The sequence below is a fragment of the Pseudoalteromonas sp. MMG013 genome (assembly GCF_018100885.1).
GTDB lineage: Bacteria > Pseudomonadota > Gammaproteobacteria > Enterobacterales > Alteromonadaceae > Pseudoalteromonas > Pseudoalteromonas aurantia.
Window position 1 is genome coordinate 1 of sequence record NZ_JAGJEE010000020.1, and the last position, 57,671, is coordinate 57,671.

Consider the following 57,671-nt stretch of genomic DNA (forward strand, 5'->3'; position numbering starts at 1 on the left):
GTTACGCCTTCCTATTTTTTTGTCAACACTTAAATCCAATTTTTTCATAAAGAAATTTTAAATTTAAGTTTTACTCAACGCTGACTGCGTTTTGTTTTGCTTTGCTAAGTTAGCGTAGCGCTCCGTGTCAGTGGGGTCGCATTATAGGGAGGTGAAGAAAAAGCGCAAGCGTTTTATGACATAAAAATGACGAAAACGAGCCGTTCGAATAGAAATCATACTAACCCGGCTTTTTTGCTTATTTAGCATACAAAAAGAGCGCTAATGCTAGCGCTCTATAAATAATCTCCAAGACATTCTCTGCTGGTAAATGGTTTCTTGCTCCAGTTCACTTACCATAAGTGGATGTGCCGACAGCCAATCTCCCGCAAATTTAAGCTTAACCGCATCAAATTTATCTGCGCATACAAAGAAATCTGCTAACACATCATCTTCACGCCTCATTGATAAGATCACAGCAAGCCTTACCAAACGTATCAATCTCGTTACGAGTAATGTTTGGTTACCTACTTCACTAAATTGCCTTTGATTTAAATCAGCTCGATGAGCACTCGTAATGGCGACTATCAGTTGCTTTTCAGCTTTAGTAAAGCCAGGCATTCCCGTATTATTGAGTATATATGCACTGTGCTGATGATATAGCTTATAATCAATCACCAAACCAATTTCATGAAGATGCGCCACAGCGGTCAAGATAGGTATGATTTGTTCCATTGGCAACTGCCATGTAGCAGAAAGTTGCCCTGCCAGTTCGATACTTACCTCAGCAACACGTTGTGCTTGGCGTTTATCAACATGATAACGCTCAGTAAATCCATCCAACGTCCGCTTACGAATATCGGTATTATGAAAATCAGATATCATGCTATACAGCACACCTTCGCGCAGTGCACCACCGGCCAAACCCATATACTTTATATCTAGGCTTTGAAATAAAGCAATTAATATTGCCAAGCCCGATACAAAGACTAAACGTCGCTCTTCACCTAAGCCCGCTAATTGCAACTTGTCTATACTAGCAAAGCATATTGCTTGCTTTTTAATGGAGTATAAACGCTCAAGTGTCAGTAATTCACTTTCCCCAGATGCCGCAAGTATCTCTTGAATTGCTTGTATTGTACCTGATGCGCCAATCGCCAATTCCCAGCCAGCATCAATGTACGTTTGCTTAATCGGCGAAATAACTTGATTCGCGGCACTAATTGCATGGTCAAAATTACTTTGACTTAATGTACCGTCAGAAAAATAGCGCTCAAGAAATGTGACACACCCCATATCTAGGCTTTTATAGATCTCAGCAGTAAACCCCTTACCGATAATCACTTCAGTGCTAGCACCACCAATATCGATGACAAGCTGTCGACCTTGACAAGCGGACGTATGTGCAACACCTTTATATATACTTTTAGCTTCAAGTTCACCACTGATAACATTAATCCGATGGCCTAATATACGCTCAGCTTCAGATTTAAATTCATCCGCATTTGAAGCCAAGCGTAGTGTCGCAGTGGCCACAATACTAATATTACTTGCAGGAATATCTTGTAAACGCTCAGCAAACAAAGCTAAGCACTCCCACCCTCTTTGCATTGCCTCAAGGGATAAAAGATTATCTTTATTCAATCCTGCCGCTAAGCGCACTTTTCGTTTTACTCTGCCAATGGTATGAATCCCACCGGCCATATGCTTAGCAATTAACATATGAAAGCTGTTAGAACCGAGATCAATAACAGCAAACACATTATTTTGTGGAAAATCTTGCCCCACTTTCAGTACCTCTTGCTACAACCATATATCCATAATCGCGGTTACGAATTAGAACGCGGTTTATGGTAACTATTTTGACGGCGACCATTGTTGCTGCGGTTACGCTGTGGGCCCGACGAATAGTTTCGCTTTCTTTGAACTTGTGGCTTTGTTAAATCGTCAAGTAACGCTGACTTGTCATAATGAGAAAGAGGAATAGCATGTTCAATATACTGCTCTATTTCATGTAAGTTATATGCATACTGCTCACAAGCAAAACTAATTGCATTACCTGAAGCTCCAGCTCGGCCCGTTCGTCCTATACGATGCACATAATCTTCGCAATCATCAGGCAAATCAAAGTTGAAAACGTGACTTACTTCAGGAATATGCAACCCTCTCGCAGCTACATCAGTTGCAACCAAAAAGTCAATTTCACCTTTAGTAAATTGTGCCAATATTGCTTGTCGTTTTTTCTGATTGACGTCACCTGTTAATAACCCTACCCGATGCTTATCTGCTTTTAGCCAAGCATAAACGTTCTCACAGCTTTGCTTAGTATTCGCAAATACAATCGCTTTGTCAGGCCATTCTTCTTCAATCAAAGTTAAGAGAAGCGGTATTTTATCATCGTGTGATGGGTGGAACAGCTCTTCTTCAATCAATTTACCTGTTTTAACATCAGGTTCAATTTGCACATGTTCAGGATTTGTCATGTGTTCAAATGCGAGTTCTTGTACACGGTATGATAGCGTTGCAGAAAAAAGTAAATTTAGTCTCTCTGCCGTATCTGGCATTCGGTTAAATAGATAACGAATATCTTTAATAAAGCCTAAATCAAACATTCTATCAGCTTCATCAAGTACAACGACTTCGATTTCATTGAGGCTATACGCGCCTTGTTTGTAGAAATCAATTAAACGACCAGTAGTGCCAATTAAAATATCTACACCATTTTCAAGTTGGACCCGTTGTTTTTCGTAATCCTCGCCACCATATATTAAACCAAGTTTAAGATTACAGTGTGGCGCAATGATTTTTGCATCTTTGTGGATCTGAATCGCCAACTCCCGTGTGGGAGCCATGATCAGCGCTCTTGGGTGCTTTCTGGTTACACCTTTATTTTGCAACAAACGATGACAGGTGGCTGTTAAAAAAGCCAAAGTTTTACCTGTTCCCGTTTGAGCTTGGCCTGCAATATCACGACCATCGCAGATAAAAGGCAAACACTTTGCTTGGATTGGCGTACAGTATTCGAAGCCATTCTCAGCTAATCCGGCGACCACTTCCGGAGCTAAAGCAAAGTCAGAAAATTTATTATTGGTCAAATGTGTCTTAGTCATAGCAATTAAGCATAACGTTTAAACTTGCAATAAGAAACAAGAGTGTTTAAATACGCAGTAAATAATTCGCCTAATTCTAACGGAGAGCGTAATGAGCGACAAAATTATTCAACTAACTGATGAAAGTTTTGAGTCGGATGTACTTAAATCGAAACAACCTGTACTAGTAGACTTCTGGGCAGAATGGTGTGGCCCTTGCAAAATGATTGCGCCAATTCTAGATGAAGTTGCAACGCAGTACGAAGGTAAAGTAACTATCGGGAAACTAAACATTGACCAAAATGCAGGAACGCCACCTAAGTTTGGTATTCGTGGTATTCCAACGTTATTACTTTTCAAAGATGGCGCAGTTGCCGCTACGAAAGTAGGCGCACTATCAAAAACTCAACTTATCGAGTTTTTAGATACGAACACCTAAGTGTCAGTCAGCATCAATATACGTTGTATCTTGATGCTGTTTTAAAACAAAATTGTATTTTTTTATGTTATTTTACATAAAATTTGTTTAAAGACTGGACGACTAGCCCCCTACCTGCTAGTTTATAAAACCACAAACCTTAGTAGTATCAAATCAACCTCCTCGTTACGACGAGAATGACAATTGTAATAAAGAACCCACCAATATGCATTTACGCGAACTGAAAGACAAGTCAATCAATGAACTTGTAAAACTAGCCGAGTCCATGGGACTAGAAAACGTAGCACGTCTTAGAAAACAAGATATTATTTTTGCAATTTTAAAAGCACATGCCAAAAGCGGCGAAAATATATACGGCGGCGGTGTTTTAGAGATTTTGCAAGACGGCTTCGGCTTTTTACGCTCATCGGAAGCATCATACTTAGCTGGCCCTGACGATATTTACGTATCACCAAGTCAAATAAGACGCTTTAGTATGCGCACAGGTGATACCATTAGCGGTTTAATCCGCCCACCTAAAGATGGTGAACGTTATTTTGCATTGTTAAAAGTTAATGAAGTTAACTTTGATAAGCCAGAAAACTCTCGTACCAAGATTTTATTCGAAAACCTAACGCCCATCCATGCTAACGAACGTTTCGTTATGGAACGCGGTAATGGCAGTAAAGAAGATATTACCGCTCGTGTACTAGACCTAGCATCGCCAATAGGTAGAGGCCAACGCGCCTTGATCGTTGCACCGCCAAAAGCGGGTAAAACGATGTTGCTACAAAATATCGCTCAATCTATTACATACAACAACCCTGATGCCACACTGATGGTACTGCTGATCGATGAGCGTCCAGAAGAAGTTACTGAGATGCAGCGTCTAGTGAAAGGGGAAGTCATTGCATCTACATTCGATGAACCTGCGAACCGTCACGTACAGGTCGCTGAAATGGTAATCGAAAAAGCAAAACGACTTGTTGAACATAAAAAAGATGTCATAATTCTTCTCGATTCAATTACACGATTAGCGCGTGCATATAACACCGTCATTCCTTCTTCTGGTAAAGTACTTACCGGTGGTGTTGATGCTAATGCGCTGCACAAACCAAAACGTTTCTTTGGTGCAGCACGTAATGTAGAAGAAGGCGGCAGTTTAACAATTGTTGCGACAGCACTTATCGATACCGGCTCTAAAATGGATGAAGTCATCTACGAAGAGTTCAAAGGTACTGGTAACATGGAGCTTCACCTTAACCGTAAAATTGCGGAAAAACGTGTATTCCCGGCGATTGACTTTAATCGCTCAGGCACCCGTCGTGAGGAGCTACTTACTAAAGCAGATGAGCTTCAGAAGATGTGGATCCTACGTAAAATAGTGCATGATATGAGCGAAATTGATGCGATGGAATTCTTAATTGATAAACTATCAATGAGTAAAACCAACGATGAGTTTTTCGATCTAATGCGTCGTAAATAGTGATTTAAATCAATGATAAAACCTGCTTATGCAGGTTTTTTTATGTCTTAAAAATATGGAAGTATGCGCCATTATGTTCTATACCTAGATAGTCATTTTGCAGTTTTAACAAGGACTCGTCCGTTCATGAAGCCTAAACATGTTGTTATTTGGTATTTTGCAACCAATGTGTTGTCTGTTTTTACCATTATGCTAATTTTCTCTCTTCATTGGCCTGCAGTCATATGCCTATTAAGTGTTTCTGCCATAACAACATTGGTGCTGCTCAAATATGCCACTCAAGGTAATGCAAGTACCCCTTACTTAAGTGAACTTGTTGCTGCATTATTAAAAGACGATAATATTGACTTAACCTACCGGTTTAATGAAGCAGACGCCAATACACCACCAGCTTGCTTAGCAATTAATGCCAGTCTAGCAACCATTGAGCATTTAATTGGCGAAGTTTACTGCTCCTCATCACGACTATCCCCTATGGCTGACAGCCTCAGAGATACCTATTCTTCGATGACTCAAAAAGCGACCATACAGCATGCACATGGCACTGACCTTGCGACTTCATTCAATCGTATGATTTCTGTCGCACGAGAGCTTGATGAACATTTAGATCAAATATATGGGTCAGTGACAGAAGCTACCAATGCGGTAAAGAAAACGCGTGTAGACACGGGAAAGAGCCAAGAAAGTCTGATGAGCTTAGCCAATAATATCCAAGCAACGAGTACGCAAATCGAATCACTTAAAGTCGATAGTGATGCTATTAGCTCTGTCATTGATGTAATTAACTCAATTGCTGATCAAACTAATTTACTTGCACTGAATGCAGCCATTGAGGCGGCGAGAGCGGGCGAACAAGGCCGAGGTTTTGCCGTAGTCGCAGATGAGGTGCGTAGCCTTGCAGCTCGCACTAGTCAATCAACCCAGCAAGTGAGAGATATGGTCTCTAAGATCCAAGCTGGTACTGATAGTGCCCATAACTTGATGCTTGATGCATTAAGCGAAACTCAACAAACTGTATCCTTATCACAAGCCTCTACACGTGAAGTTGACCAGATAGAACAAGCCATGATCGATATCAACACACTTTCTAAAAGTATTCACGAACAGGTTAGCCGTCAAAAAGCCGTATCAGATGAAGCTCAAATGAGCATCGATTCAATGGTTGAGCTTAACTCAGATGCCCTCAATAACTCGCAAATTCAAGCGGTCTCTAGTAATGACCTAATTAACTTAGCGCGTAGTATCCACGCCAAGTTATCTATTTTTAAAGTAGATTCCACATTACTTGACCACGAACAAAGAGCGGATGAAAGTAGGCTCCATAAAGTAGCATTTGATGAAAGCATGATGCAACAAAATAACTCAAATGACATTGAGCTGTTCTGACGAAGCAGCTACTTTTAGCTCATCACATAAAATTAAATAGAAGTGCTGCGCTTGCATACGGTCAGTGGTTATCACGACTTGTTCTAATTGCTTAGCCGTTTGCGCAATATCATTAAAGCCAAACGTTACAGCGGCACCAGCTAAACGATGACATGCATTTTGCAACGATTTTGTCTGCCTGCTTTCCCATAAGTCCACTATGTTATATCTTTCTTCTTCAAGAGTTGCCAAAAAGCTCGCTTTGAGATCTGACATATCTATTTGCATTGCACTTATTTCATCTATGTACATTAAATGTTTTGCTAATATTTGATGAAGATGATCTGTGCTGATAGGTTTTCCAATATGACCTGTAAATCCATGTTCCAAATAGGCTTTCACTTCTTTTGGCATCACATTAGCCGTCAACGCATAGATTGGGCCATCATAGCCCGCTTGCCGTAAGATCTTAAATGCTTCAAGCCCATCGACCTGAGGCATTTGTATATCCATAAGGACTAAATCTGGAAAGTCAGTTAGACATACCTCCACAGCCGCGGCACCATTATTTGCAACAATAACATCAACCCCGAGGCTTGAGACTAAACGACAAAACAATGAGCGATTATCATCATGGTCTTCTGCAATCAATACTTTACCTGACAATGCTTTGAATTCTTTTAAGCCTTCTATTTTATCAATTTTACTTGGCGTACTGCTGGGAACGCAAGGTACTAACACTGTAAACGTACTGCCTTTATTTAGCGTACTTTCCACACTGATTTTCCCGCCCATCATATCAACTAGCTGTTGAGATAGGGATAAACCTAAACCGGACCCTCCAAATCGACGTGAAATGCTGTTGTCTCCTTGTTGGAAAGAATCAAATATACCTTGTAAATAAATTTCATCCATACCAATACCGGAATCTTCAATGACAAACTCGACTCCACCTTCAACAATTGTGATTGTCAGCTGTATGGACCCAGCCTCAGTAAATTTGACCGCATTGCCAAGCAAATTAATAAGTACTTGCTTCAATCGAATATAATCCAACTCCACCACTAATGATTCACGTAAATGGTTATGAATAACAAACTTTAATCCTTTCAATACACATGCATGCTGAAACATGTCGCTGACATCATTGATCAAGCTCTCTAGCTCAAATTCTGTAAATTCAAGTTCAAATTGCAATGCTTCAATTTTACTTAAATCTAATACATCACAGATTAAATCTCGTAAATGTTCCCCTTGACGGTGAACCACTCGTAACGAGCTTTGTAGATTTTGATCTCTTTGATTATCAATTAATAATGCTTCGGTATGACCTAATATCGATGTCAAAGGTGTACGTATTTCATGACTGATATTTGCTAAAAACTGACTTTTAACTTGATTTGCTTCTCGTAATTCATCTGCAACTTGTTGTAACTGTGCTGTACGTTGAGCCACTTGCCGACTGAGTTCCGTCTTTGTAAGCTGTAAAACTCTTTTTCGGTAAACGCTGACACCTGCTATCCCCAACGACAATATAAATAAAGCTCCCAGCCAAACTAATTGTTCTCGTTGTTCTATCTGCAATTTCTGTAACGCCTGATATTGTTTGAGTGTTTTTATTTCTTGACTCAATTGATTCTCAGCTATCGTATCTTGGTACTGCTCTAACCGTTTGCTCAAACTCGTATTTAGTAGCTTACTTTGTAATCGTTGATACTTCTGATAATTCGCTAATGCCTGTCGTGGCTGACCTAGGCTGGATTCAATAAAAGACAGCAAAAGTAAACTATCTCGCTCTCTCAATGCGGCACCCGCTTCTTTCGCTAATATAATGGCTTCTTGAATGCTCTCTTTCGCTTGCTGATATTGACCCTGAGCTAACAAAGCTTGCGCATAAGGGTACAATGCTTCACGACGTCCCCCTTGACTATTTGCCTGCTCCGCATAATAAAGTGCAAAATTAGCCTCTGTTAATCCTTGTTCTATATTACCTTCTAGTAGACTCAGCGTTGCTAAATTGGCGTATTCAAAGCTTAAATGCTGCCAACTCTCTACTGATTCATAGTAATCAATCGCAGCCATCAAGCTAACTCGAGAAAGTGCCCATCGTTCAGTATGTTTATAAATAACGCCTAAATTAGCCTGCGATAAAGCCGTACCGTAATCATCTTGTAGCTCATTGAAGAGTTTAATTGCGCGTAACAACATCTCTTCTGCAATGTTATATCGCAGTTGCCGTATGTAAACACCTGACAAATTAAGCATAATATCTGCTTTATCTTGTGTATCACCATGCTGTTGGTATAACTGATGGGCTGACACATAATGTAGAATTGCCAAGTCCAGTTCATGTGTTTGAGTGTAAGCCAACCCCAAATTACTGTGCATATTGGCTATCTCTAATGGCTTATCTCGTAATGTCGCAATCTTCAAAGCACGATGATACGCCAAAGTTGACTGCGTATAGCTGGCCTGGAAATAGGCCGCTATCCCTTGTGATTTGACGGCTTTATAAAACGCATCGCTTACAGGGTTCACTGCTGTTAGTTCCTCTAGCTCAATGAAGTAATCATTTGCGATTTGATATTTTTGATGCTTCAATGCTTCACGACCTAGATTTTCAATAAGGTGCTGTAACGTCATTAAAGAAATATCAGGATGAAGCCGCAATCGCTCCCCGGTTTCAGCCACTTCCTGCCACGAAGTCAAGTCATTTAATTGCGACACTCTTTCATGCAAAGAAGCAGAAGATGCAAAAGCATTCATATTGCAAAACATGCTCAAACTGAACCACAAAATTAGCTTATAAAGATGCGTAACCGACTTGCCAGTCATCCTTGATCCTCATTGATATAGGAAATTTATTCGTGCTAAGGTGAAGATACACGAACTAAAATGATCGAACAATGTTCAACCCTTTGCTTGACGCCATTTTTATTGAGCTCTCATCTGGGAGAGTATTTAAAATTCATACTTTAGCAGCTCAGTTAAATCAGCTAGATTGGTTTGAGCTATTGGATGAAGATCCTAATAAAGCACTATTTAAGAAGAACTTTCTAATCATGAATGCATTGTTTCAGCTCCAAGATGAATTGCTTGCAACTGATCAGTCTCTGCATATTGACAGTATGGACATCTACCTAAGTGCTAAAGTAGATACTGGTGTAACTAAAGATAACCCTTTAAAAAGCTACTATTTAGATTGGGATAATTATAATACAAGCCGAGAAGATATTGAGTCTTTACTCACCCAGTTTTGGCAACGATTCAGTCAAAGCAATCACACTCAACCCATTGCGGCAGAAGAATTACAGGCACTCTGCGCGGTTTGGCAATTGCCCATCCCATTTTCATCGCAGTTATTAACAAAAAAATGGCGCAAATTAGCGTTACTATATCATCCTGACAAAAACCCCGCGGGAAGCGAGGCTTTTAAAAAATGGCATAGTGAGTATATAAAATTGAAATCGGCTGCTAGTAATTGACTCGACGGACTCGAAACTTACGACCTTTGAGCTTGCCTTCGGTTAATTTTCTAAACGCTGGCTTCGATGCATCTCTCGCCACAGCAACATACGCCGTATTGTCTAACACGTTGATTTTGCCAATTTGTGCAAATGAGATCCCTTGCTCACCCGTTAAACTGCCCACGATATCTCCTGGACGTACTTTTTGTTTTTTACCACCATCAATTTGCAGTGTTACCATGTCTGGTTTGTATGGTGCTTTGTCTAATAAGCTATGTGCAGGAACAGGTGATGGTTCAAAATCGCGATCATACACATCGCCAATCTGTGCCACTTTAAACTCCTCACTCTCTCCGAAAATAGAGCAAGCAAGTCCTTTCTTACCTCCTCGTCCAGTACGACCTACTCGATGCACGTGCGTCTGCGCATCATGGGCTAAGTGGTAGTTAATCACCATATCCATATCATCAATATCTAAGCCTCGTGCTGCAACATCTGTCGCGACCAAAATCGAGGCACTTTTATTCGCAAAACGGATCAGCGTTTGTTCACGCTCTCGCTGTTCTAAATCGCCATGCAATGCGACGGCATTAAAGCCTGCATCTTGTAAGTCATCACACACTTTTTGTGTTTCAACCTTGGTGTTACAGAACACCACACAGCTTTGTGGTTTGTTTTGCAATAGCAATAATCGCAATGTATTAAAACGTAATTTGTTATTATCTAATTTATAAAACAACTGTTTAATGCTGGTATTAACAACCTGATCTTCCACTTTGACCATTTCTGGCTGATGCATCACACGCTCAGATATAGTTTCAATGCGTTTTGGAAACGTGGCACTGAACATTAAGTTTTGACGCTTTTCAGGCAAATAGCTCACAATATTATCGAGCGCATCAGCAAACCCCATATCAAGCATTTGATCTGCTTCATCAAGCACCAACGTTGATACCTCTTTAAAATTCAATGTACCTTTAAATAAATGATCTTCAATACGCCCAGGCGTGCCGACAATAATGTGCGCGCCATGCTCTAACGAACCAATTTGTGGTCCAATTGGTACACCACCACATAGCGTTAATATTTTAATATTATGAATACCGCGTGCCAGTTTACGCATTTCAGTGGCAACTTGTTCAGCCAATTCACGAGTTGGGCATAATACCAACCCCTGAATGCGAAAGCGTGCAACATTTAAGCGAGATAGTACGCCTAAGCTAAACGCGACTGTTTTACCCGACCCTGTTTTTGCTTGGGCAATGACATCTTTTCCAGATAATATAACCGGCAAACTTTGTGCTTGCACGGGAGTCATATTTTTATAACCCAAATCACTCACGGTATCTAAAAGTGCCTGCTCTAAAGGCAAAGTGTTAAAAGCGATTGCGCTCACGGTACTATCTCATCAATAAAAAATATGCCCAATTTTAGCAGATTAAATTGGCTACGAATATCGCAGTGCACAGTATTTGATCTCATTTACGTTTGCATCACCTTTTGTTAATGCCACAATAGTGCTTTGTACTCAGCTGTAATACCAAGGACATCATGAAAAAACTATTTAGTACGTTATGTTTATTGAGTTGTATCTCTAATGCAGTGCACGCTCAAGAGTTTTCACCAGAACAGATTCAACAAGTTACACAAGTGCGTGAAGCCGCACTAAATAGTGATTTAAGCTGGCAGATCCTTGAATCTTTAACCACAGAGGTTGGCCCGCGTTTACCAGGTACCAAAAATGATAAAAAAGCTGTTGAATGGGCGCAATCACAATTTAAAGCACTCGGTTTTGATAAAGTATGGATTGAACCCGCAACGTTTCCACATTGGCGTCGATACCACGAATCAGCTTCTATTACTACCCCAAGTGAACAACCACTACACCTAACAGCACTTGGTAACAGTGTGAGCACACCAAAGTCAGGCATTCAGGCTGAAGTGGTGTTTTTTGAAACTTTAGATGAACTCATTGCTTCGCCTGAGGGGAGCCTAAAAGGCAAAATCGCATTTATTAACTACCGTATGAATCGACATATTGATGGGAATGGTTATGGGCCAGCAGTAAAGGCCCGTAATAGTGGCGCAGTAGAAGCTGCCAAAAAAGGCGCTGTGGCTTATATGATGCGCTCAGTCAGTACCAGTCATCATCGCTTCGCACATACCGGTGGCAGCCATTACAAAGCTGGCGTAACCAAAATCCCAGCAACCGCCGTTGCGAACCCTGATGCAGACCAACTTGCTCGTCTTATCACTGCGGGTCATAAAGTAAAGGTAAAGCTCAATATTCAAACTGAAGATTTAGGCGAAGGCACCAGCTATAACGTAATTGGTCAATTCAACGGTACGCAATACCCTGAACAATATGTGCTTATTGGTGGGCACCTCGATTCTTGGGATCTGGGTACCGGCGCACTAGATGATGGCGCTGGCGTCGCATTAACCATGGCTGCTGCAAAACATATCAGTGATGTAAAACGTCCTAAACGCAGTGTTCGAGTAGTTTTATTTGCCGCAGAAGAACTTGGCTTATGGGGTGCAAAAGCCTATTTCAAACGTCATAAAGATACACTCGATAATATTGTTGCTGCTGCTGAATCTGATTTTGGTGCGGATGTAGTGTATGGCTTTGAATCAAATGTTGCTGCAGCGGCATTACCTTTAGTGCGAGAAATAGCTAAACAGCTAGCCCCTTTAAATGTACAGTATATCCGCAAAAATACAGCGCGTGGTGGTCCTGACTTGATCCCCCTTAAAAATACAATGTCAGCCCCTATTTTTGCTTTACACCAAGATGGTACCGACTATTTTGATTATCATCACACCGCTGATGATACTTTAGATAAAGTAGACCCTAAGAAGTTACAACAAAATACAGCTGCCTATGCGGTATTCGCAATGATGGCTGCAGATGCCAAAACTCGTATTACGGGTAAGTAACCACCGTATAAACCAAGCGGCTGCTTATGCAGCCGTTGTTACTTCAACCTTCTCTACCACCTGTTTGCAAAAAAAAGAGCTACGCATTGTGTAATGCAATGATATTTAATACCCTAAAAATATCTAACGGCCATTTTTAGCATGCACATATGTCCTCACGGTTAACCCAACCTTTATTACAAAGTCTATTTACCTTTCACGGTTTTATTGAGCGCGTCATCAGCAAGCACTACCGTGTCCTGTTAGTCATCATATTAATTGCGACTTCTGCCTATAGCTATATTTCACATACTCAAAATATTGCCTTGCAGCACTCTTTACTAACACACCCAAGAATTGACGATGTGTATGTGATTAATCTGGGCCGAATTCAAACTGACCGTAAATATCAAGCTCAGTATCGAGTCGCACAGGTATTACAAGTCGCAGAAAACAAAATTATATTAACGCAAAGTACAACGACCTATCGCCGCAAGCGTGACGCTGAACGAGCCATAAAGCTCGATGCACTAATGCTCAATAGCTTTTTCCGCTCAGAACATCTTATCTTGGAGCGTGAGGCCCTGTTATCTATGTTTGCTCAAAATGCCATAGATGATGTTTATAGGCCTAGGGAAATATATGTCATGGGCGGTATCGTTAAACAGCGACAAAGCCCATTACCAATTAATCATAAAACCCATATAAACAAAAATTTAACGACGCACAATAATGAAGGTATACGGTTGTATCGACAAAACAACTTCGCTCTGGCGTTCAATTCATTCAAAATTGCGGCCATATCTGGTGATGCGTGGGCACAATATAATTTAGCAGGTATGTTTGAGGTAGGGGAAGGCACTTCCCTTGACTTGAAACAGGCGCATTATTGGTACCAAAAGTCTGCAATGCAAGGCCATCAACGTGCACTACATGCCTTAGAAAAGCTCTGTAAAAGCACGCAATCACTATGCCTTTGAATCTAAAATGATTACCGTATACTCTCTATAAATGAATCCACAGTAATCATTTTACTCTTGTGACAAACCACTCTTGGAATGCAGATGCACTGAGAGGTTTACTATGTAAATACCCCTGACTATAGTCACATTGTAAGGTCTGCAAAAACTCTAATTGCGATTGAGTTTCCACACCTTCCGCTACCACTTTCAAATTTAAATTACCTGCCATGGAGATAATTGCTTTTACTAATGCGCGGTCTTCTTGATCATCTGGTAAATCACGAATAAATGCTCTATCAATTTTTAACTTCGACAGCGGGAAGCGCTTCAGGTAACTCAATGATGAATATCCTGTTCCAAAATCATCAATCGCCAATTCAACACCCATTTCACGTAACGTAAGGAGCTGCTGTAGAATATTTTGCGCGTTATCTGCTAATACTGTTTCTGTAATTTCAACCGTTAAACATCGGCTATCTAAGCCTGTCTCGCGTAGAACACGTGCTATCACTTTTGCCATATCGGCGCGTTGGAACTGAATGCTTGACACATTGACTGTGATAAATAGAGGATGCTGAAAACGATTGCACCATGCCTTAGCCTGAGAGCATGCTTGATAGAGTACCCATTCGCCGATTGTTATGATTAAGCCTAACTCCTCACAAATAGGAATAAACCGCCCAGGGGGCACCTCTCCAAGCGCCTCATTGTGCCACCTTAATAACGCTTCGCAACCAATTTGCTTCCCATCAAGGCTAATAATTGGCTGATACACAACCGTTAGCTCTTGATTTGATAGTGCCTTATGTAACGCCCCTTCTAACTGGCGTCTTGCTTGAGCATGATCATGCATTGCCGACGTATAAAATTGATAACAGTTTCTTCCATGCTCTTTTGCCTTATACATAGCACTATCAGCATTACGAAGTAATGCCTTGCGATCACAGCCGTCATCAGGGAAAAAGGTCACCCCGATACTACCGGAAACAAATGTTTCATGCCCTTCCAGCTCAAATGGACTGCTCAATTGCTGTAATACTTTATTGGCTATTTTCTCAATATCACTGATGGTGTCGATATCAGGCAGTAATAAAGCAAATTCATCACCACCTAGCCTCGCTACAATATCAGAACTACGAGTACAGTCTTTGAGTCGCTGTGCAGCCTCAATTAAGAGCAAATCTCCAATATGGTGGCCTAACGTATCATTAACAGCTTTAAAGCGATCTAAATCAATAAAGCAAATTGCCAAGCGACTCGATTGTTTTTTCGCTCTTTCTAATGTGTGATCAAATTGCTCATGAAAATGTAACCGGTTGGCCAGCCCAGTTAATGTATCGAAATTGGCCTGCTGCCACATCATTTGTTCGTGATTCTTGCGGGAGGTAATATCGTTAAATAGTGCTACATACATTTCAATATTCTGCTTCTCATCAAACACAGCAGAGACTTGCAGCCAACATGGATACACGTCACCGGCTTTGCGCCGATTCCAGATTTCACCTTCCCAGTGACCATGTTCATGTAAATCACTATATAACTGACTAAAAAATGCAGTGCCATGCCGGCCTGAATTAAATAAAGCTGGAGACTCTCCTAACACCTCATTTTGACTATAACCCGTAATCTGAGTAAAAGCCCGATTAACCATTTGTATTTTATTCTGTTTATCTGAAACTAGCACCCCTTCACTCGTCGTTGAGAATACCGTGCTAGCCAAGCGTTGTTCTCGTTCATTTGTTAAGCGTACGGTTATATCATGCAACACATAAATAAAACCGAGACGTTGTTCTTTACCATCAAGCACCTCATTTTTAGTCACATTGAATGAACGAAGCTGTCCTTGAACATGCAATTGACACTCTTTATTGACATAAGCGGGATCAGACAGACAACTGGGATTTGTTAATACTGTACCTATTGATTCATTGACCATATTCTCTGTCAGAACGAAGTCATCATTTACCCGTGTATTTGCAGACAGTATCTCTCCCTGCTCGTTAGTAAAAATAAGGTAATCTTCAATCGCATTAAAAATAGATCGTAGCCTCGCGCCTTGCGATTCTGAGCGTTTTTTAGCCCGCCTAAGTCGAATTAAGAATAACCCCAAGATCACAGTTGCCCCACATAAAATACCGATCACCACACTCAACAACATAGTCTGAGTTTGATTAGCAACCTTAATTTCCTGTGTTTGCAACACCACCTGTTGCTCTAAATTCGCTTGATAATGCCACAGTGATTGCTGCAGCGCACGCTGCTCACTAATATCATGAATAATAGAAAATAGTTGCGTTTCACCACTCAGGTCACGAAATGGCACTGAATACACACTGACTGTTCGAATAGATTGATCAGCCAGCTGGTGGCGAAAAATAAAGTAATTTCTGCCTTCAGCTACTGCGGTTTCGCGCTCCGTAGCCACCTGCTTGGCAGTCAGTTGATTAATCTCCTGAATACGCATTAACAATAAATCGCTTTCGGTATAACCATAAAAATGGACTGCTGCGTCATTTGCCGCAACTATGCCACCCGTATCCGGATTAATGATCAACATAACTGCACTATTATTCCGAAATACCTGTTCAGGTAAATCGAGAGCTAAACCACAACGACAAAAAAATAATAACGCGATACCGAGTATTATATTTACTTTCAACCTAGCCACCACCGTATACAAATTAGGCTCAGATAAAGACTATAATGCAAACTGACCTCCATGAAAATATGCCAAACATCAAGTATTGCACAATACTAAATAACCTCAGCTCTGGATAAGCGAATTTGCCCAATAAAGCTATTTTTCTCACTCTCGGCGTTGCTTTCATTTGTAATAGCCCGCTATTACTGCATAAAAGCGCCTTGATATTGACCAAAATATCATCATTGGATTGTACGTAAGTTTGTTTTCAAAACATTTTCTATTCCAAAACCCTTATCCAAACCTGAGGTTAAATAAAGCGATTATTTATCGTCATTAATAAACGTCATATTATTATCTGCGTATAAAGCCTTTAGCTGCCATTTCATAAACGGCTTGATATACTGCACATAACTATAGGTGTCCTAATAGCAAAATGAAATATAAAGACTTACGAGATTTTATCTATCGCCTTGAAGAACAAGGTGAATTAGTTCGCATCACACAACCCATTTCAACAAAATTAGAAATGACTGAAATTGCCGATCGTACTTTACGAGCAGGTGGTCCGGCATTGTTGTTTGAAAACCCGACAGGCTTTGATATTCCGGTATTAGCTAACCTATTTGGCACCCCTAAACGCGTAGCGTTAGGTATGGGCCAAACAGATGTCAGCGAACTACGTGAAGTGGGTAAACTTTTGGCTTTCCTTAAAGAGCCAGAACCACCAAAAGGCATAAAGGAAGCGCTAGGACAAATCCCTGTGTTTAAGCAGGTGCTGAATATGCCAGCCAAAGAAGTCCGCAAAGCTCCTTGTCAACAAATCGTGATCAGTGGCGATGACGTGGATCTGACCAAGTTACCCATTCAACATTGTTGGCCTGGAGATGCCGCTCCTTTGATCACTTGGGGCCTAACTGTCACGCGTGGACCTTACAAAAAGCGCCAAAATCTAGGTATTTACCGACAACAGTTACTGGGTAAAAATAAAATAATAATGCGCTGGTTATCGCACAGAGGTGGCGCGCTCGATTTTCAGGAGTGGTGCAAAGAAAATCCAGGCGAGCCTTATCCCGTGTCGGTTGCGCTAGGAGCTGATCCGGCAACAATTTTAGGCGCGGTGACCCCTGTGCCTGACACGTTAAGTGAATATGCATTTGCTGGGCTGCTGCGAGGCTCAAAAACCGAAGTGGTAAAATCCATTTCAAATGACTTACAAGTGCCTGCCAGCGCAGAAATTATTCTTGAAGGTCATATCATGCCCGGTGAAATGGCTCCTGAAGGGCCCTATGGTGATCACACAGGTTATTATAATGAAATTGATGATTTCCCTGTGATGACAGTAACCCATATGACCCACAGAGAAAACCCAATTTACCATAGTACATACACAGGTCGCCCACCTGATGAACCTGCCATTTTAGGTGTCGCACTCAATGAAGTGTTCGTGCCCATTTTACAAAAGCAATTTCCAGAAATTGTTGATTTTTACCTCCCTCCTGAAGGCTGTTCCTATCGAATGGCGATAGTAACGATGAAGAAGCAATATCCTGGTCATGCAAAAAGGGTGATGATGGGGGTATGGTCTTTCTTACGTCAGTTTATGTACACTAAATTTGTCATAGTTTGCGACGATGATGTCAATGCAAGAGATTGGAATGACGTCATTTGGGCTATCACGACGCGTATGGATCCGGCAAGAGATACAACCATGATAGAAAATACGCCGATTGACTACCTTGATTTTGCTTCCCCTGTTTCGGGACTTGGTTCTAAAATGGGTATGGACGCAACAAACAAATGGGCAGGAGAAACGGATCGAGAGTGGGGCGAGCCTATCGTGATGGATGAACAAGTGAAACAAAGAATAGATGATATCTGGGACAGCTTAGATATCCCACTCAAGCCATAGGATAACCTAGGTACCTATGCTAAAGTGCCTAGAGTTTATACAAAAATTTAGTGATTGGTAATATTCAAAAGTACATTGCCAAACAAGACCGTGCGAAAAGGTAACACATGCAAACAATCAATGCTGACGTGATAGCTATCACGCCACTTACAGAAATTATTTACAAAGTCACGCTTAAACCTGCTACTGCAGCAAAGTTTGAAGCAGGGCACTATTTACAACTTGTGTTAGGTGAAAAAGACAAGCGTGCATTTTCAATCGCAAGCAAACCATCACAACAAAACGAGTTAGAATTGCATATTGGTGCATCGGCTGCTGATGCATACGCATCACAAGCGCTTGAACATTTGCGCCAAGCTCATTTAAACAACCGCCCTGTTGCACTTGAAGTTGGCTTAGGTGTCTCGCAATTACGCATTGATTGCCAAAGACCCATTGTCTTGCTCGCAGGTGGTACTGGGTTCTCGTATGTTAAATCAATGGCCGATCACTTAAGCGAAGTTGGCTGTACTCAACCAGTGTATTTTTACTGGGGTGTAAAAGAAGAGTCTGCGCTATATGCTAAAACAGAAATGGAAGCATGGGCAGCAACCAAAGAAAACTTCCACTTTATTCCGGTAGTAGAAAACCCTAACGAAGGTTGGGGAGGCCATACAGGCTATGTGCACCAAGCCGTGATGACAGATATTTCTTCTTTAGAAACGTACTCAATTTATATGGCCGGTCGTTTTGATATGATTGGTATTGTGCGTGATGACTTTATCAAGCATGGTGCCGTACGTGAGCACATGTACGCAGACGCCTTTGCTTTTATCAAATAATTCATAGCTCTAAGCAGTGTCATATCATACGGCACTGCTTACAATTCCACGGTTCATATATCGTCCCCTTTCAGTTTAAGTATTACTCAAGATTACATCGCATAGTAATCGGCCCATATTCTATCCCCTTGCGCCAAAACACATATTGAGTGTGATGAGCTTTTCTATCAATCCCTTTTTTAAATTGAAACAATCAATTTAATCAATTTTATTAATTAAAAATAACAGAGCATACTGAATTCATCAACACAGGAGCACTAGAATGAAAACTGTAAAAGAAATCATGACGACACATATTCCTGCAATTTATGCAGATTCCGAGCTCACAGAAGCGATTGATGAACTGCACCAACACACATTATTCTGCGCACCCGTTTTAGATGGGCAGCAGCACTTAGTGGGCTTTATTTCAGAGCAGCAAATGTTGGCCCCGTTATTACAAAGTAGCTATTTTTGCGAAGGCAAAATAATGGTTAAAGAATTGATGACCGATAATGTGGTGTCAGTCACTGAACACATGAATATTGTCGATTTAGCTCAGCAAATGCAAGGCAATAAACCAAAGGTTTATCCAGTGACATCAAATGGCAAGGTTATTGGCTTGGTAACAAGAAGCCAAGTCATAGAGGCGTTAAAACAAGACTACTTGAGCTGCTCAGTGCATTAAGCAGCTCAAAGTGAACTGACTGGCTATTAACTCGCTTTTTTAGCTAATAACGCTTTTTTATCACTGTCACTTAAAAAGGCAATTTCTAGTGCATTGCACTGCGCTTGTTCCATATCTTGCGTCGATAACCCAGCCTCAGGTGCGGCAACGGCATACTCATTATCAAGTTCAATACCTTGAACTGCAGGATCATCGGTATTAATACAGGCTAAAATACCATGATCCAAAAAGCGCTTAAGTGGGTGTGTGATTAGTTCAGCCACCGTACTGGTTTGAATATTACTGGTTAAACATGACTCAATACCAATGCGGTTGTCTCTTAAATAATCCATTAACTTTGGATCTTCAATGGCTTTAACACCATGACCAATACGTGTTGCGCCTAACTCATTAATGGCTTGCCAGATACTTTTTGCACCTTCCGCTTCACCCGCGTGTATTGTGGCACCTAAATAAGCATCCCTAACTTGCTTAAAATGATCGACAAATAGCGCGCCTGGATAACCCAGTTCATCACCGGCAAGATCGATAGCAACTAGATCGTTTTTGCATGCTAATAATGAATCAAGCTCATACTGACATTTATCAACACCGAAGGTACGCGACATAATACCAATTAGATTCACTTTAATATCGGTATTGTGCGTTGCCGATTTAATACCATCAACCACCGCCTCTACGACGCCTTGAGCGTGTAAATCATGTGTTTGTGCCATATAGTAAGGGCTAAAGCGCAGTTCGGTATAATCCATATTCTGTGCAATCGCATCTTCTACGTTTTCGATGGCAATACGGCGACATGCATCGTAATCACCAAGCACTTTGACACCCCAATCTAATTTAGCTAAAAATGCCATAAGGTTAGGAGCGTTATCGAGTACTCGCACATGTGGGATCAAGCCCTCAATATCCGTCGCCGGTAATGGCATATTAAACTGCTGACCAAGCTCTAAAATCGTAGTCGCTCTCACGTTACCATCTAAATGGCGGTGTAAATCAAGTAAAGGTAAGTTGTTATTGATCATAATTCACTCGGCTGCAGATAAAATTTTGCGGATCATACTTGCCTTAATATAAAGATCAAGGACACATGTCCATTTTTAGCACGGCTACCTAGTTATGCAAGTATAAAAAAACCAGCGTATTCGCTGGCTTTTTCTGAGTATTTATTTGAGAATCGCCAATTCATAGGCTTTCTGATACTGTTGGGTCTGCTCGTAACTGCGTAATGCTATACTCGTCCAACCAGTATGCCAATCGCTTTTATTTATGTTGTCAAAAATTTTGGCTGCGAGTTCAAAATCCTTATCAACATGGGCCATGCATGCTAAACACGCTAATAATTCAGCGTTATCGGGTTGTTTTTTCAGCTGAGCCTGTATGGCATGGGTTAATTGTAAATCACCTTCATTCGCAGCACTTATCACTGCCGACACATCGTGATACAACCCTTTCTTTAACCATTTTAGCAATGCAGGCTGTATCTGTTTAATTTGCCCACTCGCCGCCATTGATTGTAAATAAGACTGCTGTGCATACACTTTCAGTGCTTTAGGTAGCTGCTCATAGTACGCTTGCCCATCAGGTTGATTTTGCATAAAAAAACGCGCAAAGAAACGCTGCCAATGCTCCGCTGACCAAGTCACTTGCTTGTGTTTGTCGTTCAATGTCTTTATCAATTCAACATACTTTTGCTCTACCAATAGGCCCTCAAGGTAGGTGGCTATCTCGGTTGATTGTGGTTTTTTCTGCTGCATCGGCGTTTCAAGTAACACCAAAGCTTGCTCACCTTTGTCAGCCTGTAGCCAGAGCTTAGGCACTTTACTTTGTGCTTCTTCTGACATGGCGCTTAGGTGCTGTACCGCAGTTGCCTGCTCGCCTTGCTGTAAGGCAGACTTCGCCAGTAACGCATATTGATAATCTTGCCACTGACTGGGTGCATCATGCTTCTTAAACGCCACTTGTACTTGCTCATTATCATCATTAAGAGTCGCCCATAGCGCCTGTTGCCAAGCCTGAGAGGCTTTCATTGCACGCTTATGACCAAAGTGCCCCGTTGATTTACGATAAAGTCGCCAGAAAAATTTAATCGCCTTTACGACGAGCCATATGCCAATCGTTAGCATGAAAAACATAATGGCCATTGCAACTATCGTGGCTTCAATGGTCACATCGTTATACGCTATGAGCACATAACCCTTTTCGTCAATTAATAAATGCCCTGCTGCCATGGCAATCGCAATGGCGATAATTATTAATATCACTCGGATCATTTTAACCACCCCTGTACCGCTTTAGCTGAGCGTAACTGAACAGTTTGATTAAACGCCAATGATTGACCCTGCATCAGGACTAATTCGTCATGCATTGCCTGTACTGCTGCAGAGTCCATTTTAAAATAGCTTATTAACGTTTGTTGAGCACTCGACAAAGCACTAAAAAAGACACTGGCTTGCTTGTCCATCAAAGCACTCTGAGCTTGTGACAAGTGACTTCGTAGCTGCGCTTTCAATAATTGCTGTTCTTGTTTATCAAGTAGCGGGTCAATAACAGCAACTTCACGATGGCGAATCGTTATAAAGTCGTCTACCAAATTTTCCCATGTGCGTAATAAATTGGCTTGCCAGTCACTGACATCACTAGACAATTGTGCCGTAGACGCTGCTGTTTGCTCTGGTAAACGCAACGTTTGCAGCTCAAGTTCAGGTACCTGTGCGAGTAAACCATGTAACTGTAAATATCTAGATTCCAATTGCGGCTTAGCTTGTGCATTCAACAATGCTATATCTTGGGCAATTGCGCTCAACACGCCCGTGGTATTTGGTTCATGCTGCAACACATCACTCAATCTTTGTAGTACCGCAATGCTGCCCTGAAAATCTTGTTCCGCTGAGGCCTTAAATTGTGCCATCCTTTGTAAGTACAACACCTCACTGCTGAGTGCACCACTGACTTGTTGTTGGGCTGAGCTCAACGCCGCCTGCAGCTGCGTATCAAATTGCTGAGTCTGTGCTGCTAAGCGAGACTCAATTTGCATATCAACTTGTTTTTGCTGACTTTGCAATTGAACTAGTTGCTCACGAGTGGTGTTTAATTGTTCACTAAGTTGGCTATTTTGCTGTTGTAGTTGCGCAAGCGCAAGGTAGGTTTTATCGCTGATCTGCTGACCATGAATAATTAAGCCGGTTGTTGCTGTACCACCAGCTAAAGCAACCAATAAAGCCAATACGCCCACTTTACTGATTTTCTGTTTTACAGGTTTATCTTCTACCGCGCGTGTTTCGTTTTGCTGATTCTGTTGTTCACTCATTTGGCTACCTTGCTGTGTTTGTTCAGGCATAATACACTTAAAAATGGCCTCATCATTCGGCCCTGAAGCAACTGTAATATGGGAAGATGCGACCTGATGTTGTCGCATCAAATGATCGGCACTACGCTGACTCACCAAGTAAAAATGACATTGATTCAGCCAAGCCAACAAACCTTTATTGGTAGTATTAAATATAGCATCGATTGCCGCGTTACTGGTTATGACTATACCGTCAATCTTAGCTTCTCGCCAGTGGTCTAACCAGGTATCTGATGGTGCCAGCACTGGGGTTCGCCTATAAACAAGGCATTGATTTAATACTGCTCCACGCGCTTTTAGGGTTTTTGCCAATAATGTGCGACCCCCTTCGCCTTTCACTATTACAACCAGTTTATCAGCGATGGATTGTAATTGAGGAAGCGCTAACACCCCTTCAGAATCTTGCTGCACGGGCGTTTGGGCCTGGCGCGCATAGACTGTATCGATGGCCTTTGCGGTTTGCTCGCCAACAGCAACCAAGGTTGCGGTTGACGGTAATTGGGGTAAGTGTGCAGCCAATCCTTTCACAGCATCTTGCGAGATAAAGATGATCACATCCGCATCATCTATCGGCGACAACTGAGTGTTATTGACCGGCAACATTTCCAGCTTAAGGGCAGGTGTTTTTACAATATCAATTTGTTGAGCTATCAGCAGCTCGGCTAGCTGCTCGCCTTTTCCTTCAGGTCGAGTAATTGCAATAGCCATATTAAGCGTCTCTATATACCTCAGCTAAAATCTTATCAGCGCCTTGCGCTAATAATTGTTCAGCTAACGCAATACCGATTTGTTCTGCCTGCTCTACTGGTCCACTCGATTGGGCATGCAAAATTTCACTGCCATCCACCGCACCCACCAACCCGCGTAAATATACCATATCGCCCTCAACCTCTGCATATGCGCCAATAGGAACCTGACACCCCCCTTCTAGGCGGCGGTTCATGGCACGCTCTGCATTGACGCGAATACGAGTTGTTGTGTGCTCTAACGGTGCGAGTAACGCTTGTACACGCACATCATCGATACGGCACTCAATGCCAACAGCACCTTGCCCATTCGCGGGTAAAGACATTTCTGGTTCAATATAGGCCGCAATACGCTCTGGCATGGCCAATCGTAACAATCCCGCCGCGGCCAAAATAATGGCATCGTACTCACCGTTATCAAGCTTAGCTAAACGCGTATTCACATTACCTCGAAGATCTTTTATCTGTAAGTCTGGGCGTAATGCGCGAATTTGACACTGGCGGCGTAAGCTAGAGGTGCCAACAACAGCACCCTGAGGGAGCTCATCTAATGTTTTGTATTGATTAGACACAAATGCATCTCGTGGGTCTTCACGTTCACAGATTGTATGAAGTGCTAAGCCCTCAGGAAAATCTACAGGGACATCTTTCATAGAATGCACGGCTATATCTGCGCGACCATCCATCATGGCTTGCTCTAGTTCTTTCACAAACAAGCCTTTGCCACCGATTTTTGCCAAGGGTGTATCTAAAATAATATCGCCTTGTGTAGACATAGGTACTAATTCAACCGTTAAGCTCGGATGAAAATGCTCTAACCTTGCTTTTACAAACTCAGCTTGCCACATAGCCAATGCACTTTTTCTGGTTGCAATACGCAGGATATTTGTTTGTTCAGTCATGATTTGCCTTAACTCTGCCCTTATTGAGCATCTGGAATAATACGAAAAGATTTTTGTGCTAACAGTTGCCCTTGCTGGGTAACAACCTCAACACGCCATTGCCCAGTTTGGCTTGGCATAATATTTTTACTTGAGTAAGTACGATACCTCACTGCATTCACGGGCAAGGGAATTTCTGCCATCAACTGGTCTTGATGAAACCATAAGTGATGCACTATTTTGCCTTGCAAGTTTTTAATCTCAGTAAAGAAGTAAAGTTTTTCTGAAAACTGAGTACGCTTTAAGTTGTCATTTAAAACGTCAATCGGCTCGCGCTGTTCAATGCCCGTAGTCAATACAGCACGACTCACGATGTTTGTATCTATTTTTGCTCCAAGCGCCACATTAGCAATATGCGCTGATTCTGAAAATACAGTTTCAGTCACCATTGAGGCTATCTCCTGCTCAGCATCCTCTTCATCTGCTCCCTCTATGGTTTCACTCGCCACAGTGCGTGCTTTCTCTAGCGGTAATTCAGGCTGCACTTCAGAAACTACTAAGATTGCAGGAGCTCGTGCCACTGACACAGCTGTGATCTCACTGTCTTTGCCTACAACGGCTACTGTCGTACTTGCAAGCGCTTCATCACCTGACACACTCTCATCTGCCAAATGTGCTACAACTGTTCCCGCACTAGGGATGTTATCAGGCGCCTGTACATGCATTTCATCAGCGTTTACGACATTGGTTAAACCGTAAGTAACGCCCGCCGCAGACAACAACACAACACTCGATACCGCAAAAATACGGCGCCAGTGCCATTGATAACTTACCACTTGAACGGTAGGTGTCGTTTTAGTAACGGCCGTTTTGATGACTATCCGTTGTGTCATTGCTGCTCTTCCTCAATTAAGATAATGTGGCGATTAACCAATTACGGATCGCGGTTAACTCTTCATGGCATACTTGGTGGGCCATCGAGTAATCTTGCCAGCTTATGTCGTATCCTTGCCCACGCAGTGTATCGTAAGCCAATCGCCCTAACGACATAGGTACAACTTGATCTTGATTACCATGTGCCATGAAAATATTTAGTTCGGTTTGTACAGCTTCATTGGCTAACTTAGCAGGCGCGCACATATAAGTCGATAACGCCATTACACCAGCAAGTTTAACTGATAATCGCGGCGCAAGATGTAAAGAGATCACCCCACCTTGTGAAAAGCCCGCTAAAATAATTCTGTCAGGGCTAATCCCTTTTGCAATTTCAGCATCAATCAGTTGCTGCACTTTATCAGCCGATTCCCTAACACCATGCTCATCAGCACGGCTTTCTGCATCCATAGATTTAATATCATACCAAGAGCGCATTACCATACCACCATTAATGGTGACCGGTTGTTCTGGTGCATGTGGAAAAACAAACCTAACACCTAACTCATCTGGTAACTTTAATTCCGGTGCAATAGGTAAAAAACCTTCACCCGAATCACCCAAACCATGTAACCAAATAATACTGGCTTTATGCTCGCCACGCGCTGCATATTCTACAAAAGGCAACATTAACTGTGCTTCCATTTAATTTCCGTACCCGCTTGACGCGTTGCAGCATCGCACATAAATTGCCAAAACTCAGCACCAGAGCGGTTATCAATCCACTTGTCACCATGTAGCTCGAAGTGATGGCCATTAAACTTAGTTGCTACCCACACCTGATGTAATGGCGCTTGTTTATTAATGATAATTTTACTCTTATCGGCAAATAAGATCTCTAAAATGCCCGACGCTGACTCATAATCCAAGTCCGCGTCACAATCATCAATTTGATCTTCAATGGTAAACATTAAAGCTTCTGCTAGCTCATGGTACTCGTGATCTGTCATAGCACTTTCCTTTTTCAGCACAATTTATTTACGATGCAGCTAAAATACCTAGTCGCAATAGCTGCTTTTTTTACGAATTCTGTTACTCTGCGATTATAAAGGCACTGACATCATTAATCTAATGAAAGCGATACTCTCTCAATCAAGCATGTTTATTTTAGTCATATTAAGCGTTTTGACCCTAACTGGGTGCGGACAAAGTGGCGTGTTATATCTCCCTGAGCACGGTTCAAAGCCTGATCTCAACACCCCAAAAAGCGACGTTAAACCAACGCAGCGCAGCCATAGCGCAGATGTTGAACCAATGATAGAAAAGGAGCGCTAACATGGACTTTTTCCATTATAAAGATCAACAGCTTTTTGCTGAAGAAGTCGCGGTGACGGATATTGCTCAGCAATACGGTACACCCTGTTATATCTATTCTAGAAAAACTTTTGAGCGTCATTACCATGCATTTACCAATGCTGCCGACGGGCATCCACACCTTGTTTGTTATGCGGTAAAAGCGAACTCGAACATTGCCGTCCTCAATGTGCTGGCAAAACTTGGCGCTGGTTTTGATATTGTATCGAAAGGTGAATTGGCAAGAGTCATAGAAGCCGGAGGCGATACCAGTAAAGTGGTTTTTTCTGGGGTCGCTAAAACCTCCGCTGAAATTGAGTTTGCATTGGCACACAATATCAAGTGCTTCAATGTTGAGTCTATTGCCGAGCTCAAACGGATCAGTCATGTCGCACACGGATTAAATAAAACGGCCCGTGTATCTATTCGAGTTAACCCAGATATCGACGCTAAAACGCACCCTTATATATCAACAGGTTTAAAAGAAAATAAATTTGGTATTGATATTAAACAAGCCTTTGATGTCTATCAACTTGCCTACGCACTGCCTGCACTAGATGTGGTCGGTGTCGACTTTCATATTGGTTCACAGTTGACCGAAGTGGAACCATTTCTTGCTGCATTAGATAAAGTTCTTGCGTTGATTGAACACCTTAAATCCGCAGGGATTAACTTACATCACCTAGATATTGGTGGCGGACTAGGTGTGCCCTACGACAGTGAGAAACCACCGCATCCCAGTGCGTATGCGGCTGAAGTAAAAGCAAAGCTGACGAACTACCCGCACCTAGAATTGGTGTTTGAACCAGGGCGTGCCATTGCCGCCAATGCCGGAATTCTAGTCACTCAAGTAGAGTACTTAAAGCCAAGCCAAGAAAAGCATTTTGCCATTGTTGATGCTGGCATGAACGATATGCTGAGACCTTCTCTTTACCAAGCATGGCAAAATATTATTGCTGTTTCACCACGTAACGACGATACACCAACACATAATTACGATGTAGTTGGCCCTGTATGTGAAACAGGTGACTTCTTAGGTAAAGACCGTCCACTTGCCATTCAAGCCGGTGACTTACTGGCCCAGCGAAGTGCAGGTGCATACGGTTTTACAATGAGCTCTAACTATAATTCGCGCCCCCGCGCTGCTGAACTAATGGTAGATGGCGAAAAATGTTATGTGATCAGGCAAAGAGAGACACTACAATCATTGTGGCAAGGTGAGCAATTACTACCATAATTCATATATCGTAATAACAAAAAATCATGGCAAGGTGCCTTAGCAGGAGTAGTTTTAAAACATTATGTTTGTAAATTTTTCAAAAATGCACGGTTTAGGCAATGATTTTGTGGTGATCGATAATGTCACCCAAAACGTGTTTTTGTCTCGTGATCAAATAAAAAAGCTCGCCAACCGACACTTTGGGATCGGGTTTGACCAATTACTCATGGTTGAAGCGCCTTACTCTCCAGAATTAGACTTTCACTATCGAATTTTCAACTCAGATGGCTCTGAGGTTGAGCAATGTGGCAATGGCGCTCGTTGCTTTGCGCGCTTTGTTAGAATGAAAGGTCTTACTAATAAACATAAAATCTCGGTCTCTACCAAATCCGGTAATATCACTTTATATATGGAGAAAGATGGCCAAGTCACGGTCAATATGGGAAATCCGCACTTTGCGCCAAGTAGCATTCCTTTCAAAGCAACAAAACCAGAACTAACCTATATTATGCGCGCCGATGATCGTACTGTATTTTGTGGTGTTGTATCAATGGGTAATCCTCACTGTGTACTGGAAGTGGATGATATTGACACTGCTGACGTACCCATTTTAGGGCCTTTACTGGAACATCATGAACGCTTTCCTGAACGAGCCAATATTGGTTTTATGCAAATTCTCAACGATGAGCATATTAAATTAAGAGTGTGGGAGCGTGGTGCACAAGAAACCTTAGCCTGTGGCAGTGGCGCATGCGCAGCAGTGGTCGTCGGCATTGCACAAAAAAAGCTTGCCAACTCCGTACGAGTAGACTTACCAGGTGGTAGCTTACAAATACGCTGGCAAGGTGAAGGTCACGCAGTAAAAATGACAGGACCTGCCGAGCACGTATTTGATGGACAAACCGCGTTATAATTCACTTATGAGACAATAATATGAGCAAACAGCAATTCACGATTGATGAACAAAAAATTTGTGACTATTTGATACGTCACCCAGACTTTTTTACCAACCATCAATATGTATTGCTCGAGCTGGAGTTGTATTCTCAAAGCCAAGGGCTACCAAATCTCGCACTACAGCAGCAGCGTAAGTTACGGGAGCAAAATACTCAGCTGAAAACCCAACTTGCGACAACAGCTCGACTCGCCCTTGAAAATGAACGCGTATTTCGTCTATTTAGTGAGTGTCAGCGACAATTATGGCGATGCCATAGCTTTTCCGACCTCGCGACGCAGCTCGCTGATACTTTATGTCAGAACCCCAAAGTCATAGCGTGTGAATTACTGCCCTACACAGACCGATTACACGCCATTGTCGAGACTCGATTAACGCGGCAAAATTGTTACCTTGGTCGATTATCACAACAGGAACACAACTTAATTTGGCTTAAAGACAATCAGCTGCAAGCTCGCTCTGTTGCGTTGTATTTAATTGGTAGTGTTCAACACCCTGAGGCTATTTTAGCCTTCGCCAGTGATGATGTAACACACTTCAATTCAGACAACGATAACTTATTCATCAAGGAGTTTATTGCCTCTCTTGAACTGCGCTTGAGTGACTTGGCCTAGTCACATGCCGGCAACCAATACCGTGCTTAGCCAAGTTTGGCTTTCACCCGTCAACGATTTTATGGCATATCTAAAGCATGAACGGCAATATTCTCCACATACATTAACCCAATATAGCACCCAGCTCCGCCAAGCTGCCCAGTACTTTCAAAGCAGCAACAGCAACGGCTGGCTACATGTATTACCCGAACAAATCCGCCGATACAGCATGCATTTACGCGCTAAACAATACAACCCTCGCACAATAAACCTTAAATTAAGCTGTATTCGGAGTCTGTATAAGTTTTTAAAAGTAAAACATATACAAGAAGCAACAATCGCCAACCCAGGTGAAGGGATCAAAGGCCCCAAGTTTCAGCGCCCATTACCAAAAAACCTTGATGTTGACCAAATGGGTCAATTACTGAACATAGTTGCCGAAGATGCATTAGCATTGCGAGATAAAGCAATGATGGAATTAATGTATTCAAGTGGTTTACGTATCAGCGAATTGGTCAATGTCAACATAGGCGACATTCGTGAAGGTGAGATTCGTGTCTTAGGTAAAGGCAATAAGGAACGTGTGATCCCTGTTGGCACAAAAGCACTCGATGCATTAACAGCGTGGTTGACTGTGCGTTCTATTATGGCGCATGAAGAGGAACTCGCCGTATTTGTCAGCAAGCGTAAACAGCGTATATCTATTCGCCATGTGAGAGAAAGAATGAAAGAATGGGGCATTAAACAAGGGATCAGCACACCCGTTCATCCCCATAAGTTACGTCATTCATTTGCCAGTCATCTACTTGAATCTAGTGGTGATTTACGTGCTGTGCAAGAAATGCTCGGCCATACCAGCTTATCTGCCACCCAAGTGTATACCCATGTTGATTTTCAGCATCTCGCTAAGGTTTATGATAGAGCCCACCCTAGATCGAAAAAACAAAATAACGATCCGAAATGACAGACTTTTAGTATAATAACACCATCTCCTCATTCGAAATAAGTAACAATGCGATTTAATAAAGCCATAGATAGCATCAGTGTTCTCAGCTTTGATCTAGACGATACGCTATACAATAACCACCCGGTCATCAAAGCAGCAGTCCAAGCACAGCTAGACTATTTAAATCAAATAACACAATGGTCTCAACAAGGCCCTAATTACTGGTCACACTGTCGCAATCAAACCGTTAAACAAACTCCCTCCCTTGCCAATGATGTAACACGGTGGCGTAAGGTTGCATTGCAATATGGCATGTCTAAACTACCATTGACCGAGGAGCAAGCTCACCATTATGCATCATGTGCCTATCAAGCATTTAGTGATGCCAGAAGTAACATCACCGTTCAGCAATCTGTGCTCGACTTACTGGGTGCATTACGCACGAAGTTTCGCCTAATAGCAATCACCAATGGTAATGTTGAAATTGACAAATTTAATTTGCGTAATGAATTTGAACTCGTCTTAAAAGCCGGTCCTGACGGCGCGGCAAAACCCCATAGTGAACTATTTGACAAAGCCGCCGTCGTTTTAAATGTGAAAAAATCGGAGATTTTACATATTGGTGATAGCTTAGACAGTGATGTACAAGGTGCCAACTTGGCTGGCTGTAATAGCCTCTGGTTGAATAACCAACAGTTTAAGTACAAATACCTCGGCCTTCCTCACATCGAGATTAATAATATTAATGATTTATATCAATTAGTTAATACATCACCTTCTAAATAGAAATAACGCCTTTAGTTGCATTAACTGTGTGTTTAACGTACTAATAGTTCCAGACAATTACAATTATTATAATGGAACTCAGCCTATGTCATCACAGGATACGGGGTTTTTCGGTCACCCAAAAGGCCTCTCTACACTCTTTTTTACTGAGATGTGGGAGCGCATGAGCTACTATGGCATGCGTGCGCTCTTAGTCTTATTTATGACCGCCAGCCTTCAAGAACAAGGCCTCGGTTTCACCGTTGCTTCTGCCGCTGCCATCTATGGCCTATACACTGGCGCCGTCTATTTTTTAGGCTTGCCCGGAGGTTGGATAGCAGACCGCTTACTCGGCGGTCAAAAAACAGTATGGTATGGTGGCCTCATTATCATGATCGGCCACATAATTTTAGCGGTCCCCTCCACACATTCCTTTTTTATAGGCCTCATTTTTGTCGCACTGGGTACCGGCTTATTGAAACCGAATATCAGTGCCATGGTTGGTCAGTTGTATCATAGTGATGATGAGCGCAGAGACAGTGGCTATGCCATATATTACATGGGTATTAATTTAGGGTCTGTCATTGGCTACTACGTGTGTGGTTATTTTATGGAGCATGTCGGGTGGCATTATGCATTTGGTGCAGCTGCGGTCGGTATGGCAATTGGTTTAATTCAATATCAACGAACGCTCAGCAATATCGCAAATGTGGGGGAAAAACCCACCAGCCCGCTCGAACCAAAGCAAGCTAAGCAAGCTTGGTCAGTAATAACGCTTGTGCTGATCGGTATAGCCATAGTGACGACTTTGACATACTCTGGTGTCATTGTCATAAATCCGGTGATCGTAGCGCAATATGTTGCCGTCGTATTTACCTTAGTCTTTTTTATTTACTTTGGTCTTATTTACTACAAAGGAGACCTGAATGAAGATGAACAAAAGAAGATGTGGGCTCTCCTTTTAGTTTGCATTGCTTCCGCTTGCTTCTGGTCTGGTTTTGAACAAGCTGGGTCATCGCTAAACCTATTTGCGCGTGATTATACGGATCGTATGATTGGTACATTTTCAATCCCCACTGCCTGGTTTCAATCTGCAAATGCGTTATTTATTATTATTCTATCTCCGTTCTTTGCAGCGCTATGGATAAATCTCTCAAAACGCATGATTTCCCCTTCGTATAACTTGAAATGTGCAATTGGCCTTGTGATCATGGCAAGTGGGTTTTTAGTTATGTTTATGGCGTCACAATATGCTGCTCAAGGCCTAAAAGTGGCACCATATTGGTTAATCACGACTTATTTTCTTCATACTGTTGGTGAGTTATGCTTAAGTCCAGTCGCACTTAGCGCAATCAGTAAACTCTCACCCAAGCGATTTGCAGGCCAAATGATGGGGGTATTCGTACTCACCTACTCCATTGGTAATATTATTTCTGGGTTACTTGCCGGGCACTTTGATCCAAATAATGTGCAAGAGATGCCAAACCTTTACTTACAAATCAGTCTCTTCTGTATTGGTGTAGGGATCATCATTGCATTAGTCAGCATTAAGTCTCGCGTATGGGAAGGGCAGTCACAACCTTCTTAAAGTTCAAATCAAAGGCGAGGTGCATGCCTCGCCCTTTATGTTTAAAGCTTTATGGGTATCAGGGTACCCGCCACAACCGTATCATTATCAAGTACAAAATGACCCTCCCAGAGATTGTTACTCCATTCAATCACATCTAAATTCGCTTCACCCAACTCATTTGCGGGTAACTGGTTCACAGAGTCACCTTGAGACACTGTCCCAAACTGCCATGGTTTTAAACTCTGTAATAACCGGCTACCTCCTTTCAATTCCATATTCGTACTTGTTAAAGGATCTAATAATTCGATTGATGTCACAGTGCCATAGTGGTTCATCTCAATTTTTTGATGGCACCCAGTCAACAAAGCACGCTTGCCACTCATCCCGAACAATTGGACTAACGACTTATCTAAGTCAGGGGCTCTCTGCAAGAGTGCCGCTGCGTCTGGACAAGGTAAAGCATCAAACTTCCCCGTGAGTAAAGAGGTATCTCCAATACTCAAGCCGACCAATTTATCGACGACAGCTTCATCTGACGTCTTTACTTTAACTATTTGCACATTTTTATACGCGCCTTTCAAGGCTTTAACGCGTGCAGTGGTTAGTTCTTCTCCACTTGAGAAGGCATTTCCCGTCGTCGGATCATATACCCGAATCCCCTCATTAAAGAATTCCAAATGATTACGCAAAGAAATGGGCAGTAAAGATTCATTGTATTGATAGCCCACGAATTTGTGATCCGAAAAAAACAACGCATTGTCTCGACCAATGAACGCAATATATGCGCCATCAGATAGCGGCCAAAGCAGACTAAAGCGCCCTAAATCTTTTTCAACGGACTGCATCGATTCACCTAACTTAATACCAAATATCGCATTGTCTGAAATCAAGTTTGATTCTAATTTCAATGGTGCCGTTTTGATCACTTCCTTATTCACTGAAATTGCATATCCAAGATTTACTTTCTGCTTTAAATGCATAATATTATTGCTAAATAAATCTAAAGAGGTTGTGTTTACTCGAGGAATATCCTTCGCACAAGAGGTCACTGGAAGAAACTCAGCTTTGGCAACAAGCGCATCTTCACTATGACTTTTAAACCTCATCGACTTAATCATCATTGATGTATTATATTGTGCCAATGCCTTTGTTGCTTTTTCAAATAACCGTTGCTTTACATGCGCAATCTGCTCGAATTCGGTTTCTTTCTTTTTTGTGAAATACATCGCGGAAAGTGATATCGTTTTTGAGCTAAATGTCACTTCGCATTCACTTCCTTTAGGGTAGATATCATGGGCAATTGTCACAGTGGATAAAGCACTCATACCGACGTACAGAGCCACTGGTAGTTTTTTTATTATCATAAACAAAATCCTTTCATTATAGTTATTATCTAGTGAGTCCTTTACTGATAATATACCTTAAATCTCAATTTTAAGAGGGTGTATATGAATAAAGTAGCAATAACAGGTGCAACTGGCTTAATGGGTCGTTCATTAATGACCATTTTAGGGGCTTCTTTTAATACTCAAGGTATTGGCTTTAACCGCGCTAGCGGTAATATTCACAAACTCGATTTAAACGATGAAGCAGCAATAACTGCGTTTCTTGATGAACATCAACCAGATGCGCTCATTCATGCTGCCGCCGAGCGCAGGCCTGATATTTGTGAGCAGGCGCCAGAACAAGCTCTAGCGCTCAATGTCAAAGTCACTGAATTTCTCGCACAGCAATGTAAAAAAAGAAATATACGCCTACTATTTATTAGCACAGACTATGTGTTCGATGGTGACAATGCACCTTACGACGAGTTTTCAAAAACAAACCCTCTTAATTTTTATGGACAAAGCAAGCAGCGTGCCGAACAAGCTGTACTCGCAACTTGCGGCCAACATACGATTATTCGTGTGCCTGTCTTGTATGGAGATGTAACACATTTAGCTGAGTCAGCGGTCACCGTTATCGCCGAACAAGTCAATCCACTCAAACACTCAAAACACGATAATTGGGCAATTCGCTACCCAACCCATGTAGAGGATATTGCTTGTACCATTAGAGATTTACTCAAACACCCTCAGCACCTAGGCGGTATTTTTCACATTTCCAATCATCAAGCCCTCAGTAAATATGAGATGGCGTGTATCATTGCTGATGTTCTAGGCTACCCGAAAACGCTACTTGAGCCTCAGTCTAAACCTGAGCACACGGCACAAAGACCCTATAACTGCGCCCTTAAAGATACTCGACTTAGTAAGCTCAATATCCAACATCAAAGAGATTTCAACAAAGCCATTGCACAGGTACTTAACAGCAATCGTTGAACGTGCGCATCGAAATACAGTATAGTGGCTCGATAGGCGCCACTATACGACACAGGAGTATCATGCACGCACGGTTAAAATACGTTGCCATCAGCACATTTGTTGTTGGTTTAACTGCATGCCAAACTCTACCAATTAAAACGATTGATAATCCTAATTTTAATAAAAATAATCTCGGAGAGTTTAGCAATCAATATCCTAGCCCATTTGAAGGGCATGGCCCCCACCATCCTTATGACAACATTGAGTTTCTTGAACTCCATGAAATTGAAAAAGTAGAACCTAATTTTATTAATATCGGGTCATTCACCGGCTTACGTAAAGATACCGGCTTCAATTATCAGGATTTGGTATACCCAACACCACGTATCGATGAAACTGCGCGTCAGACATTAACCTGGTTAGGCCATGCAAGCTTTCTCGTGCAACAACGCCATACCGACGCCTTTTTAACCGATCCTGTTTTTGGTGAATTTGACGGTTTTGTCGGCTGGTTAGCACGGCGTATCAACGATGATATGGCAAGGCAGGGACCGGCACCGGTAAAAACAGCTCAGTTGCAATTTGTAGATGGTGTCGTCATTTCTCATAATCATTATGATCACTTAAGTGAACAAACGTTAAACCAGTTGGCCACAGATACACAACTGCTTCTTCCCTTAGCCGTCACAGACAATGTTGATTACAAGCAAGGCCCTATTACAGAGATGGACTGGTACACACAGACGTCTGTCGGTAACACGAATATTCATTTTTTACCTGCCCACCATTTTTCTCGACGAGGTTTAACCGACTGGAATAAAACACTGTGGGGATCCTGGTTATTTGATGACGGTGAGCATACTGTCTTTTTTGCCGGCGATACGGGTTACAGTCAAATTTATAAAGATATAAAAGCCCAATTTAACGGCTTTGATGTTTGCTTAATGCCCATAGTGGCATATGATCACAATTATCGTAGTATTCACTTGGCACCCGAAGATGCTGTCAAAGCTGCGCAAGACCTTGCTTGTAAAGTCTTTATTCCGTGGGGTTACGGTACTTGGCTTTTAGGCTATGAGCACGTTAACGAACCATTAAGGCGTTTAAAGAAAGCGTTTAAAGACATTAACCCCAACATGCACCTAAAAATAATGCAAATAGGTGAGAGCATCCGCTATACCGATCTGCTCCCCCCTCCCAATGTAAAAACTAATGTGGAACAAATCGCTGACTGAACATTTTTATTACGCTATTTGGTAAAGGGTACTTCTTATAAACAACCGCCAAATAGTCCTGCCATGCCCGTATTTTCAAATTAGTAACTTGCTCCACGGGCAAAAGGTTATGATATAAATTGCCAAAATCTTTCAAAAACTGTACATCTCGTCGACGGCTATTTTTAGCATACCCTTTCCCTGCATAATGTATAAAGTCAGCCTCTAAATAATCATCAGATCCAAACATATCCATACGGTTAAATGCTTTGTCCAACGACGCATGCTTTATTGAGTGCCTATGTAATAGATAATTAAAATAGCTTTGATCATAGTGAGTTATCTTATTACAGATACGCTGTAAGTCATCTAACTGTGTTTTTTCAAACAAACCGCTCTCTTTTGAAGTAAGAATAATGCCAGCATTATAATAAACAAACCGTTCATTATTTTTAGGCCAACAAACATCACCTAACGCATCACAGACCAACGCAATATCGTTATCTCGATCTTGTACCACCCCTTCATCAAACCAATAAGTTGTTTCTCGATCTGTGTATAGCTCAAACACATTCCGTGCATTAGGCGTAATTAATACATCTGCATCTACATAAAGAACACGATCATATTCACGAAGCAGGTCACCTATACGCAGCTTTTCTGTCCAAGCAGGACTGGCATTATATTTTGGCTTCTCAATAGAGATTGGGAAATGAAGCTGATCTGAAATAATTAAATCTGCGCCGACCTTATCGGCATAATAGCGGAAGCTAGCAATCGCAGCCCGATACATTGGGTTATCACCTATCGCTAAAGTAAATATGGCTTTTTTCACGAGAAATCCTATTCCATTGTATCGCTCTATGATTCAGCACATCAGGACTCCACGCAACCCTACATTACAATTTTAAACAATTCTCATAATATAATTACAACTCATTAGTATCGCTACTGGACTTCCCAGCTTTCACTAGACAGTTTTTAATTCAGAATAATACGCTTCTTCAAACTTAGCAGGTGAAACACCGCCTGTATGTGAATGGCGCTTTTTTGGATTGTAAAACATTTCTATAAAATTGAATATCTCAGCTTTCGCATCTTCGCGTGTCGAGTATATCTTACGCTTAATTATTCGCTTTTTAATCGTCGCAAAAAAGCTTTCCACAACCGCATTGTCATGACAATTCCCTGCGCGACTCATTGATGGCACGAGTTTATACTCTTTCATAAATGCGAGATCTTTTCATCCTCTGAAAAGACAGTGTGACCAAGGCGTATTAAATTTCGCTTAAACCTAATTCGCTCAACATCGACCCCTATTGGCTTCTTTTTACTTAACGCGCACGCTAACACGTTATCGCTATGACAAAGATTAAACTCCAGTGATAAACCTTCATTGACCAACTGCGGCTTCCCATGCCAACCCCGCTCAAATTGAATCGCCTGTGGCGCTAACCCTGTGTACTTCGCAAGTACTGATCTTAAGAATGCGCGAGATACAATTTTGACTAACTTCTCTGACGGCCTTCTTATTAATGCAATTGCTTCTAAATCTGACTCAGTTAACATAGCCTCTAACTCCCCGATGGCGTGATTTTCCTGAAATAAGCTCACTGAGGTTTGCCAAATATCTATTTGATTTTCATCTAGGCTTAGTAGCATTTACTACCTCCTTACTCAGTTAGTAAGCGATCCAAGTCACTTCGTATCAAGATTTGAGGGTTAAACAACCTATCTGGTACAGAAATCGGTTCGATTAAATCATATTCAATCACTGTTTTATGCCCTTTGCGCATTTCATCGTGCAACGCCATTGCCGTCACCTTTTGTTTGCCATTACGTTCACCTTGCTCAAATTGAGCTGTCTTGGCATGCATGCCTGAACGCAAATACAATTCAGCCTCTTCAGGAAAGTAATTATCTTTGCGTACATTAAGTATAATTTTTTGATAGCTGAGCTTAGGTGATATGGCATGAAGCTCAAACTGCCACAATGAGTCCATATCCGTTGTTTGCTTGACGGTATAATCTTCACTCCAGCTGAGCGTAGCAATGTCACCAAGGGATGCTTCCCCCAACAACTTTTGCATTGGCGTGATCCGGATCGGTCGACGGCTTTTAGGCATGAACATCCAATAATCACTGCCTTTCATCAGTACTTTTTGACCTTTTTCAGAATCAGACTTAAACACAACCAGTGAGCGCTTTGCTGACGTTGAATAAACGTCATATTGCTTTGAATTTCGCAACTCATCTTGCTTATATGCACGGACCGTCGCTGAAACTTTGACAGTATTAGATTCGCTCCTATAGGCATCGACCGCTTTAAGTACCTGTAAAGGGTTTACATCAGCCTGAGCTATCGCACCCCATGAGCAGCTGCTCACCAAACATATCGATAGCATATTATTAATTATCTTTTTATACATGGCTAAGCGCCTCCGTAATTGATTTTGAACTTCCCTTATATGCAGCCCTGAATGCCGCTAGTACGCATACAACCACCATCACGCTCATCACCGAAAGTGCTATTTCCCAAGAAAAAGTTATCGTTAGTGGATAGCCTTGATTACTACCTGGCGGTGGTGGCATTTCTAGACCTAGATATACCAAGCCCCATGACACAATAATTGAAATGACGATACCTATGACCGCGCCTAAAAAGCCTATAATGCTTGATTCCAGAATAAAATTACGAATGATCTCCCATTGATAAGACCCCATTGCTGCAACAGTCCCTATTTCTCGTGTTCTTTCTGTAACGGTCATTGCCATAGTATTCGATATTGAAAAGAAAACTAATAACACCATAATACCGCCTAACAATCCGAATATACGGTTATATAAAGCCTTAACTGACTGATAATAAAACGCCTTTTCCCACCAAGGTACAAATAGTAGTGACTGGTCACGAGATTGATACTGTGCCACTTTTCGTTGTGTTGCGTTGAGGTCAAAAAGATACACCGAAAGCGAACTCACTTTATCGGTATATAGTAGTGATTGCGCATCAGATAACTTGACGTATAACTGTCGCTTATCCAAGCCAGGTACGCCTGTGGTATAAATACCACGAACCACAAAATCAAGTGCGTTAAGCGCCCCATCGGTGGTGGTTGACATAAGTGTCACATAGTCCCCAACCTTTACTTTTAAGCTTCGAGCTAAATCCTTCCCTAACACAATTTGCGCTTGATTCTCATCTCCAAAATCAGATAATGCTTGCCCAGAGAGCATACTCAAGAATGGGCCTTTTACCATAAACTCTTCAGGTTCTACACCTAAACCAATGAATATTGAGCTCTTTTCACCATTAGAAATAAGTCCATTAAAGTTTATTCTTGGTAAAATGCTTTTAATTTCTTCATCTTCAGCCAACTGACTGCGCAGCACTTGCGTATCAGACAACCCATACTCTAGTGGCGTATCTTCCTCTTCTTCCAAAAATTTGGCATGTGTAATAATGAAATTACCTTCATCCCTAGCTGCTTTCTCTGCGAGAGACTCATACGTGAACAATGCAAATCCGCTGGTCGTTAATATTGCTGCAACCGCAACCGCTGAAACAAGTATGGTAAAAAGAGAGCGTCGCCCATTTCTAAGTACATTTAAAAATGCAAAAATAATCCAACGCATTAACTTGCCCTCTTTGTATCTAACTGAGGTTGCACTTCTTGCAACATGCCATCGGCAAGGTCCAATACTCGATGACAACGATCTGTCATTCGATGATCATGTGTGGCAACAATAAATGTACTCCCCATGTCGTTACCTAAATCTCTCATAAGATCAATCACCATATTTGCTGTCGACGTATCTAAGTTTGCTGTTGGTTCATCCGCAATAACGATTTCAGGTCGTTTGACCAAAGCCCTCGCAATGGCAACCCGTTGTTGCTGGCCCCCAGATAGTTGATCTGGCCGTTTCGAAATATGATCTTTTAAGCCAACCTTATGTGCAATTTCAATTACCTGATCCATACGTTGACGCTTATTCATATCTAGCATGAGTAATGGATATTCAATATTTTCAAGCACCGACATCACTGGGATTAAGTTATATCTTTGAAAGATAAAGCCTAATTTTTCACGACGAATTTGGGTTAAATCATTTTTATTCTTTGGAATGGGAGTGTTGTTTAACCAGATGTCACCTTCATACCGATCATCGAGTAGACCACAAATATTCAACAACGTTGACTTTCCGCTGCCCGAAGGCCCACACAGTGCCACAGTTTCACCCTTGCGAATATTTGCCGACACACCTTTTAAAGCTGCAACGGTCACATCCCCCGTTGTATATGATTTTTTTATATTGTTGAAACTAAGCATGTTATTCCTTTAAACCTGCTGGTGATTGACCTGCGACACTTTGAGCCAATGCCATAAATTGTTCAGCCCCTTTTTCATCGTCCAACTTTTTAGCGGCAATCGAAGCACAGCGGTAAGCTGATGCTTGTAAAGTGGGCTCTAAACTGCCGAACTGCGATTTTTGCTCCATAACTTGGTTGAGCAGGTAACGTCCATGTTCAGCCCGATTCATCATTTTTGGTAACTGAGAAAAAGTACAACCAGCCGTTACATTCACTCTTGCTTGCTGAAGGTACGGTAAATCTTTTGCTTGCTTAATCGCTTTACTCAACTTAGCAATGCCTTTTTCTGCAAATTTCATTTTCTGCCAAGGCTTATTGGTATATCTTGCTTGTGTCGTTTCGGAACTGCCTAATAAGGCCAATACCACAGGGTTAGGTGACGCCTCATTAATCTTTGACAAGGCATTGAATGCTGCCTGGTTCTTCTCTTGATCTCCTGACAGCCCTTGCTGATATGCGCTCAATACCTCCGCAGGTATTGATGACGCAAAAGTAGACACTGAGCCTATCAGTGAAAGTCCCGAAAAAAGTAATGTTATTATTGAGTGCTTAGTCATGTGATTCATCCGTTGTTATAATACTGATGTGTACATATTAAGGCGTGAAACAACACTGTGGGTAAGGAGGTGACAATCGGTAGTTTATGAGTGATAAATGGTAAATATCGAGGATAAAGTGTAAGCACAATAACACCAGAGATATGACAAGGCAGGTATTTGAAGAAGAAACTAAGCTGAGATACTAGGTTGATAACGCACTCAATGTTCAACGCCTCTTTTTCCATACATGATTTATTTGCGATTATCCGACATACAACGCAAACCAGAAGGCAAAAAAAACACCGGCTGGCATATCATCGGTCATCACATTGCTGGCTTTAAGCTATTGATATTGGGAAGGCTGGGAGATCACCTAAATACGTACAACACAATCCCATATAATTCGAGAATATATCTGGTATTTAGACTACGCTGACTGACTGCCTGTTGTGTTTAGGTAGCCAAAGGAAAAACCCATTTTCAATTACATTTGCTTGAATAAACTTTGATATTTTCTACTTACTAACAGCTGCTCAGCAGTATTTTTAAGGTCGATATAAACATGACCTAACTCATCCTTAACAACGCGTTGAATTCTATCTACTTTAACAATACAGTTGCGATGGATTCGCCAAAAAACATCAGGGTTAAGCTCACTCTCTAACGCTAAAATAGAGGTTTTTATCAAAAACTTTTCCTCCTCTACACTGACTTCCGTGTATTTATTATCCGCGATAAAATAATCAACATCGCCTACGTCAATAAGATGTAATTCATTATTTTTACTTGCTTTAATCCATTTTAAATATTCATTCTTTGGCGCTGGCTTAGTCGCTTCTACCAATTCTTCGAATAGTTCACTCAATTGCAGTTTTTGACTCGGAGACGAAGATTGACTGCTAAGCATATTCTGCACTCTGGCAACCGTTTTTTCTAACCGTTCTTCTTCTATCGGTTTGAGTAAATAGTCTATTGCCTGATTCTCAAAAGCATCTACGGCATATTCATCATACGCGGTCACGAATACCACATAGGGCGGATCATCATAATCACACAATGTCCTAGAAACCTCCAGCCCATTGATAGTTGGCATATTAATATCTAAAAACACCACATCAGGTGAAAACTCATCGATAAAAGCGAGCGCTTCTTCCCCATCCGAAGCTTGCCCGACAACATCAACATCTGGCCACACAGTTTCCAGCATCAACTTTAAATGTGCTTTTAGTAAAGGTTCATCATCTGCGATAACAACTTTAGTGTGTTGAGACATCAATCGGGACCTCTAAAGTAACTGTTACAAAGCCAGCTTGACTCGCATCATAGTTAAGCTGAGCTTTATCTCCATATAATTGCTCAAGTCGGTCTCGTACATTTGTCAATCCAACTTGAGTGCCTGTGCGCTTACTGCCAACCTCATTACAATGGTTACTCAAAGTAACAATCATCATATGTTGATCTCGCGTCACCGAGAGCTTTAGCGTGCCCCCCGTTTTTATTTGCTCAATTCCATGTATTACCGCATTTTCGATAAGTGGTTGCAGTAACATAGGTGGAAAAAGAATATTGTCGGTAATTTTATCGGTGACATCATATTCAACGTTGAGGCGGTCGCCGAGTCTTATTTTTTGTATTGCTAAATAAGCTTTGTTAAATCGAAGTTCGTGACCGATCGTTAACCACTCTGTTCTTGTTCTATCTAAACTTTGTCTTAACAATGCAGTTAAAGCCAGCAACATTTTGCTTGCTTGCTTAGCATCAACTGCAATTAATGCCTGAATATTCGCCAATGTATTAAATAAAAAGTGCGGCTCAATCTGGGACTGTAAAAGCCGTAATTGAGTTTCTAATAGCAGCTTATCTTTTTGGGCTTGCTCTAATTCAATTCGATATAAAGAACGTTTTAGCAGTAAGGTTTGTTCGCTGCGGTAGTAAATAAAACTTACCACCACCATAATAAATCCACCAACTAAAAAAATACCTAAATACTGTTGTAAGTCATCAACATAGCCTCCTGAGCTTTTTACAACTTTAAGAAGTAACGGTGTCAGACCCCACACCAGAAATGACAATATCACAGCAAAGAAATACTGTAAGGCTAACCCCATATTTGGATAATGCGTACCGAGCCAATAGCGCGAAAAGCGAATAGTAAATCCGACTCCTAGTGATATTAGAACAGATATAATTGCATACTTAGCCCAGCCAATTGCATAAATTGACAGTCCAAGTACCACACAAATTATGGCTAACTTTAGATTCTTGAATCCATTTTTTTCAAAATCAGTTTGCGGTGTTGTTGATTGCATTTTATAAGTTGATTTCCATCGTAAAATACCACGTTCGTTCATAGCTCAATTGTTCATAAATTGTTTCGGCACCGCCCGTATACTGCCTTATTCCCATACACAATTGGCTAGCAGTCACACCACCATAACACAACTCACCATCAATTAACACACTGTTATCATTAGGGTTTGTGAGCAATGTAAGTGAGGGTGACCACTGAGTACTGGAGGTCCGTATATGCACCATTGCATTATCTTGAAATAAACTCTGAGTCGCAAAATGAGAGCGCAACATCTGCAACTGATGTTGATCTGATGTTGACTGTGATAGGTTTATTACATCACGCCACTGCTTATCACTGGGTGCTCGTCCATCATGCCAGTATTCCGCAATCACGGTAATACCCGATTGAAAACTATAATTCACGCCAAGCAATGCTTGAATACTATTATTTTTCCATTGAGTATTAACGCCTGAAATCCGATCATTTTGACCAAAATGGATATTGTACAAAGCGGGCGTTCTATAATTTTCTTGCCACAACAATGAACCATGCAACTCAAGGTTTTCTCCAATGACCGTAAGTGCACTGCCTCCAACCCGCATACCTAAGTCTTCATCATAGTGTCCTAAAACTTGTGCTTCGAAACCCTCAAAATAGCCATAATATCGGCCCCCACACCCGGTACTTTTGTTCACTTTTACGCCGTGTTCTAGATAATCAGGACTACTCTCATTACAGATAAGTGTGACATTTCCAGAATCTAAAAAGTAATCTCCTGTAACCATAATCGCACCTGGTGGTATTGCCGTATAAATGGCCAAGGAATCAGTCGGTGAAAACATATCTAGCGGTCGAAATCCGTATCCAACATCCCAGTCTACTTTTTTCTTACCCGCAGACATGAACCAATTCTCAATAGTAAAGTCGTAAAAAGCTTCTGATACTTGCACATCGGTGTCGCTTTGCCCCCCAACTTTAAGCCAACTTGCCGTTGCTGCGACACGTAGCCCTTCATATTCGGTGCTTATATCAAGCGCTGAGAATAATGACGTTGTATTACTTGCCACAAAAATATCCTGACCCGTTGCAGTCAGGTCCTGAATGTTCATTCGATATTTTATATCGGTTGTTAAAGCGGCATTTGCTTGTAAACAAAGACAACATAACAAGCACACCACCACTTTAGTATTAAATAATTTTTGCATTACAATCCTCCATCTCATTTCAGTCTATCGAACTCACCTTGGTTAATGTTAAGAAGGTGATAAACGGAGAATGGAGCAGATAAGTGGTACTTGAGGCTGATGAAATGCTGAGTTAATAGCGATACGATTGATGACAATGACAGAGTCGACAAACCTGATACAATACTTAGCGTCGCCAATTGTCGTGACAGTTTCATAGCGATATATCACTCACCACCATGAAAACACCATAGTATAAAGGGAACACATGAATCAGCCGATACGCCTTGCTAAATTTTTAGGCCATGCAGGTGTTTGCTCTCGCCGACAAGCCTCTCGTTTAATTGATGCAGGAGAGGTTCGTGTCAATGGAAGGTTTGCCAATCACATTGATCATGTCACGGAAAAAGATATTGTTACCGTGCATGGCAAGCAAATCACCACCCTACCTGACAAAGTACTTTACGCTTACCATAAACCTGTCGGTATCGATTGCAAGCTCAACGAAAATGACCCAGCAAGCCTTATTCACTACTTACCAAAATCTCAACGGGTTTACCCAATAGGCCGTTTAGATAAAGACTCTAGAGGTTTGCTATTACTCACCAACAATGGCGAATTGTGTAATCAGATGCTCCACCCTGAACACCACGAAAAAAAAGTCTACTTAGTCAAAGTCGACCGTCCTCTCGACCCGTTATTTTGTGAAAGAATGGCCAATGGTATCCCAATTGATAACAAAGTCACGCTGCCATGTGACGTAAAATTAATCAGCACTGACCGCTTTATGATCACTTTGCAGCAAGGCCTCAACCGTCAAATACGTAAAATGAGTCAATATTGTGGTTATCAGGTGATTGATTTATTTAGAGTTAAAATCGCAAACTATACATTGGATCCTGACACCCTCACTGAAGGCACACACCAGCTCATTTCTATCAATGACTTAAAAATCGAACAAAAATAAACTTGCCTTTTATGATTACAGGTGTAATCTAATCTTAAAGATTACATTTGTAAGCTATCATATGATTGAATTATCAAAAGCAGAATTTGCGGTCATGGAAGCGCTTTGGGCAGGTTACCCTACCAAAGCCAGTGACATTATTAAACGTTTGAGTGACGACACTCAGTGGCATGAAAAAACCATCAAAACACTCCTTGGCCGGCTGGTTAAAAAAAATGCCATAACATTTGAAAAACAAGGTCGGGAATATATTTACACCCCGACTATCGAACGAGATGAATACACCCACAAGGAAAGTAGCAGCTTTATTCAACGGTTATTTCAAGGTCGTATTGCACCCTTAGTAAGTGGCTTTGCTAAGACACAACAATTGTCACAGCGTGACATTGATGAACTAAAGCAAGTAATTGACAAGTGGGAGCAAGAACAAGGGAAAGGAAAGTAACATGTTCGACATACTGATAAATTGGGTATTCGAAGTTCAATTATTGCTGAGTCTTATCGTGTTAGGGCTTATCTTTTGCGAACGCATAACATTACATAAGCTGGGAGCGCGGTTTATTTACCAGCAGTGGTGGATTTTACCCTGTGCATTGATATTGATCAGTATACCCAATGAGCTTAAACCCCTGACATACGGCCCGATGCAATATATCAGTGTGTCAAACCCGCTACCACACGTTGAAACATGGGTGTTTAATTGGTCGCTCGTCTATTTGCTCGGTTTTACCTTATTCATTTTCACTATGCTGTGGCAACATTTACGCTTTCATCAACAATTAGCTTTACAGCCATGTAATTTAAATCATCGTGATAGCATCACCTATACCAGCGCTCAAATAGCCAGTCCTATGGTCATTGGATTAATACACCCCAAAATCGTACTTCCTCGCGACTATGAACAACAATTCGATGAAACGGCTTTATCATTAATGCTTGAACATGAGCATACGCACATAACGCGCTATGACAACATATGGAATCTCTGCTTTTATTCGTTCTGCGCATTAAACTGGTTCAACCCGCTCATTTGGTGTGGTTATCACAGCTTCCGTCGTATTCAAGAACTCGCCTGCGACGAAACAGTCCTAAAAAACAAGTCCCATCATCAACAAGTACACTATGCCAAAGCGCTGATAAGTTGTATTGAAAGTGATAAAAAACAACACTTTGCTTATGCCCATTACGGAGATAAAAACACCATGTTACAAAGACTTAACTACCTTAAAAATACTTCAAGCTCATCACGCACCGCCAAACTACTACTGCTGACCTGTGCTTTTACATCAATCGGTGCCGTCGCACTTAACAGCACCACGAAGACGGAAAAAGCAACATCAAAACTCATAGTCAAACCCATTATGCGTGTTGAACCTAAATATCCGGTCGAAGCGGCTAATGATGGTATTTCAGGGTATGTGCAATTGGCCTATACCGTTGACGAACGTGGCCATACAAATAATATAAAAGTCATTGCTGCACAGCCGGAGAATACATTTGAAAATAATGCTATTTTGGCCTTGCGCCAATGGCAATATACGCCGTCAAACACCCCTTCTCAGGTTTATCGAGTGCAGCTCGATTTTAAACTCGATAACCTCGCGGTTAATGCTCCAAAGCAAACCCAATTTGAACGCATTGATGTGACGAATTAGCCAAAGAAAAGAGCAACAACGATGTTGCTCTTTGTACAACTACATGCTGACACCTATCATTGCAACAGCAGAACCTAACCCAACCAACCACACCAACGAACGTAACTTATCTACGTTGGTATAATAAAAAGCACAATATAAAACTCTCGCAACAACATGGGTGATAGCCAAAGACTCAGTCACTGCATTAACACTATTGGTGCCAAGCACAACAGCCAAAGCAACCGAAAACACAATGAGTGACTCAAAGCTATTTTGATGTGCAGCCAAAGCTCTCGCACCGAACCCGTCTAATTTTGATTGTTGAGCTCGAGGGTGCCGATTGTCATATCCCCCTAGTTTATTCATTTCAATTGCGACCGGTAGCTTTGCAATATAGGGCAACAAAACAGCTATCAACGCACACGTTAATAGGGTTGTCATAGTAACTCCTTTAATTATTCATAAACTGATAAATAAATAAGTTAACATAACGGTATGGTAATAAAAAAGTCGCCCTGCGGATTCTGTTGGAAAAATAATAAGTCGCATCGCTGCACAGTATAATTAAATAACGCTAAAAAGGCTCTGCAAGAGTGTCCTCACATCTATTCATAGAAAAAGGTGTGATTAACCAGTAGCCAATTAATCTCAATATTGTTAGGTTAACTTCCCCCTCTCATAATTAGAATAAAAATATGGAATGGATCGCTTTTTCTGTTTTAGCAGCCTTCTCACAAGCTTGGCGTAATGCATTACAAAGTAAACTGAGCCAACATGCATCTGTTGCCGCAGTTACCCTCGCTCGCTTTCTCTTAGCCAGCCCAATTGCTGGTATCTATCTACTGGGTTTATATTACTGGCAACCGGCTCCTAGCTTATCCCTAAGTGCACCTTTTTTAAGCTATATTGTGGCTGCAAGTGTAATACAGATTATCGCTACTGGCTTGATGGTCTTGCTATTTAAACAAAGTAACTATGCCATCGGCGCGGGCCTTGCTAAAAGTGAAGCGCTGGTAGCCGCTATTTTAGGCATGTTGTTTTTCGGCTCTGCACTGTCCTATTTGGGTTGGTTTGGGGTTGCATTAGGCAGTATTGCAGTGCTGCTCCTGAGCGGTTTTAGCCTTAAAAACTTTAACCTTACAACCGCTCTTTTAGGATTATGTTGCGGAACGGCCTTCGCCCTAACCTCTTTATGGGTTCGTGAAGCAAGTTTAATCAGCGGATTACCCTTTCCACACAGTGCAGGGTGGGTGCTTTTGTTAGTGATCAGTATACAAACCCTGATATTAGGGGCTTATTTACGCTGCAAAGAGCCACACAGCATAACAACTCTATGGCAACACCGCACCCAAGTGAGTTGGATCAGCTTAACTAGCTGTATTGGTTCCATCGGCTGGTTTAGCGCTATGAGTTTACAACATGTGGCCTATGTAAAAACCCTAGGTCAAATTGAAGTTTTTTTTACGATGGCCATTTCAGTATGGTGGCTAAAACAGCCACTTAAAACGCGCGATAGTCTAGGCCTTATTCTCATTGCGCTTGCAGCCTGCTTAGTCATGCTCACCTAGAAAAGGCCTTCACTGCGCTAAAGAGCGATAAAACAACCGTGTTACTCGCTCTTTAGGTAACCAGTTAGCATACGTTATCGCTAACGTTGAGAGGGGATCCAATTGTACCATTTGCTCTTCAGTTTTAGCGCTCTTCATTGCCTGTAATATTAAAAAACGGGCTTTTTCTATTAATGCAATATACTGTAGCAGCTGATTTTTGTTGGAAATTTGACCATGCCCTGGTATCACAACCGTTTCATCATCAATACTCAAACATATTGCCCGCAATGCTTTGAGTAGTCCATTCACCGAACCGCCATGATCAACATCTATAAATGGCAATCCCCCTAAATTAAAATATAAATCCCCCATGTGCACCACGTTAGCCCGTGTAAAAGTGACGACGGCATCTCCATCGGTATGCGCATGTGAAAAGTGCTTAACTTGCGCCTGCTCATTATTAAAGTGTAAAGCCAAGTCGTGGCTAAAGCTTATTTTTGGTAAATAATGTGACTCACTGCCATGTTTTGCCAATAACCTTTTATGCACATTGTCATGTGCAATAACATGACTACCTGAACGCGCAAATGCTTCATTACCGCCGGTATGGTCACCATGAAAATGCGTATTTATTACAAATTCAGGAAAGCCCGGCTTTAAAGCACTGATCTGCTTTTTTATTTGTCTTGAGAGCTTTGCAAATTGGTCATCAACAATGTAAATACCATCTTCACCGAGATGGATTGCAATATTGCCACCTTGCCCAAATAGGACATAGATATTTTCGGTAACTTTGTGCGTTTTAAAATTCACTGCCATTGCATTTGTACAAAGACACGCCATAAGCAATGTCACTATTTTTATTCTGATATGGAACGTCATAGCACCCTCTATTATGTCGATTTCATCAAGTAAGATAAAGTCAGCCCTTATTAAAATAGAATAAAAAGCAAACAATATCATCTATACTTTTATCGGTTACCTTGATAAGGGTTCACTCGCTTTGCAACATCCACACAGCCAACCAGATCAGGTCGAACAAGTTAAGCTCACGTTACTTAAGCGCGTTGCTTGGTATTGCTTAGGTTTGCATGCCCTTTTAGTTATACTGTTTTTTGCACTGAGCATCCCAATATTAGGACTATTAAATATCTTGAGTGTATTAACATGGGCTCTGGGAATTTACTTGCTCAATATCCAGCACCGCTCATTAGCATTGCGTTTATTTAGCGCTGAAGTGGCCATTCACGCTATCATCGTATGCGCAATACTGGGTATGCAGCTCGGTTTCCAATATTACTTATGGACTGTATCTTGCCTACTGTTACTCGACAATAATTTGAAACTAAAACCTGCGGTTGGGGTGTCGGTTATTATGATCACACTCTTTGCAGCTATGCATATATGGTTTGCTGATGTCACTTATAAATATGCGTACCGTGATTGGTTGCAATACGTTCACTTTGCCAATGTCTTAATATGCGGTATCCCAATGATTTTCACCATTGCATTAATTCGTGATGTCACCATGGCGCAACGGCAAACATTAACTAAACTCGCCGCTCGTGACCCACTCACACAAATGTACAATCGACGATATGCGCAAGAACTTATCACACATGCAAAGTATCACTGCGACGAAAATCATGAAGAATTATGTATTATCATGGCTGATATTGACCATTTTAAACAAATAAATGATGATTATGGTCATGCTCAAGGGGATGAAATATTAAAGAGAGTGGCTTTGGTTATTGCCAGTCATACTCGGCCGGTCGATATCTGTGCTCGCTGGGGCGGCGAAGAATTCCTGATTGTCATGCCCAACACTGCGCAAGTAGACGCCCTCGCCCGAGTTGACAAGTTACGCTATGCCATTACACATGAGATCTTTGAACATTTTGATAGTACCGTCACAATGAGTTTTGGTTTAACCATGTGGCCCACGAAAGTCGGCTTTTACGAAGCGCTTCAACAAGCTGACAATGCGCTTTATACCAGTAAAGAGAACGGTCGAAATCAAGTCACGACCGCTTCTACTTTGTATGCAGTACCAAATATACGTTAATTCATAGGCTTTATTGTCAATGAGTGTGTCAACATACCTGGTAATAATGCCGTTGCTTTGCCTTGCGCATAATCATCAAAACCCGCTCGATAAAAAGGTGATAATGGGTGTCCACTTTGCCCACCAGCCATGGTCATAATTGCATTACCAAGCATGCCGGGTTGTGCGATAAACCGCTGTGACGCGCCAAAGCTTGGGCCTTGAACTGCAGGCATAAATGTGTCTCCAAATGCTGGCTGTATTGGCATATCTAAAAAGCGACTTAAAATAGGTAATTGCTTACTAAACGGGTGCTTAATCTGTAATGCATTAACAGTGCCCCACTGCCAATTTTCTAGGTCTGGACCGAATTCATCACTGAGTTTTTGTTTGGCGTTCTCGTAAGCTTGGCGCTGTAATACTGACCAGTTATCATGATGATTCAACCAGCTATCTGGTTTTTTTTCAATAAGTTGCCAAATCGCTGGCTCAAGATAACGTTTAATGTAACGTAAACTTGCTCCCGACATCTTCATTTTCGCTTCAACTGGCGCAAACGCACTATCTATAACACTTTCTCTAAAACGTTTTACCAAAGTATAGCCAACCGACGTTTCACATGCACAAGCTTGCCACTGAGCAAGGTGCTGCAAATCACGTGCATAGCGCGTTTTCATTGTTTCATTTTCACTGAGTAAATCAACCAAGTGCTGATGCCAGCGCGTGAGAAATAATGCTTTGTTATCTTGTTGAAGCTGATTGAAATCGGTTTCATTAAACTGCGATTGCGCGAGTAGTCTATCCCTTATTTGCACGGCCCTTGCCCCTAATGCATATCCGCCGTCACCGTAACGTTTGTGCTGTTGTACTGACACCACCCGGGAATTCGCAGTCCATAACTTGCCATCTTCAGGGTTGAAAAGTGCGGGACGAGTCTCCTCATTATATTGCCATTGCGACGAGTAATTTTGCGCTTCCTCTGCTGTATCCACTGGATTCGTTCTTGCCGGGATGGCCCCTGCTGGACGCCACCCCGCATTGCCTAAACTATCAACCACCAGCATATTTTGTACAGGTATGCCAACTTCAGGCGCCAATGCCAAAGCTGCTTGTACTGTTTCTAGTGATTCCATTTCAAGCAATTTTAAGTTAACAGCATATGGCTGATGAGCGACCCAACTTAACGCATACTTTTTACCATTAAACGTTTTTACTGGGCCATACTCACTCATTAATAGTGAATAACGACGGGACTGCTGATTGGGTAATTGAATATGTTCCTCTTCTTGCCACGTTTTATCCTGTTCCGACAGCGCAATCCAGTCTGCGGTATCTAAATACCCATTGGTAAACCCCCATGCAATGTTATCATTGGTGCCCACCACGATGGCCGGTGCTCCCGGTAATGAGACCCCCGTTACTTGCACTGTTTTACCTTGCATCATGTAGTTTAATTGTGAGCGATACCAAATCGATGGAACGGCCAAACCTAAATGCATATCATCTGACAGCATGGCCTTTCCGGTGCCTGTCAATGTGCCTGTTACGGCCCAATTGTTACTGCCATACAAATCAGTAGTACCTATTTCACCAATCAAAGCCTGAATGCCTGTACGCTCTAAAGTGGGTATAGGCTTTTCTACTTTGGCTATCATTGAGCCATCTAACGCCGCTTGGTAATGACTAGGCTGTAGTATAAATGTTCGCATTTCTTCACCGAAAATATGGTCGACATAAAGCAATGCTTTGTCTCGCTCAAAGTTGGCTGATTGCAGATCCAAATACATACTAAATATAGCAAGTATACTGTCTTCACTTTTCCAAGGTCGTGCACTTGCTCCTGTTAGCAGATACTCAAAACTGTCAAAGCCAACTTGTGCCTTACCTTCATTCACCCCCTGGGCGTAAGCACGTAATATACTTCTTTGGCCTGGTGGTAACTGGGTCACAATTTTTTCACTGCGTTTTCGCAATTGATGAAAACGCATTTTTTCATCTAAATTGATTGCGGCTTTACCAAACAGCTCACTCAGCTCCCCAGCCGCATTTCTGCGCAGTAAGTCCATTTGAAAAAATCGGTCTTGACCATGTGCAAAGCCTAATCCATAGGCGGCGTCATCTCGTGAATTTGCGGTGATCACTACTTGACCTAAACTATCCCGTTCAATTTGAACTGGCGCTATTACAGCGCTGCTCGTTCCTGTCCCATCGAGGGCGGGTAAACTCAAAGACAGTAGACCATATAAACTTGCTGTTGCGGCCAGTGCCAATAAAACCAAGCCAGCCGTTATTCGCTTCAACCAAGGTAGCATTGTTTAATCCTTCCCTATTAAAAATTATTTTTATCATAACCACATCTATATGAAAGTGATATGTCTACGCTATCGCAAATCATACTCGCCAATGTGATTAACGACGTAAGAACTGTACAAAGTCCATTCTGTCATCGGTTTCAAGTACCATTATGACTTTTATGATAATACTCACTTTTGCTCACCGATTGGCTAGACTATAGTTAAAGGATGCTCAGCAGAATAAGTTAGGTAATGCTCAATACCCAATTACATGCGCCAAGGAAAGCTCGCTCTTTAAAGCTAGGCTATTGGTTTATTTTATGTACTGTACTGTGCTTTGGTTGGTACGTAGACACAGTTAATTACAACCGATTGATTGAAGTTGAGCGCAGCCGTGCCTATGAAGAAGTGAATGTTTATCGCACCCAAATTGAAGGCGTACTAGCCGCCAATATACAACTGGTGCGGGGCTTAGCCATCGCCTTAACCAACGAAACACAGTTAGATCAAAAACGGTTTGAATATATCGCACAACCTCTATTTCGCTCAAGTAATGTATTACGAAACCTCGGTGCGGCACCTGATATGATCCTCTCAATGACCTACCCACTAAAAGGAAACGAAAAGGCGCTTGGACTAAATTACTTAACACACCCTACTCAAAGTAAAGATGCCATCAGGGCCAGAGATAGCAAAAAAATCGTTCTTGCTGGCCCATTGACCCTTATTCAAGGGGGGGAAGCACTCATTGCTAGAGTACCCGTTTACAATCCTGATGGTTCTTTCTGGGGATTACTCTCAGTCGTCATTGATATGAAAAAATTATTTAAAACCGTTAATTTAGATATGCTGGATGCGAACTACCGCATTGCTATTCGTGGAAAAAATGGACTCGGTGAACAAGGCGCTTTTTTTCATGGCAATGAAGACATACTCCACTTACAGCCTTTGACATTTAACATCGCCATTGCTTCTGGAAAATGGCAACTATATGCGGTACCTCGATTTGGCTGGGAGCCTGAAGTTTCAGCCATTTGGCCTTTTCGTCTCGCATTGTTAACCATTATACTTTTGTTTATATCAGCCTTTATTTTCTTTAACAAACTCATCAAGCAGCTCCATGATAATGCCCAAACTTTAACGTCTATGGGCAACCTTGCCGAGGTCGGAGCTTGGTCCGTTGATTTAAAAACCCGCAATATTACTTGGTCTGAAGTAACGAAACGCATATTCGAAGTACCCGATCATTATCAAGCAACTTGGATGAGTTCTACTGAGTTTTTTAAAGAAGGACTACATCGACGCAACTTCCAGCGAGCCATTGAACAAACTATCAAACATGGGACCAGCTTCGAGGAAGAGTTAATTATTGTAACCGCACAAGGACATGAGCGCTGGATATTAATGAAAGGCAAAGCAAACCAAAATAATCGGTGGACGGTAGAGATATTCGGTTCAGTACAAAATATTCAAACCCGTAAAAATATGGAAATAGAACATGATAAAATTGCCCGTAATAACGAGTTACTCGCGCAACTAAGTAGTCACGATGCCGTACTCAATAACCTCGTCGACAATGCACAAAGTCTTGCTGTAGATGCCATTTGCCAAGGTTTGAATGCTTCCCGGGCAAGTATCTGGGTCTTTAATGAAGAAAAAACCTTACTCATACCAAGCTGCTTTAGCAATACCCGACAAGATAGCTTGCAACACTTTCCCCCTTGGCGTAAAAATCATTTACCTGAACTATTTCACAATGTACAAAAAAATCAACTTATTAGAGCTAACTTTGCCCATAGCCATGAGTGTACACTTGGGTTAAGTGAGCATTATTTAGGACCCTTTGAGGTCAATGCCTTATTTGGGTGCACCATCACATATAAAGATAACGTGATTGGTTTATTGTGCGCCGAGTATACCTTGCCAAACCCCGACTGGGGGCACAGTGATGAGCGTTTTATTCGGGCTATATCAGCAATGCTTGGCAGCTTATTTGCGAGTCAAGAGCAGCAAAAAGCCAAACAACAAGCACTCATGGCAAAGGAAATCGCCGAACAGTCTGCAAAAATAAAAGCCGATTTTTTGGCGAGCATGAGTCATGAAATTCGTACTCCCATGAATGGTATTTTAGGTATGCTCGACATTGTCCTTAATTCGAACATTGATCAATCTCAACGCCACCACCTAAATTTAGCCCAAAATTCAGCGGGGTCACTACTCACCATCATTAACGATATTCTTGATTTTTCAAAAATTGAAGCTGGCAAACTCGATATTGAAGTGATTGAATGTGATTTAATCCAAACCCTCAGTGACAGTATCAGCAACTTTGCCCCCAAAGCGATTGAGCAACATACAGAGCTATTTATCGATAGCCGTAATATGCAAGTTCAGCACGCCAAAACAGACCCTCATCGACTCAAACAGGTACTAAATAACCTACTGAGCAATGCGATTAAGTTTACAGAACATGGTAAAGTCACCTTAACCTGCTACACCGAGCAACAACCCGCTTCAATGCGCTTATGGTGCAGCATTGAAGACTCTGGTGTGGGTATAAGTAAAACACAATTAGATAAAATCTTTGATTCGTTCACTCAAGCCGATCCTTCAACAACTCGCCGCTTTGGTGGTACTGGCCTAGGGCTAACAATTGCTAGGCAGCTGTGTCAATTATTAGGTGGCGCACTCAATGCCTATAGTAAATTAGGAGTCGGTAGCACGTTTACCTTTTACATCGATTTGCATGAAGCGAAAGAAATAGCACCGCTCAATACGCCATGTGATGGACTCTGTATTATCGACCCGCATCAACAACACGAATTGGCTGCTCATCATTTATTAGATGCATGGCGGATCCCCAGTGAGCATTTTGAAAGTTTGCCTGCGGCGATGGCTTTACTCCAAGAAAAACGCCTAACCTCGCCTGCAATCATTATTGCCGAGTCGATTGTTAATGACGCCTCAAATTATCAACTCTCCCTGTTAAAAAAAGTCACACAACAGCCTGACTGTTGTTTTGCAGTGATCAGTAATAAGCTCAGTAGCAATGAGCGATTTAGTCATTTAGACCCTGACTTGGTCTTTCTACAACCGCTCACACCAGCCAATGCACTTAAATTATGTACACTAAGCACGATGAAAGAAGCGATACCTCCAGCTAAGTTAGGTGCTATCGATGCACGTATTCTGTTAGTAGAAGACAATAAAGTGAACCAAGTTGTCGCGCTCGCTTTACTAAAGCGACTCAATGCCAAAATTACGTGTGTTGATAATGGTCGCTTGGCAATTGAACACCTAAAACATGCCAGTCGATATGATGTCATTCTCATGGATTGCCAAATGCCTGAATTGGATGGATACCAGACAACCGGTCAAATACGCCAAGCCGTCGCTGGTCAAAGTCATCAATCGACTCCTATCATCGCTTTAACCGCCAATGCGATGCAAGGCGATAAAGAGAAATGCCTCGCAGCTGGTATGGACGATTACCTAAGTAAACCTATTGAATTTACGGATTTAGAAAAAGCATTACGAAAATGGACGCAAGAGGTTAGTCAAACTACCGCTGATAGCGTAAAGTAAATAATAAACAATATAGGAACAGTGGTATGAAACTCACACCCAATGAGCAAAGGATCATCGGTTGCTTACTTGAAAAGCAAACGACAACGCCCGAACATTACCCACTATCATTAAATGCACTAACCAATGCATGTAATCAGAAATCAAATAGAGAGCCAGTGTTATCTTTAACTGAATCGGAAGTGCTTGATACCCTTACACAATTAGAAAATAAACGGGTGGTGCTTTTAGATGAAGGCCTCTCTGGTCGCGTAAACAAATACGGTCATCGTTTTTGCAATACCGAATTTAGTGATTTGCAACTCTCTGAAAAACAGCGCGCTATACTATGCATCATGCTCCTTAGAGGCCCGCAAACACCAGGAGAGTTACGGACTCGCTCGGCGCGCCTAGCTGAATTCAATAACGTAAGCGACGTTGAAAACACATTAGAGGAAATGCAAAGCCAAAAGCTCATTTGTAAACTAGAGCGGGAACCAGGCAAACGTGAAAGTCGGTATCAACATTTACTCGGTGACCACAAACCAACGGTCCACGAACCACTCGTGAGTAAACAGCTATCTCATTCTGAATTAGAGTCATTAGTTGACGAAATATCTCAGCTACGAACCGAGCTTGCGGCAATCAAACAACATTTAGGCCTTTAATTTTAGCTCAGATAAAAACATAATAGCAATTTGCAATAATTGTTCATTGAGGAACCCAATATG

The 57,671-nt window shown here is 41.7% G+C and carries 51 protein-coding genes and 1 pseudogene (1 of these 52 running past the window's edge); 26 read left to right on the top strand and 26 right to left on the bottom strand.

All coding sequences use genetic code 11. The features are described 5' to 3' along the window. Nucleotides 1–267: 267 nt before the first annotated feature. Nucleotides 268–1,767, bottom strand: coding sequence for a guanosine-5'-triphosphate,3'-diphosphate diphosphatase (gene gppA, locus J8L98_RS16610; protein ID WP_210997349.1), 1,500 nt, complete (start codon nt 1,765–1,767; stop codon nt 268–270). Nucleotides 1,768–1,808: 41 nt separating this feature from the next. Beyond that, nucleotides 1,809–3,089 carry an ATP-dependent RNA helicase RhlB gene (rhlB, locus tag J8L98_RS16615; RefSeq protein WP_192506141.1) on the bottom strand — a complete coding sequence of 427 codons (1,281 nt, stop codon included), beginning with the start codon at nt 3,087–3,089 and terminating at the stop codon, nt 1,809–1,811. A gap of 91 nt (nt 3,090–3,180) precedes the next feature. Between rhlB and trxA the strand changes: the two genes are divergently transcribed. From trxA to J8L98_RS16630, 3 genes are all read left to right on the top strand, one after another. Next, nucleotides 3,181–3,507, top strand: a complete 327-nt coding sequence (trxA, locus tag J8L98_RS16620) for a thioredoxin TrxA (protein ID WP_192506142.1) — start codon at nt 3,181–3,183, stop codon at nt 3,505–3,507. Nucleotides 3,508–3,712: 205 nt separating this feature from the next. After that, nucleotides 3,713–4,972, top strand: a complete 1,260-nt coding sequence (gene rho / locus J8L98_RS16625) for a transcription termination factor Rho (RefSeq protein WP_192506143.1) — start codon at nt 3,713–3,715, stop codon at nt 4,970–4,972. 126 nt (nt 4,973–5,098) lie between these two features. Continuing rightward, the gene (locus J8L98_RS16630; RefSeq protein WP_210997350.1) at nt 5,099–6,358 is read left to right on the top strand and encodes a methyl-accepting chemotaxis protein; all 1,260 of its coding nucleotides are present in this window, start codon (nt 5,099–5,101) and stop codon (nt 6,356–6,358) included. Here J8L98_RS16630 and J8L98_RS16635 read toward each other — a convergent pair. Then, a complete protein-coding gene (locus J8L98_RS16635; RefSeq protein ID WP_210997351.1) occupies nt 6,335–9,103 on the bottom strand; it encodes an ATP-binding protein in 2,769 nt (922 codons plus the stop codon). The genes J8L98_RS16630 and J8L98_RS16635 overlap by 24 nt on opposite strands. A gap of 140 nt (nt 9,104–9,243) precedes the next feature. Between J8L98_RS16635 and J8L98_RS16640 the strand changes: the two genes are divergently transcribed. Beyond that, nucleotides 9,244–9,822 carry a DNA-J related domain-containing protein gene (locus tag J8L98_RS16640; RefSeq protein WP_210997352.1) on the top strand — a complete coding sequence of 193 codons (579 nt, stop codon included), beginning with the start codon at nt 9,244–9,246 and terminating at the stop codon, nt 9,820–9,822. Here the strand turns inward: J8L98_RS16640 and dbpA are convergent. Next, nucleotides 9,812–11,200 carry an ATP-dependent RNA helicase DbpA gene (gene dbpA, locus J8L98_RS16645; RefSeq protein ID WP_210997353.1) on the bottom strand — a complete coding sequence of 463 codons (1,389 nt, stop codon included), beginning with the start codon at nt 11,198–11,200 and terminating at the stop codon, nt 9,812–9,814. The genes J8L98_RS16640 and dbpA overlap by 11 nt on opposite strands. 155 nt (nt 11,201–11,355) lie before the next feature. Here dbpA and J8L98_RS16650 point away from each other — a divergent pair, with 155 nt between their 5' ends. Next, nucleotides 11,356–12,744, top strand: coding sequence for a M20/M25/M40 family metallo-hydrolase (locus J8L98_RS16650; protein WP_210997354.1), 1,389 nt, complete (start codon nt 11,356–11,358; stop codon nt 12,742–12,744). Between the two features lie 149 nt (nt 12,745–12,893). Then, nucleotides 12,894–13,703: a tetratricopeptide repeat protein gene (locus J8L98_RS16655; protein ID WP_210997355.1), complete on the top strand. Its 810-nt coding sequence runs from the start codon at nt 12,894–12,896 to the stop codon at nt 13,701–13,703. Nucleotides 13,704–13,749: 46 nt separating this feature from the next. Here J8L98_RS16655 and J8L98_RS16660 read toward each other — a convergent pair whose 3' ends face one another. Continuing rightward, a complete protein-coding gene (locus tag J8L98_RS16660) occupies nt 13,750–16,344 on the bottom strand; it encodes an EAL domain-containing protein (protein ID WP_210997356.1) in 2,595 nt (864 codons plus the stop codon). A gap of 418 nt (nt 16,345–16,762) precedes the next feature. Here J8L98_RS16660 and ubiD point away from each other — a divergent pair, with 418 nt between their 5' ends. The 3 genes from ubiD to J8L98_RS16675 all read left to right on the top strand — a co-directional run bounded on the left by ubiD (nt 16,763) and on the right by J8L98_RS16675 (nt 19,726). Beyond that, the gene (gene ubiD, locus J8L98_RS16665) at nt 16,763–18,238 is read left to right on the top strand and encodes a 4-hydroxy-3-polyprenylbenzoate decarboxylase (protein ID WP_210997357.1); all 1,476 of its coding nucleotides are present in this window, start codon (nt 16,763–16,765) and stop codon (nt 18,236–18,238) included. A gap of 107 nt (nt 18,239–18,345) precedes the next feature. Further along, nucleotides 18,346–19,059 (top strand): NAD(P)H-flavin reductase, encoded by a 714-nt coding sequence (gene fre / locus J8L98_RS16670; protein ID WP_192506152.1) that lies wholly within the window; start codon nt 18,346–18,348, stop codon nt 19,057–19,059. Between the two features lie 262 nt (nt 19,060–19,321). Further along, the gene (locus J8L98_RS16675; protein WP_192506153.1) at nt 19,322–19,726 is read left to right on the top strand and encodes a CBS domain-containing protein; all 405 of its coding nucleotides are present in this window, start codon (nt 19,322–19,324) and stop codon (nt 19,724–19,726) included. Between the two features lie 26 nt (nt 19,727–19,752). Here J8L98_RS16675 and add read toward each other — a convergent pair whose 3' ends face one another. From add to cyaY, 7 genes are all read right to left on the bottom strand, one after another. Continuing rightward, entirely contained in the window at nt 19,753–20,751 is a 999-nt protein-coding gene (gene add / locus J8L98_RS16680; RefSeq protein ID WP_210997358.1) for an adenosine deaminase, read from the bottom strand. A gap of 141 nt (nt 20,752–20,892) precedes the next feature. Continuing rightward, nucleotides 20,893–21,999 carry a heme biosynthesis HemY N-terminal domain-containing protein gene (locus J8L98_RS16685; RefSeq protein WP_210997359.1) on the bottom strand — a complete coding sequence of 369 codons (1,107 nt, stop codon included), beginning with the start codon at nt 21,997–21,999 and terminating at the stop codon, nt 20,893–20,895. Beyond that, nucleotides 21,996–23,783, bottom strand: a complete 1,788-nt coding sequence (locus tag J8L98_RS16690) for a uroporphyrinogen-III C-methyltransferase (protein ID WP_210997360.1) — start codon at nt 23,781–23,783, stop codon at nt 21,996–21,998. The genes J8L98_RS16685 and J8L98_RS16690 overlap by 4 nt, the downstream gene beginning before the upstream one ends. A 1-nt stretch (nt 23,784) precedes the next feature. Then, nucleotides 23,785–24,723: a hydroxymethylbilane synthase gene (gene hemC / locus J8L98_RS16695; RefSeq protein WP_210997361.1), complete on the bottom strand. Its 939-nt coding sequence runs from the start codon at nt 24,721–24,723 to the stop codon at nt 23,785–23,787. A 20-nt stretch (nt 24,724–24,743) separates the two neighbouring features. Continuing rightward, complete coding sequence (locus J8L98_RS16700) at nt 24,744–25,595, bottom strand: DUF2914 domain-containing protein (RefSeq protein ID WP_210997362.1); 852 nt, start codon at nt 25,593–25,595, stop codon at nt 24,744–24,746. A 16-nt stretch (nt 25,596–25,611) separates the two neighbouring features. Further along, nucleotides 25,612–26,265 carry an alpha/beta fold hydrolase gene (locus tag J8L98_RS16705; protein ID WP_192506268.1) on the bottom strand — a complete coding sequence of 218 codons (654 nt, stop codon included), beginning with the start codon at nt 26,263–26,265 and terminating at the stop codon, nt 25,612–25,614. Beyond that, the gene (gene cyaY / locus J8L98_RS16710; RefSeq protein WP_192506159.1) at nt 26,265–26,585 is read right to left on the bottom strand and encodes an iron donor protein CyaY; all 321 of its coding nucleotides are present in this window, start codon (nt 26,583–26,585) and stop codon (nt 26,265–26,267) included. Before cyaY ends, J8L98_RS16705 begins: the two co-directional genes overlap by 1 nt. Nucleotides 26,586–26,706: 121 nt before the next feature. On the opposite strand from cyaY, the gene J8L98_RS16715 reads away from it, so the two are divergent. From J8L98_RS16715 to J8L98_RS16745, 7 genes are all read left to right on the top strand, one after another. Continuing rightward, the gene (locus tag J8L98_RS16715; RefSeq protein ID WP_192506160.1) at nt 26,707–26,910 is read left to right on the top strand and encodes a lipoprotein; all 204 of its coding nucleotides are present in this window, start codon (nt 26,707–26,709) and stop codon (nt 26,908–26,910) included. A gap of 1 nt (nt 26,911) precedes the next feature. Next, the gene (gene lysA, locus J8L98_RS16720) at nt 26,912–28,165 is read left to right on the top strand and encodes a diaminopimelate decarboxylase (RefSeq protein ID WP_192506161.1); all 1,254 of its coding nucleotides are present in this window, start codon (nt 26,912–26,914) and stop codon (nt 28,163–28,165) included. A gap of 64 nt (nt 28,166–28,229) precedes the next feature. Further along, a complete protein-coding gene (gene dapF / locus J8L98_RS16725; protein ID WP_210997363.1) occupies nt 28,230–29,060 on the top strand; it encodes a diaminopimelate epimerase in 831 nt (276 codons plus the stop codon). Nucleotides 29,061–29,080: 20 nt separating this feature from the next. Continuing rightward, a complete protein-coding gene (locus J8L98_RS16730; RefSeq protein ID WP_192506163.1) occupies nt 29,081–29,716 on the top strand; it encodes a DUF484 family protein in 636 nt (211 codons plus the stop codon). A gap of 4 nt (nt 29,717–29,720) precedes the next feature. After that, the gene (gene xerA / locus J8L98_RS16735; protein WP_210997364.1) at nt 29,721–30,659 is read left to right on the top strand and encodes a site-specific tyrosine recombinase/integron integrase; all 939 of its coding nucleotides are present in this window, start codon (nt 29,721–29,723) and stop codon (nt 30,657–30,659) included. 48 nt (nt 30,660–30,707) lie between these two features. After that, nucleotides 30,708–31,427 carry an HAD-IA family hydrolase gene (locus J8L98_RS16740; protein WP_210997365.1) on the top strand — a complete coding sequence of 240 codons (720 nt, stop codon included), beginning with the start codon at nt 30,708–30,710 and terminating at the stop codon, nt 31,425–31,427. Nucleotides 31,428–31,512: 85 nt separating this feature from the next. Beyond that, nucleotides 31,513–32,994, top strand: a complete 1,482-nt coding sequence (locus J8L98_RS16745; RefSeq protein ID WP_210997366.1) for a peptide MFS transporter — start codon at nt 31,513–31,515, stop codon at nt 32,992–32,994. A gap of 41 nt (nt 32,995–33,035) precedes the next feature. Here the strand turns inward: J8L98_RS16745 and J8L98_RS16750 are convergent, their stop codons facing one another. Then, the gene (locus tag J8L98_RS16750) at nt 33,036–34,340 is read right to left on the bottom strand and encodes a hypothetical protein (RefSeq protein WP_210997367.1); all 1,305 of its coding nucleotides are present in this window, start codon (nt 34,338–34,340) and stop codon (nt 33,036–33,038) included. Between the two features lie 84 nt (nt 34,341–34,424). Here J8L98_RS16750 and J8L98_RS16755 point away from each other — a divergent pair, with 84 nt between their 5' ends. After that, nucleotides 34,425–35,297, top strand: a complete 873-nt coding sequence (locus tag J8L98_RS16755) for an SDR family oxidoreductase (protein WP_210997368.1) — start codon at nt 34,425–34,427, stop codon at nt 35,295–35,297. Between the two features lie 62 nt (nt 35,298–35,359). Continuing rightward, nucleotides 35,360–36,514, top strand: coding sequence for an MBL fold metallo-hydrolase (locus J8L98_RS16760; RefSeq protein ID WP_210997369.1), 1,155 nt, complete (start codon nt 35,360–35,362; stop codon nt 36,512–36,514). Here the strand turns inward: J8L98_RS16760 and J8L98_RS16765 are convergent. The 10 genes and pseudogenes from J8L98_RS16765 to J8L98_RS16810 all read right to left on the bottom strand — a co-directional run bounded on the left by J8L98_RS16765 (nt 36,489) and on the right by J8L98_RS16810 (nt 44,902). After that, a complete protein-coding gene (locus J8L98_RS16765; protein WP_210997370.1) occupies nt 36,489–37,328 on the bottom strand; it encodes a glycosyltransferase family 8 protein in 840 nt (279 codons plus the stop codon). The two genes, J8L98_RS16760 and J8L98_RS16765, sit on opposite strands and share 26 nt — an antisense overlap. Before the next feature lie 135 nt (nt 37,329–37,463). Beyond that, nucleotides 37,464–37,697: pseudogene (locus tag J8L98_RS16770) on the bottom strand (IS3 family transposase); the annotation flags it as partial. Between the two features lie 20 nt (nt 37,698–37,717). Beyond that, nucleotides 37,718–38,155, bottom strand: a complete 438-nt coding sequence (locus tag J8L98_RS16775; RefSeq protein WP_210997371.1) for a hypothetical protein — start codon at nt 38,153–38,155, stop codon at nt 37,718–37,720. A gap of 11 nt (nt 38,156–38,166) precedes the next feature. After that, on the bottom strand, nt 38,167–38,922 hold the full coding sequence (locus tag J8L98_RS16780; RefSeq protein WP_210997372.1) for an outer membrane lipoprotein-sorting protein: 756 nt from the start codon (nt 38,920–38,922) through the stop codon (nt 38,167–38,169). Continuing rightward, complete coding sequence (locus J8L98_RS16785) at nt 38,915–40,129, bottom strand: FtsX-like permease family protein (protein ID WP_210997373.1); 1,215 nt, start codon at nt 40,127–40,129, stop codon at nt 38,915–38,917. The genes J8L98_RS16780 and J8L98_RS16785 overlap by 8 nt, the downstream gene beginning before the upstream one ends. Beyond that, nucleotides 40,129–40,824: an ABC transporter ATP-binding protein gene (locus J8L98_RS16790; protein WP_210997374.1), complete on the bottom strand. Its 696-nt coding sequence runs from the start codon at nt 40,822–40,824 to the stop codon at nt 40,129–40,131. The genes J8L98_RS16785 and J8L98_RS16790 overlap by 1 nt, the downstream gene beginning before the upstream one ends. Nucleotide 40,825: 1 nt before the next feature. Further along, nucleotides 40,826–41,422, bottom strand: coding sequence for a hypothetical protein (locus tag J8L98_RS16795; protein ID WP_210997375.1), 597 nt, complete (start codon nt 41,420–41,422; stop codon nt 40,826–40,828). Nucleotides 41,423–41,888: 466 nt separating this feature from the next. After that, nucleotides 41,889–42,677 (bottom strand): LytTR family DNA-binding domain-containing protein, encoded by a 789-nt coding sequence (locus tag J8L98_RS16800; protein ID WP_210997376.1) that lies wholly within the window; start codon nt 42,675–42,677, stop codon nt 41,889–41,891. Beyond that, nucleotides 42,661–43,713, bottom strand: a complete 1,053-nt coding sequence (locus J8L98_RS16805; RefSeq protein WP_210997377.1) for a histidine kinase — start codon at nt 43,711–43,713, stop codon at nt 42,661–42,663. Before J8L98_RS16805 ends, J8L98_RS16800 begins: the two co-directional genes overlap by 17 nt. A 1-nt stretch (nt 43,714) precedes the next feature. Beyond that, nucleotides 43,715–44,902, bottom strand: a complete 1,188-nt coding sequence (locus J8L98_RS16810) for a hypothetical protein (RefSeq protein WP_210997378.1) — start codon at nt 44,900–44,902, stop codon at nt 43,715–43,717. 247 nt (nt 44,903–45,149) lie between these two features. On the opposite strand from J8L98_RS16810, the gene J8L98_RS16815 reads away from it, so the two are divergent. The 3 genes from J8L98_RS16815 (at nt 45,150) to J8L98_RS16825 (ending at nt 47,503) form a co-directional block, all read left to right on the top strand. Beyond that, a complete protein-coding gene (locus J8L98_RS16815) occupies nt 45,150–45,848 on the top strand; it encodes a pseudouridine synthase (protein WP_210997379.1) in 699 nt (232 codons plus the stop codon). Nucleotides 45,849–45,909: 61 nt separating this feature from the next. Next, nucleotides 45,910–46,293 carry a BlaI/MecI/CopY family transcriptional regulator gene (locus J8L98_RS16820; RefSeq protein ID WP_210997380.1) on the top strand — a complete coding sequence of 128 codons (384 nt, stop codon included), beginning with the start codon at nt 45,910–45,912 and terminating at the stop codon, nt 46,291–46,293. A gap of 1 nt (nt 46,294) precedes the next feature. Beyond that, complete coding sequence (locus J8L98_RS16825) at nt 46,295–47,503, top strand: M56 family metallopeptidase (RefSeq protein ID WP_210997381.1); 1,209 nt, start codon at nt 46,295–46,297, stop codon at nt 47,501–47,503. Nucleotides 47,504–47,542: 39 nt separating this feature from the next. Here the strand turns inward: J8L98_RS16825 and J8L98_RS16830 are convergent, their stop codons facing one another. Next, nucleotides 47,543–47,926 (bottom strand): MAPEG family protein, encoded by a 384-nt coding sequence (locus J8L98_RS16830; RefSeq protein ID WP_192506183.1) that lies wholly within the window; start codon nt 47,924–47,926, stop codon nt 47,543–47,545. Nucleotides 47,927–48,180: 254 nt separating this feature from the next. Between J8L98_RS16830 and J8L98_RS16835 the strand changes: the two genes are divergently transcribed. Further along, complete coding sequence (locus J8L98_RS16835) at nt 48,181–49,053, top strand: DMT family transporter (protein WP_210997382.1); 873 nt, start codon at nt 48,181–48,183, stop codon at nt 49,051–49,053. 9 nt (nt 49,054–49,062) lie between these two features. Here the strand turns inward: J8L98_RS16835 and J8L98_RS16840 are convergent, their stop codons facing one another. Further along, on the bottom strand, nt 49,063–49,878 hold the full coding sequence (locus tag J8L98_RS16840; RefSeq protein ID WP_247682594.1) for an MBL fold metallo-hydrolase: 816 nt from the start codon (nt 49,876–49,878) through the stop codon (nt 49,063–49,065). A gap of 160 nt (nt 49,879–50,038) precedes the next feature. On the opposite strand from J8L98_RS16840, the gene J8L98_RS16845 reads away from it, so the two are divergent. Next, the gene (locus J8L98_RS16845) at nt 50,039–51,103 is read left to right on the top strand and encodes a GGDEF domain-containing protein (RefSeq protein WP_210997384.1); all 1,065 of its coding nucleotides are present in this window, start codon (nt 50,039–50,041) and stop codon (nt 51,101–51,103) included. On the opposite strand, the gene J8L98_RS16850 is transcribed toward J8L98_RS16845, so the two are convergent. Next, on the bottom strand, nt 51,100–53,394 hold the full coding sequence (locus J8L98_RS16850) for a penicillin acylase family protein (RefSeq protein WP_210997385.1): 2,295 nt from the start codon (nt 53,392–53,394) through the stop codon (nt 51,100–51,102). The genes J8L98_RS16845 and J8L98_RS16850 overlap by 4 nt on opposite strands. Nucleotides 53,395–53,628: 234 nt before the next feature. Between J8L98_RS16850 and J8L98_RS16855 the strand changes: the two genes are divergently transcribed. The 3 genes in view from J8L98_RS16855 to nadE are tightly spaced (at most 60 nt apart) and all read left to right on the top strand, a layout consistent with a single transcriptional unit that may run on beyond the window. Next, a complete protein-coding gene (locus J8L98_RS16855; protein WP_210997386.1) occupies nt 53,629–56,961 on the top strand; it encodes an ATP-binding protein in 3,333 nt (1,110 codons plus the stop codon). 26 nt (nt 56,962–56,987) lie between these two features. Next, nucleotides 56,988–57,608, top strand: a complete 621-nt coding sequence (locus J8L98_RS16860) for a YceH family protein (RefSeq protein WP_210997387.1) — start codon at nt 56,988–56,990, stop codon at nt 57,606–57,608. A 60-nt stretch (nt 57,609–57,668) separates the two neighbouring features. Continuing rightward, nucleotides 57,669–57,671: the 5' end (the start) of an ammonia-dependent NAD(+) synthetase gene (nadE, locus tag J8L98_RS16865; protein WP_210997388.1), read on the top strand. Its footprint extends 828 nt past the window's final position; only the first 3 of its 831 coding nucleotides appear in the window; the start codon lies at nt 57,669–57,671; the stop codon falls past the right edge of the window.

What these genes read in the sequence shown, in the direction of transcription:
- J8L98_RS16815 (WP_210997379.1), top strand. Translation starts at nt 45,150, where the DNA reads ATGAATCAGCCGATACGCCTTGCTAAATTTTTAGGCCATGCAGGTGTT.
- add (WP_210997358.1), bottom strand. Translation starts at nt 20,751, where the DNA reads ATGATCAATAACAACTTACCTTTACTTGATTTACACCGCCATTTAGAT.
- J8L98_RS16750 (WP_210997367.1), bottom strand. Translation starts at nt 34,340, where the DNA reads ATGATAATAAAAAAACTACCAGTGGCTCTGTACGTCGGTATGAGTGCT.
- J8L98_RS16745 (WP_210997366.1), top strand. Translation starts at nt 31,513, where the DNA reads ATGTCATCACAGGATACGGGGTTTTTCGGTCACCCAAAAGGCCTCTCT.
- rhlB (WP_192506141.1), bottom strand. Translation starts at nt 3,089, where the DNA reads ATGACTAAGACACATTTGACCAATAATAAATTTTCTGACTTTGCTTTA.
- J8L98_RS16775 (WP_210997371.1), bottom strand. Translation starts at nt 38,155, where the DNA reads ATGCTACTAAGCCTAGATGAAAATCAAATAGATATTTGGCAAACCTCA.
- J8L98_RS16825 (WP_210997381.1), top strand. Translation starts at nt 46,295, where the DNA reads ATGTTCGACATACTGATAAATTGGGTATTCGAAGTTCAATTATTGCTG.
- J8L98_RS16685 (WP_210997359.1), bottom strand. Translation starts at nt 21,999, where the DNA reads ATGATCCGAGTGATATTAATAATTATCGCCATTGCGATTGCCATGGCA.
- cyaY (WP_192506159.1), bottom strand. Translation starts at nt 26,585, where the DNA reads ATGACAGATCACGAGTACCATGAGCTAGCAGAAGCTTTAATGTTTACC.
- J8L98_RS16850 (WP_210997385.1), bottom strand. Translation starts at nt 53,394, where the DNA reads ATGCTACCTTGGTTGAAGCGAATAACGGCTGGCTTGGTTTTATTGGCA.
- J8L98_RS16840 (WP_247682594.1), bottom strand. Translation starts at nt 49,878, where the DNA reads ATGGCGTGTCTTTGTACAAATGCAATGGCAGTGAATTTTAAAACGCAC.
- hemC (WP_210997361.1), bottom strand. Translation starts at nt 24,723, where the DNA reads ATGACTGAACAAACAAATATCCTGCGTATTGCAACCAGAAAAAGTGCA.
- J8L98_RS16635 (WP_210997351.1), bottom strand. Translation starts at nt 9,103, where the DNA reads ATGAATGCTTTTGCATCTTCTGCTTCTTTGCATGAAAGAGTGTCGCAA.
- J8L98_RS16855 (WP_210997386.1), top strand. Translation starts at nt 53,629, where the DNA reads ATGCTCAATACCCAATTACATGCGCCAAGGAAAGCTCGCTCTTTAAAG.
- J8L98_RS16835 (WP_210997382.1), top strand. Translation starts at nt 48,181, where the DNA reads ATGGAATGGATCGCTTTTTCTGTTTTAGCAGCCTTCTCACAAGCTTGG.
- J8L98_RS16780 (WP_210997372.1), bottom strand. Translation starts at nt 38,922, where the DNA reads ATGTATAAAAAGATAATTAATAATATGCTATCGATATGTTTGGTGAGC.
- J8L98_RS16715 (WP_192506160.1), top strand. Translation starts at nt 26,707, where the DNA reads ATGAAAGCGATACTCTCTCAATCAAGCATGTTTATTTTAGTCATATTA.
- J8L98_RS16730 (WP_192506163.1), top strand. Translation starts at nt 29,081, where the DNA reads ATGAGCAAACAGCAATTCACGATTGATGAACAAAAAATTTGTGACTAT.
- J8L98_RS16630 (WP_210997350.1), top strand. Translation starts at nt 5,099, where the DNA reads ATGAAGCCTAAACATGTTGTTATTTGGTATTTTGCAACCAATGTGTTG.
- dapF (WP_210997363.1), top strand. Translation starts at nt 28,230, where the DNA reads ATGTTTGTAAATTTTTCAAAAATGCACGGTTTAGGCAATGATTTTGTG.
- lysA (WP_192506161.1), top strand. Translation starts at nt 26,912, where the DNA reads ATGGACTTTTTCCATTATAAAGATCAACAGCTTTTTGCTGAAGAAGTC.
- ubiD (WP_210997357.1), top strand. Translation starts at nt 16,763, where the DNA reads ATGAAATATAAAGACTTACGAGATTTTATCTATCGCCTTGAAGAACAA.
- J8L98_RS16640 (WP_210997352.1), top strand. Translation starts at nt 9,244, where the DNA reads ATGTTCAACCCTTTGCTTGACGCCATTTTTATTGAGCTCTCATCTGGG.
- J8L98_RS16830 (WP_192506183.1), bottom strand. Translation starts at nt 47,926, where the DNA reads ATGACAACCCTATTAACGTGTGCGTTGATAGCTGTTTTGTTGCCCTAT.
- J8L98_RS16650 (WP_210997354.1), top strand. Translation starts at nt 11,356, where the DNA reads ATGAAAAAACTATTTAGTACGTTATGTTTATTGAGTTGTATCTCTAAT.
- J8L98_RS16820 (WP_210997380.1), top strand. Translation starts at nt 45,910, where the DNA reads ATGATTGAATTATCAAAAGCAGAATTTGCGGTCATGGAAGCGCTTTGG.
- J8L98_RS16805 (WP_210997377.1), bottom strand. Translation starts at nt 43,713, where the DNA reads ATGCAATCAACAACACCGCAAACTGATTTTGAAAAAAATGGATTCAAG.
- J8L98_RS16785 (WP_210997373.1), bottom strand. Translation starts at nt 40,129, where the DNA reads ATGCGTTGGATTATTTTTGCATTTTTAAATGTACTTAGAAATGGGCGA.
- trxA (WP_192506142.1), top strand. Translation starts at nt 3,181, where the DNA reads ATGAGCGACAAAATTATTCAACTAACTGATGAAAGTTTTGAGTCGGAT.
- J8L98_RS16760 (WP_210997369.1), top strand. Translation starts at nt 35,360, where the DNA reads ATGCACGCACGGTTAAAATACGTTGCCATCAGCACATTTGTTGTTGGT.
- J8L98_RS16795 (WP_210997375.1), bottom strand. Translation starts at nt 41,422, where the DNA reads ATGACTAAGCACTCAATAATAACATTACTTTTTTCGGGACTTTCACTG.
- J8L98_RS16700 (WP_210997362.1), bottom strand. Translation starts at nt 25,595, where the DNA reads ATGACACAACGGATAGTCATCAAAACGGCCGTTACTAAAACGACACCT.
- J8L98_RS16705 (WP_192506268.1), bottom strand. Translation starts at nt 26,265, where the DNA reads ATGTTGCCTTTTGTAGAATATGCAGCGCGTGGCGAGCATAAAGCCAGT.
- J8L98_RS16675 (WP_192506153.1), top strand. Translation starts at nt 19,322, where the DNA reads ATGAAAACTGTAAAAGAAATCATGACGACACATATTCCTGCAATTTAT.
- rho (WP_192506143.1), top strand. Translation starts at nt 3,713, where the DNA reads ATGCATTTACGCGAACTGAAAGACAAGTCAATCAATGAACTTGTAAAA.
- fre (WP_192506152.1), top strand. Translation starts at nt 18,346, where the DNA reads ATGCAAACAATCAATGCTGACGTGATAGCTATCACGCCACTTACAGAA.
- J8L98_RS16810 (WP_210997378.1), bottom strand. Translation starts at nt 44,902, where the DNA reads ATGCAAAAATTATTTAATACTAAAGTGGTGGTGTGCTTGTTATGTTGT.
- J8L98_RS16755 (WP_210997368.1), top strand. Translation starts at nt 34,425, where the DNA reads ATGAATAAAGTAGCAATAACAGGTGCAACTGGCTTAATGGGTCGTTCA.
- J8L98_RS16690 (WP_210997360.1), bottom strand. Translation starts at nt 23,783, where the DNA reads ATGGCTATTGCAATTACTCGACCTGAAGGAAAAGGCGAGCAGCTAGCC.
- J8L98_RS16860 (WP_210997387.1), top strand. Translation starts at nt 56,988, where the DNA reads ATGAAACTCACACCCAATGAGCAAAGGATCATCGGTTGCTTACTTGAA.
- J8L98_RS16800 (WP_210997376.1), bottom strand. Translation starts at nt 42,677, where the DNA reads ATGTCTCAACACACTAAAGTTGTTATCGCAGATGATGAACCTTTACTA.
- J8L98_RS16655 (WP_210997355.1), top strand. Translation starts at nt 12,894, where the DNA reads ATGTCCTCACGGTTAACCCAACCTTTATTACAAAGTCTATTTACCTTT.
- J8L98_RS16790 (WP_210997374.1), bottom strand. Translation starts at nt 40,824, where the DNA reads ATGCTTAGTTTCAACAATATAAAAAAATCATATACAACGGGGGATGTG.
- J8L98_RS16740 (WP_210997365.1), top strand. Translation starts at nt 30,708, where the DNA reads ATGCGATTTAATAAAGCCATAGATAGCATCAGTGTTCTCAGCTTTGAT.
- xerA (WP_210997364.1), top strand. Translation starts at nt 29,721, where the DNA reads ATGCCGGCAACCAATACCGTGCTTAGCCAAGTTTGGCTTTCACCCGTC.